The sequence below is a fragment of the Paraburkholderia lebeckiae genome (assembly GCF_014201005.1).
Classification (GTDB): Bacteria; Pseudomonadota; Gammaproteobacteria; order Burkholderiales; family Burkholderiaceae; genus Paraburkholderia; species Paraburkholderia tuberum.
The window spans coordinates 115344-173014 of sequence record NZ_JACHDK010000011.1 but is presented as its reverse complement, the minus strand read 5'-3'; the positions used below and the strand labels follow the sequence as shown (position 1 = coordinate 173014).

50 protein-coding genes (1 of these 50 only partly in view) are annotated in these 57671 nt (G+C 64.4%); 22 read left to right on the top strand and 28 right to left on the bottom strand.

Features of this window, described 5'->3' with window-relative positions:
* Positions 1-73: 73 nt before the first annotated feature.
* The 3 genes from HDG39_RS21970 to ribA all read right to left on the bottom strand — a co-directional run bounded on the left by HDG39_RS21970 (position 74) and on the right by ribA (position 4131).
* Positions 74-2335, bottom strand: a complete 2262-nt coding sequence (locus HDG39_RS21970; protein ID WP_311667000.1) for a TOTE conflict system archaeo-eukaryotic primase domain-containing protein — start codon at positions 2333-2335, stop codon at positions 74-76.
* 93 nt (positions 2336-2428) lie between these two features.
* A complete protein-coding gene (locus HDG39_RS21965) occupies positions 2429-2977 on the bottom strand; it encodes a hypothetical protein (RefSeq protein ID WP_184008543.1) in 549 nt (182 codons plus the stop codon).
* A gap of 503 nt (positions 2978-3480) precedes the next feature.
* The gene (gene ribA / locus HDG39_RS21960; RefSeq protein WP_018420895.1) at positions 3481-4131 is read right to left on the bottom strand and encodes a GTP cyclohydrolase II; all 651 of its coding nucleotides are present in this window, start codon (positions 4129-4131) and stop codon (positions 3481-3483) included.
* Between the two features lie 338 nt (positions 4132-4469).
* On the opposite strand from ribA, the gene HDG39_RS21955 reads away from it, so the two are divergent.
* Complete coding sequence (locus tag HDG39_RS21955) at positions 4470-4913, top strand: CBS domain-containing protein (protein ID WP_184008541.1); 444 nt, start codon at positions 4470-4472, stop codon at positions 4911-4913.
* 263 nt (positions 4914-5176) lie between these two features.
* Here HDG39_RS21955 and HDG39_RS21950 read toward each other — a convergent pair whose 3' ends face one another.
* On the bottom strand, positions 5177-5518 hold the full coding sequence (locus HDG39_RS21950) for a DUF4148 domain-containing protein (RefSeq protein ID WP_184008612.1): 342 nt from the start codon (positions 5516-5518) through the stop codon (positions 5177-5179).
* 301 nt (positions 5519-5819) lie between these two features.
* On the bottom strand, positions 5820-6449 hold the full coding sequence (locus HDG39_RS21945; RefSeq protein WP_184008539.1) for a DNA-3-methyladenine glycosylase: 630 nt from the start codon (positions 6447-6449) through the stop codon (positions 5820-5822).
* A gap of 369 nt (positions 6450-6818) precedes the next feature.
* Here HDG39_RS21945 and HDG39_RS21940 point away from each other — a divergent pair, with 369 nt between their 5' ends.
* Positions 6819-7178: a BON domain-containing protein gene (locus HDG39_RS21940; RefSeq protein WP_184008537.1), complete on the top strand. Its 360-nt coding sequence runs from the start codon at positions 6819-6821 to the stop codon at positions 7176-7178.
* Positions 7179-7496: 318 nt separating this feature from the next.
* The gene (locus HDG39_RS21935) at positions 7497-8579 is read left to right on the top strand and encodes a calcium:cation antiporter (protein ID WP_018420890.1); all 1083 of its coding nucleotides are present in this window, start codon (positions 7497-7499) and stop codon (positions 8577-8579) included.
* Between the two features lie 35 nt (positions 8580-8614).
* Here the strand turns inward: HDG39_RS21935 and HDG39_RS21930 are convergent, their stop codons facing one another.
* Positions 8615-9508, bottom strand: a complete 894-nt coding sequence (locus HDG39_RS21930) for a LysR substrate-binding domain-containing protein (RefSeq protein ID WP_184008535.1) — start codon at positions 9506-9508, stop codon at positions 8615-8617.
* A 491-nt stretch (positions 9509-9999) separates the two neighbouring features.
* On the opposite strand from HDG39_RS21930, the gene HDG39_RS21925 reads away from it, so the two are divergent.
* From HDG39_RS21925 to HDG39_RS21895, 7 genes are all read left to right on the top strand, one after another.
* A complete protein-coding gene (locus tag HDG39_RS21925; protein WP_018420888.1) occupies positions 10000-11094 on the top strand; it encodes an ABC transporter substrate-binding protein in 1095 nt (364 codons plus the stop codon).
* 5 nt (positions 11095-11099) lie between these two features.
* Entirely contained in the window at positions 11100-12083 is a 984-nt protein-coding gene (locus HDG39_RS21920) for an ABC transporter permease (RefSeq protein ID WP_184008610.1), read from the top strand.
* Positions 12080-12973 (top strand): ABC transporter permease, encoded by an 894-nt coding sequence (locus HDG39_RS21915; RefSeq protein WP_018420886.1) that lies wholly within the window; start codon positions 12080-12082, stop codon positions 12971-12973. The genes HDG39_RS21920 and HDG39_RS21915 overlap by 4 nt, the downstream gene beginning before the upstream one ends.
* Before the next feature lie 25 nt (positions 12974-12998).
* The gene (locus HDG39_RS21910; RefSeq protein WP_184008533.1) at positions 12999-14093 is read left to right on the top strand and encodes an ABC transporter ATP-binding protein; all 1095 of its coding nucleotides are present in this window, start codon (positions 12999-13001) and stop codon (positions 14091-14093) included.
* Between the two features lie 62 nt (positions 14094-14155).
* Positions 14156-14977: a transporter substrate-binding domain-containing protein gene (locus HDG39_RS21905; protein ID WP_018420884.1), complete on the top strand. Its 822-nt coding sequence runs from the start codon at positions 14156-14158 to the stop codon at positions 14975-14977.
* A 62-nt stretch (positions 14978-15039) separates the two neighbouring features.
* Positions 15040-15804, top strand: a complete 765-nt coding sequence (locus HDG39_RS21900; RefSeq protein ID WP_184008531.1) for an amino acid ABC transporter permease — start codon at positions 15040-15042, stop codon at positions 15802-15804.
* A gap of 2 nt (positions 15805-15806) precedes the next feature.
* A complete protein-coding gene (locus HDG39_RS21895) occupies positions 15807-16463 on the top strand; it encodes an amino acid ABC transporter permease (protein ID WP_026225876.1) in 657 nt (218 codons plus the stop codon).
* Between the two features lie 20 nt (positions 16464-16483).
* On the opposite strand, the gene HDG39_RS21890 is transcribed toward HDG39_RS21895, so the two are convergent.
* The 4 genes from HDG39_RS21890 to HDG39_RS21875 form a co-directional block, all read right to left on the bottom strand.
* Positions 16484-17806, bottom strand: a complete 1323-nt coding sequence (locus tag HDG39_RS21890) for an MFS transporter (RefSeq protein WP_184008529.1) — start codon at positions 17804-17806, stop codon at positions 16484-16486.
* Between the two features lie 272 nt (positions 17807-18078).
* Positions 18079-19383, bottom strand: a complete 1305-nt coding sequence (locus HDG39_RS21885) for a c-type cytochrome (RefSeq protein ID WP_184008527.1) — start codon at positions 19381-19383, stop codon at positions 18079-18081.
* Positions 19384-19400: 17 nt separating this feature from the next.
* Positions 19401-21653 carry a xanthine dehydrogenase family protein molybdopterin-binding subunit gene (locus HDG39_RS21880; RefSeq protein WP_184008525.1) on the bottom strand — a complete coding sequence of 751 codons (2253 nt, stop codon included), beginning with the start codon at positions 21651-21653 and terminating at the stop codon, positions 19401-19403.
* A gap of 1 nt (position 21654) precedes the next feature.
* The gene (locus HDG39_RS21875; protein ID WP_018420878.1) at positions 21655-22110 is read right to left on the bottom strand and encodes a (2Fe-2S)-binding protein; all 456 of its coding nucleotides are present in this window, start codon (positions 22108-22110) and stop codon (positions 21655-21657) included.
* Positions 22111-22471: 361 nt separating this feature from the next.
* Here HDG39_RS21875 and HDG39_RS21870 point away from each other — a divergent pair, with 361 nt between their 5' ends.
* Positions 22472-22870, top strand: coding sequence for a hypothetical protein (locus HDG39_RS21870; protein WP_018420877.1), 399 nt, complete (start codon positions 22472-22474; stop codon positions 22868-22870).
* 250 nt (positions 22871-23120) lie between these two features.
* Here the strand turns inward: HDG39_RS21870 and HDG39_RS21865 are convergent, their stop codons facing one another.
* From HDG39_RS21865 to HDG39_RS21855, 3 genes are all read right to left on the bottom strand, one after another.
* Entirely contained in the window at positions 23121-24068 is a 948-nt protein-coding gene (locus HDG39_RS21865; protein ID WP_184008523.1) for a peptidoglycan DD-metalloendopeptidase family protein, read from the bottom strand.
* Positions 24069-24496: 428 nt separating this feature from the next.
* Positions 24497-25675: a porin gene (locus tag HDG39_RS21860; protein ID WP_184008521.1), complete on the bottom strand. Its 1179-nt coding sequence runs from the start codon at positions 25673-25675 to the stop codon at positions 24497-24499.
* Between the two features lie 73 nt (positions 25676-25748).
* Positions 25749-25994 carry a hypothetical protein gene (locus HDG39_RS21855; protein WP_184008519.1) on the bottom strand — a complete coding sequence of 82 codons (246 nt, stop codon included), beginning with the start codon at positions 25992-25994 and terminating at the stop codon, positions 25749-25751.
* A gap of 212 nt (positions 25995-26206) precedes the next feature.
* On the opposite strand from HDG39_RS21855, the gene HDG39_RS21850 reads away from it, so the two are divergent.
* Both HDG39_RS21850 and HDG39_RS21845 read left to right on the top strand, forming a co-directional pair.
* Positions 26207-27316, top strand: a complete 1110-nt coding sequence (locus HDG39_RS21850; RefSeq protein WP_184008517.1) for an OpgC domain-containing protein — start codon at positions 26207-26209, stop codon at positions 27314-27316.
* Positions 27317-27528: 212 nt separating this feature from the next.
* Positions 27529-28401 (top strand): alpha/beta hydrolase, encoded by an 873-nt coding sequence (locus HDG39_RS21845; protein WP_184008515.1) that lies wholly within the window; start codon positions 27529-27531, stop codon positions 28399-28401.
* Positions 28402-28458: 57 nt separating this feature from the next.
* Here HDG39_RS21845 and HDG39_RS21840 read toward each other — a convergent pair whose 3' ends face one another.
* On the bottom strand, positions 28459-29553 hold the full coding sequence (locus tag HDG39_RS21840) for an AI-2E family transporter (RefSeq protein WP_184008513.1): 1095 nt from the start codon (positions 29551-29553) through the stop codon (positions 28459-28461).
* A gap of 341 nt (positions 29554-29894) precedes the next feature.
* Here HDG39_RS21840 and HDG39_RS21835 point away from each other — a divergent pair, with 341 nt between their 5' ends.
* Complete coding sequence (locus HDG39_RS21835; RefSeq protein ID WP_013091570.1) at positions 29895-30182, top strand: DUF3331 domain-containing protein; 288 nt, start codon at positions 29895-29897, stop codon at positions 30180-30182.
* A gap of 242 nt (positions 30183-30424) precedes the next feature.
* On the top strand, positions 30425-33010 hold the full coding sequence (locus HDG39_RS21830) for an adenosylcobalamin-dependent ribonucleoside-diphosphate reductase (RefSeq protein ID WP_184008511.1): 2586 nt from the start codon (positions 30425-30427) through the stop codon (positions 33008-33010).
* Between the two features lie 57 nt (positions 33011-33067).
* On the opposite strand, the gene HDG39_RS21825 is transcribed toward HDG39_RS21830, so the two are convergent.
* From HDG39_RS21825 to HDG39_RS21795, 7 genes are all read right to left on the bottom strand, one after another.
* Positions 33068-34024 carry a dimethyl sulfoxide reductase anchor subunit family protein gene (locus HDG39_RS21825; protein WP_184008509.1) on the bottom strand — a complete coding sequence of 319 codons (957 nt, stop codon included), beginning with the start codon at positions 34022-34024 and terminating at the stop codon, positions 33068-33070.
* Positions 34025-34043: 19 nt separating this feature from the next.
* Positions 34044-34814 carry a 4Fe-4S dicluster domain-containing protein gene (locus tag HDG39_RS21820; protein ID WP_184008507.1) on the bottom strand — a complete coding sequence of 257 codons (771 nt, stop codon included), beginning with the start codon at positions 34812-34814 and terminating at the stop codon, positions 34044-34046.
* Positions 34815-34835: 21 nt separating this feature from the next.
* Positions 34836-37787 (bottom strand): molybdopterin-dependent oxidoreductase, encoded by a 2952-nt coding sequence (locus HDG39_RS21815; protein WP_184008505.1) that lies wholly within the window; start codon positions 37785-37787, stop codon positions 34836-34838.
* 224 nt (positions 37788-38011) lie between these two features.
* Positions 38012-39010, bottom strand: coding sequence for an Ldh family oxidoreductase (locus HDG39_RS21810; RefSeq protein ID WP_184008503.1), 999 nt, complete (start codon positions 39008-39010; stop codon positions 38012-38014).
* Positions 39011-39112: 102 nt separating this feature from the next.
* On the bottom strand, positions 39113-40501 hold the full coding sequence (dctA, locus tag HDG39_RS21805) for a C4-dicarboxylate transporter DctA (RefSeq protein ID WP_221305816.1): 1389 nt from the start codon (positions 40499-40501) through the stop codon (positions 39113-39115).
* 173 nt (positions 40502-40674) lie between these two features.
* Positions 40675-41850 carry a UxaA family hydrolase gene (locus HDG39_RS21800; RefSeq protein ID WP_184008501.1) on the bottom strand — a complete coding sequence of 392 codons (1176 nt, stop codon included), beginning with the start codon at positions 41848-41850 and terminating at the stop codon, positions 40675-40677.
* Positions 41851-41946: 96 nt separating this feature from the next.
* Entirely contained in the window at positions 41947-42288 is a 342-nt protein-coding gene (locus HDG39_RS21795; RefSeq protein ID WP_018420865.1) for a UxaA family hydrolase, read from the bottom strand.
* A gap of 269 nt (positions 42289-42557) precedes the next feature.
* Here HDG39_RS21795 and HDG39_RS21790 point away from each other — a divergent pair, with 269 nt between their 5' ends.
* Entirely contained in the window at positions 42558-43316 is a 759-nt protein-coding gene (locus HDG39_RS21790) for a GntR family transcriptional regulator (RefSeq protein WP_184008499.1), read from the top strand.
* A 123-nt stretch (positions 43317-43439) separates the two neighbouring features.
* Positions 43440-44918: a sensor domain-containing diguanylate cyclase gene (locus HDG39_RS21785; RefSeq protein ID WP_184008497.1), complete on the top strand. Its 1479-nt coding sequence runs from the start codon at positions 43440-43442 to the stop codon at positions 44916-44918.
* Between the two features lie 46 nt (positions 44919-44964).
* Here the strand turns inward: HDG39_RS21785 and HDG39_RS21780 are convergent, their stop codons facing one another.
* From HDG39_RS21780 to HDG39_RS21770, 3 genes are all read right to left on the bottom strand, one after another.
* Positions 44965-45267 carry a putative quinol monooxygenase gene (locus tag HDG39_RS21780; RefSeq protein WP_184008496.1) on the bottom strand — a complete coding sequence of 101 codons (303 nt, stop codon included), beginning with the start codon at positions 45265-45267 and terminating at the stop codon, positions 44965-44967.
* 104 nt (positions 45268-45371) lie between these two features.
* Positions 45372-46772 (bottom strand): heavy metal sensor histidine kinase, encoded by a 1401-nt coding sequence (locus HDG39_RS21775; RefSeq protein WP_184008494.1) that lies wholly within the window; start codon positions 46770-46772, stop codon positions 45372-45374.
* A complete protein-coding gene (locus HDG39_RS21770; RefSeq protein WP_184008492.1) occupies positions 46769-47440 on the bottom strand; it encodes a heavy metal response regulator transcription factor in 672 nt (223 codons plus the stop codon). Before HDG39_RS21770 ends, HDG39_RS21775 begins: the two co-directional genes overlap by 4 nt.
* 232 nt (positions 47441-47672) lie before the next feature.
* Here HDG39_RS21770 and HDG39_RS21765 point away from each other — a divergent pair, with 232 nt between their 5' ends.
* Genes HDG39_RS21765 through HDG39_RS21755 form a run of 3 tightly spaced genes read left to right on the top strand, consistent with a single transcriptional unit; the run spans position 47673 to position 49811 of the window.
* A complete protein-coding gene (locus HDG39_RS21765) occupies positions 47673-48314 on the top strand; it encodes a DUF5666 domain-containing protein (protein ID WP_260328153.1) in 642 nt (213 codons plus the stop codon).
* A 43-nt stretch (positions 48315-48357) separates the two neighbouring features.
* Entirely contained in the window at positions 48358-49008 is a 651-nt protein-coding gene (locus HDG39_RS21760) for a cytochrome b/b6 domain-containing protein (protein ID WP_184008490.1), read from the top strand.
* Entirely contained in the window at positions 49005-49811 is an 807-nt protein-coding gene (locus tag HDG39_RS21755; RefSeq protein WP_184008487.1) for a molybdopterin-dependent oxidoreductase, read from the top strand. Before HDG39_RS21760 ends, HDG39_RS21755 begins: the two co-directional genes overlap by 4 nt.
* Here the strand turns inward: HDG39_RS21755 and HDG39_RS21750 are convergent.
* Positions 49808-50776, bottom strand: a complete 969-nt coding sequence (locus HDG39_RS21750; protein WP_026225869.1) for an AraC family transcriptional regulator — start codon at positions 50774-50776, stop codon at positions 49808-49810. The genes HDG39_RS21755 and HDG39_RS21750 overlap by 4 nt on opposite strands.
* Before the next feature lie 337 nt (positions 50777-51113).
* Here HDG39_RS21750 and HDG39_RS21745 point away from each other — a divergent pair, with 337 nt between their 5' ends.
* The gene (locus HDG39_RS21745; RefSeq protein ID WP_184008486.1) at positions 51114-52166 is read left to right on the top strand and encodes an NAD(P)-dependent alcohol dehydrogenase; all 1053 of its coding nucleotides are present in this window, start codon (positions 51114-51116) and stop codon (positions 52164-52166) included.
* Positions 52167-52909: 743 nt separating this feature from the next.
* Complete coding sequence (locus HDG39_RS21740; RefSeq protein WP_184008484.1) at positions 52910-53866, top strand: LysR family transcriptional regulator; 957 nt, start codon at positions 52910-52912, stop codon at positions 53864-53866.
* 33 nt (positions 53867-53899) lie between these two features.
* Here the strand turns inward: HDG39_RS21740 and HDG39_RS21735 are convergent, their stop codons facing one another.
* From HDG39_RS21735 to lhpI, 3 genes are all read right to left on the bottom strand, one after another.
* Positions 53900-55045, bottom strand: coding sequence for a nucleoside hydrolase (locus HDG39_RS21735; RefSeq protein WP_184008482.1), 1146 nt, complete (start codon positions 55043-55045; stop codon positions 53900-53902).
* 170 nt (positions 55046-55215) lie between these two features.
* Positions 55216-56697 carry a glucose-6-phosphate dehydrogenase gene (zwf, locus tag HDG39_RS21730; RefSeq protein ID WP_184008480.1) on the bottom strand — a complete coding sequence of 494 codons (1482 nt, stop codon included), beginning with the start codon at positions 56695-56697 and terminating at the stop codon, positions 55216-55218.
* Positions 56698-56933: 236 nt separating this feature from the next.
* Positions 56934-57671, bottom strand: partial view of a bifunctional Delta(1)-pyrroline-2-carboxylate/Delta(1)-piperideine-2-carboxylate reductase gene (gene lhpI / locus HDG39_RS21725; protein ID WP_184008478.1) — the 3' portion only. The gene runs 195 nt beyond the window's last position; 738 of the gene's 933 nt are visible here — the last part of the coding sequence; its start codon lies beyond the right edge, outside the window; it ends in the stop codon at positions 56934-56936.

The following is a 57671-nucleotide window of genomic DNA, read 5'->3' as shown; positions in this document are numbered from 1 at the left end:
CCGGAATAGAATAGTCCACGCCTCCGGCCAGCACATCGAATCCAGTCGGCAAACCGTCCCTCCATATCGACGATCATTCTCCATTGATCGAGGCGGTGGTTATGCGATAGCCCATCGCCCTATAACCTCGTTGCCGCCTATCCCACATCTTCCGCAGAGCTGGGTGGCCCGCGTCGACGAAATCGATAATGCGCACGTCCGTCTTATTGGCATGCTCGCGATGCAAGCGTCCGGCGTATTGCTGCAGCGTACCTTTCCAGGAAACTGGCATCGCAAGCACCAAGGTGTCGAGCGGCGGATGGTCGAAACCTTCGCCGACCAGTTTGCCGGTGGCCAGCAGAATGCGAGAGGCGTCGGAAGGCAAGGCGTCCAAGTCGGTTATCAGCGCCGCTCGTTGCTTCTTGGACAGCCGACCATGCAACACAAACGGTGCTGGCACCACGCCTTCGAGCGCGCGAAGGATTGCGTCGATATGGTCGGTACGCTCGGTCAGCACAAGAACCTTGCGACCGCGTTCGACGGCGGCGCTGATCTCGGCGGCAATGGCCTCGGTTCGCGTCTGGTCGTTGGCGAGGTGCCGAAACACATCTTGAATGCCTGCATCAGCCGGCAAATCGATGGGAGCAGGCATCGAGCGAGGCACCACCTCCAAGTCGTCAGGCGCACCGGCCGGCTTGGCTGCCGTGTATCGGATCGGCCCGCATTGCATGAAGATGATCGGCTGCTGCCCATCGCGGCGAATGGGCGTCGCGGTGAGGCCCAGCACTAACTTCGCCTTTGTTCGCTTCAGGATGGCATCGAACGACACGGCACCGACATGGTGGCACTCGTCTACGATCACGTGCCCGTAGTTCTCCACCAGTGGATTCACCTCGCCCTGCCGCGAGACCGACTGCATTACAGCGATATCGATCACCCCCGTCGGTCTAGTCTTGCCGCCACCAATAGTACCAACCAGGCCCTTGCCGACACCCAGGAATGCCTGCAAACGCTCCTGCCATTGCTTGAGCAATTCGGCGCGATGCACAAGAACCAACGTATTCACGCCCCGACGTGCGATCATCGCAGCGGCCGTGACGGTCTTGCCGAACGCAGTCGGTGCGCAAAGCACACCAGTATCGTGGTGTAGCATCGCCGAAACCGCTGCCTCCTGATCGAGACGCAGCGTGCCGGTGAAACTGACATCAATCGGCGTGCCAGCGAACCGCTCGTCGTTCAAATCGCAGCGGATGCCGTTACCTGCCAGCAATTCGGCGACAGCTTCGAAGCAGCCACGCGGCAACGCGATGTGCTGCGGATAATTCTCGGCGCACCCAATGACGCGTGGCTTATCCCACACCGACATCCGCATTGCTTGCGCCCGATTGAACTCGGGGTTCTGAAAAGCCGCAAGCCGGATCAAACGATTGACCAGAGACTGCGGCAGTTGCGCCTTCTCGAAATAGACTTGGTTGGCGAGTGTCACCGTCGACGAACCCGGCATCTTCCCAGCCAGTTTCTTCGTGGGCGTGCTGCTCCGATTCCACGGCGTGGACAAGTCCTCATCGTCAATGAACGTCACATCCAGCGGATGAGTGCTTCCGGTAGCTCGCAGGATTGTCGGCTCTATGTCTTGAGGTGCCATCGGCTCGATCGAGGCGAGGAACGCCCATTGATCAGCATAGGGATGCAGATCGGTATCGACGAAAACGCAGCATCCGCTCTCACGCGACCGTTTCTGCAACGGCAACGCGATCAGATTGCCAAAGCCGCCCTTTGGCATCGTGTCCTGATTCGGGAACAAGCGGTCGTAGGACGAAAGCTGAAGCTGCCGGGTGCGGGAACAGGTGTGACTAATGATGGCCGTCCCCAGGCGGCGGGCATCGCGGGCAGACACCTTGGCCGAAAAGAAGATCCACGCGTGTGCCCCTTGCCCTGAACGCGAAATCTCCAGTGCCACGGGAACGCCCAATTCATGGCAGGACAGCACGAACGCTCGAGCATCGTCCCGCCACTCGGCCTCGTCGAGGTCGACTGCCAGGAAGTGGCAGATGTCATCCTCGAGCAAGGGATAAACGCCGACGGTGTGCCCGCCAGCAAGGTGATCGTAGATAACCGCGTCGGAAAGCGGTAGCAGGAGGCGGTTGCCGCAATCGCCGCATTTGATGCGCGGCTTCTCGCACACTCCGGCGCGCCATTCATTCGCACAAGCCGGCGTGTAGCCGGACTTGCCAGTGGTCTTGCTCTCCCATCGCACCGGATAGACGTCGGTACGGCCGCGAAACAGCTTGCGGAAGAGCGTAACTTTTTCATCGGTGGACATGCGCGAGAACCCCACCGTCTCGGGAATGTTCACGGTTTGAGGTGCAGGCGCCATTCGATGCCGTGGGCATCCAGTAGCGCGATCAGACGAGCGTTCTCCGCTTGCAATGCCGCCATGAGATCGCGGTCAGTCATCGACCTCATACTCGGCAAGCAACTCGTCCATGGCGTCGCCGACGCCATACCCGAAGTTATGGCTCATGCGACGGACTGCGTCCAACCGAGCAAGAAGTGCTGGTCGGCAGCCGTCAGGTAGCGCGCTGACGGTCTTCAGCGCCTGATCGAACATGCGCACCAACGCGTCAAAGTAGCCCTCATCCTGCAAGCCCACGTCATCGCTGAAACCAGCAGCGCACTCACAGTAGAAAATCATCAGCTCCGCCAGCCCCTCAGGCTGGCCGATAGCCTTCTTGTAGTCAGAGATCGCCTTCTTGGCCTTGGCGACCGAGGTGCCCTGATTCTTGAACACATCCGGCCACAGCCAGCGGTCGACCGCAGCCTTGTACGGCTTCAGCACATCGCCGCCCAGCGCGAAACGTGCATGGAGAAACGCCTGGTTGTCCTTGCTGGCGCCGTACAAGTCCTGAATCAGTCCAAGCAGGCCGGAGCGATCGAAGTCAGTGAGTTTGGATTTGACGTCAGTCCACGTCGGATTTGGCTTCTTCGATGAGTTCAATACGCAAACTCTCTTGTGTACGTTGAGTGTTGGCTCCCGACGGATTCTACTCGCAACGAATCGGGCGTGAGCCCGTACAGCATCGGTTGATCTCCAGTCCGCGAACGCAATGATCCCTTTGTCAAAGAGCAGCGTCTTGGCGATGCACGGAAGATTGCCGATCCGATTCCCGGCGTCGGTTTTTTGGGAAAAAGGACACATGGCGTAGGTTTTCGCACAACGAGGAAAAAACCTACGCCGGCGTCGTCCGTAAAACATAGGACAGTGAGCGGAAACCCATCGCCCGAGTGTTTAGATCTGAGCAACCAATCTCTTTTAAATCAATCGACTACGAACAACGACCGTACCGCTTTTCACGAAGCGGGCATTACTCTCGGTCATTATTGTAGTAATGGGAAACGCCCGCGCCGCCAGATCGCCATGCGCCGAAGAAAATCTTTATATATCAAACGACTACGGCGCACCACCCAAGCCCAGATGGACTGTCTCCGTCCAAGCCGAAGCTACTCATTCTCGTCGAAGTAATGCCCGAACTTCAGCTGCTTCGTGCGGATATACCGCTCGTTTTCCTCGCGCATCGGAATCGCGAGCGCAACACGCTCGCACACCGGAATGCCGTGCTTCGACAGCGTGTCGAACTTTTCGGGATTGTTACTCATCAGCCGCACCGACGTTACCTTCAGCGTGCGCAGGATGCCCGCGGCCGAATCGTATTCGCGTGAATCGTCGGGCAGGCCGAGATCGAGGTTGGCTTCGACGGTATCGCGCCCCTGCTCCTGCAACGCATACGCGCGGATCTTGTTCGACAGACCGATGCCGCGTCCTTCGTGGCCGCGCAGATACAGCAGTACGCCGCAACCCTCCGCCGCGATATAGCGCAGCGCGAGATCGAGCTGCTCGCCGCAGTCGCAGCGATAGGAGCCGAGCACGTCGCCCGTCAGACATTCCGAATGCAGGCGCGTCAGCACCGACGACTGGTTGGCGACATCGCCCATCACGAGCGCGAGATGTTCGGCGCCGCTGTCGACCACGCGAAACACATAGGAAGTGAACGTGCCGTAGCGCGTGGGCAGCGTGGCGGTGGCGTCTAGCACGACGCATTCGCCGGTGACGGCGCCGTCCGCTGCGGGCAATGGATCCTGAGACGTGAGCATGGCGTTGAACAATGGTGCTGGCATGAACCCGGTCGAGCCGGGGATAAGGTGTGGACTGCGAGTTTACCGCTAATCCGCTTGCAGCACGTGGATGCCCCTTTGCGGGCACGGGACGCTGACCCGCGACAAGCCACGCCAGGCACACGCGGATCACGCGAAACACGAGCCCGAGACCCGAAACAAGCCCGCGCGGACCGCGCCAATCCAGCGCGCGTCGTCCGGCACGCCCGAGGTATTCCCGGTGTACCGCGGGCGCACGTCGCGCCTATACTGGTATCGCCTGTCCCTCACGACCGTGCGCCACTTCGGCGTGCTGCATTGCGAAACGGAGCCGCTCCATGACAAGCGTTGCACAGCTTCTTAAAACGAAACCGAACCCCTCCGACGTCTACACGATCGGCGCCGACGATTCTGTCTACGAGGCGATCCGGTTGATGGCCGAGAAAAGCATCGGCGCGCTGGTGGTGACGGACGGCGACAGCATCGCCGGCATCGTCACGGAGCGCGACTACGCGCGCAAGATCGTGCTGATGGACCGGTCGTCGAAGGCGACGCCGGTGCGCGACATCATGAGCAAGGCGGTGCGCTTCGTTCGTCCGGACCAGACGACCGAAGACTGCATGGCGCTAATGACCGAGCGGCGCATGCGTCACCTGCCTGTCATCGACAACGAGCGGCTGGTCGGCATGGTGTCGATTGGCGACCTCGTGAAGGACATCATCGCGGAACAGCAGTTCACGATTCAGCAACTCGAGTTCTATATTCACGGCGAACGGCTCTAACAGGCAGCACGGCTTTCGCTGAGCGACACCGCATCGATCATCCGCGCGGGACCAGACGCAAAAAAAGCCCAAACCTCGAAGAGCTTGGGCCAAGCTACCTTGCGGCAGCGGAGGTTCCTTCGGAAAGAGGAACGCAACGCGCGCGGATGACACGCTCGCGCGCGCATGAGTGCGACGCACTCGGTTGAAACGGTTGAAACAGTACCGGGTATGAAACGCTGTGTGCGCCGTCAAGCGACGCGCACACAGCTTCTGCTGCCTGCTTAGTTACCGAAATAGACGCTCTTCGGGCCGCTCATCGGCTGCTTCATGCCGCCCGCTTGGGTCGATCCGCTCATTGGCGCGCCGTAACCGCTGGTATCAGCGCTCGGCTGGGTTTGCGCGACGGCCGGATTTTGCGCTTGCACGCGCTGCTCGGCGGCCTGGACGTCGGCCGGATAATTCGGGTCGCTCGAGGTTGATGGGTTATAGCCTGCGTGTTCCAACTGGATCAGTTCGCTACGGACTTCCGCGCGGGTGACCGGCTGCTGGCTCGACTGCGCGAACGATACGACCGGCGCGGCGACAACGGCTGCAATGGCAACTGCCTTGATCAGCGATTTCATGATGACTTCCCTCCAATGTGGTTTTAACTGCATCGCCGACACCTTGCTGTCCAGCGAATGAATTCAGTCTAGCCACCGCACGGCCAAGGGAAAACCCTTAATTACGAGATAGAAAATTGCTCAGTTCGCAACAAACTTCGGAAATATCATGGAACCGCCTTCGTTAGCATGATCTTCCGGGTAACAATTGCCCGGATCATCACCTTTGCGTCTGATATTTCCCAAGTACGTCTGATCGAAGAAAGAATTCGCCTGCCCGCACGCCGAAACGTCTGAATCGATCTACGCGCGTAGCTGCGACTCATGCGCCCGAATGCGGAATCGTCAGTAGCTTGCGCGGGCCGCTGACGAACGCGCTGCCCGGCTCGAAAAATCGCAACGGCCGGTGCATCTCGCGCGACAAGCCGATGCGCGTCGTCACGCCGATCGGCGCGTCGCCAGTCTCGATCACGCCGATCCATAGCCCCCGCCCCGTACACAAATCGCGCCCGTCGAACGCCTGGCCGATGCCGAACGCCACCGTCAGCCGGCCGGGTCCGCGCGCGAGATCGCGCAGCGGCACGCCGGGACGGCGCGCTTCCATCACAGCAAGTCCTTCGAGCGGTTCGATCGCGCGCAGCAGGATGCCGGCGCCGACCTCTTCCGCTTCGGACGACATGTTGAGCATGTAAGACACGCCGTAGGTCAGCCGCACATAAGCATGACCGCGCGCGAGGAACATCGACCCGTTGTACAGACGACGTCCGATGAACGCATGGCTCGTCGAGTCGCCGAGCGGATACGCCTCGGTCTCGACGATGCGTCCGCTCAGGCGTCCTTCGGGCAGATCGTGCACGAGATATTTGCCGACCATGAAGCGCGCGAGTTCCACGGTATCGATCGGCAGATCCCCGCGGCGCAACGGTCGGATCGGAAGAGCTTCGTTTCGCATGCGCAGGGGGTCCTTGAGTCGGTGCTGAAATCGGTGCTGAAACCTATGGCCTCGCGACAAGCGCGCAGTCGCCCCACTCCCACGTCATCGACCGGCTGCGATCGACAAATTCGTTGTACCGAAGCCTCATTTTCTGCGCCATGGAAGTCAACATGGCACCAATTGTTGTATTGTGAGCATCCGGCCGGTCACACGGCCGTTTGCATGTTTCGGCGCGCGCTTCGCGGCTCGCTGAAACCGCGTGTCGGCTGAAAGCGTTCGCAGACTGCTGTACCTGTTCCATTGGCATTGAATCCCGCTGTACCCGCTGGTGTAAAAAAATCGACCCCATCCGGGGATCGACGTTCTACGACAACAGGAGATGGTTGAATGAAAGCATTCTCGGCAATCAAGATGATCGGCGGCGCGCTGGTCGTTCTCGCTTCCCTCAACGCGTACGCGCAAAGCAGCGATGCGGCCGCGACCGCAGCGCCGGCGGCAACGGCACCGACCGCCAAGCAGACTCGCGCGGCTAATCGCGCGCTGCAGAAGAAGGTCCGCGCGGCGCTCGCGCGTACGAAGGGCGTGACCGTCGGCAACATCACCGTGCGCGCACGCGACGGCGCCGTCACGCTGGAAGGCTCGGTGCCGGAACAGGCTCAGATCGAACTCGCGACGAACGCCGCTCAAGGCGTGGCAGGCGTGACGTCGGTGAAGAGCGCACTGTCGATCCGCGCGATGGGCCAGTAATCCGGTCGAACGGCCGAAGAAGTTGCGGTAATAGCAGCAAGCTGGCGTCGACGGCGGAAAGCTCCGCCGCGACGCCAATTCCCCTCCGATCCAGCGCTCGACACCATTGCCTCACGGTGCGGCCATCGCACCATCCGACGCGGCGATTCCCCGCACCCCCGAAACCGCGATATTTTTAATGCGCGACGCGCGTCGCGATGACGACCCGACCGCGTGGCGACGGCTTCTCGTGACGAGTTATCCCCAATAATTTAATAGCTTAACGTCACTTGTTAAGATATTACTTCAGGTTCACACACGCACCGAAAGGAAGGCCGCATGACTTCGTCCGCGACCGTCTTGCCTCGTTGGACTCTCGTCGCGCCGATCGTTAGCTGGATCGTGCTCGGCGCCGCCTACGCGATGCCGGGCAATACGCTGCTGCTCGCACTGGCCGGCGTGTCGCTATGCGCGGCCGTGTTTGCCGCCGTGCATCATGCCGAAGTGGTCGCCCATCGCGTCGGCGAGCCGTTTGGCACGCTGGTGCTCGCGGTCGCCGTCACGGTGATCGAGGTGGCGCTGATCGTCTCGGTGATGCTGACGTCCGGTCCCGAGAAGGCCGGCCTCGCGCGCGATACGGTATTCGCGGCCGTGATGATCGTCTGCAACGGGCTCGTCGGGCTGTGTCTGCTGGTGGGCGGCATCCGCCATCTGGAACAGGACTTCCAGAGCCGCGGCGCGGCGGCCGCGCTGGCGGTGCTCGCGTCGCTGTCGGTCCTGACGCTCGTGATGCCGAATTTCACGACCACCAGCCCCGGGCCTGTGCTGTCGCCGTCGCAGCTCGCGTTTGCCGGTGTGTCGTCGCTGGTGCTGTACTGCGTGTTCGTGTTCGTGCAGACGGTGCGCCATCGCGACTACTTCCTCGCCGGCGTGCCCGACGAAGACGTCCATGCCGAGCCACCCGGCGCGCGCCTCGCAGCCATCAGCGGCGCGCTGCTGCTCGTGAGCCTCGTCGCGGTCGTGCTGCTCGCGAAAGTGCTGTCGCCGGTGGTCGAGTCAGCGGTGCTGAGCGCGGGCGCGCCGCCGGCGGTGGTCGGTATCGTGATTGCGTCGCTGGTGCTGTTGCCGGAAGGACTCGCGGCGCTGCGCGCAGCGCGCGCCGACCGTCTGCAGACCAGCCTGAACCTCGCGCTCGGCTCGTCACTGGCGAGTATCGGCCTGACCATTCCCACCGTCGCCGGCGTGTTCCTGTACATCGGTCAGCCCATCGTGCTCGGCATCGATGGCAAGGACATGGTGCTGCTCGCGCTCACGCTGGTGGTCGCCACGCTGACGCTCAGCACCGGGCGCACGACGATTCTGCAAGGCGCCGTGCATCTGTCGCTGTTCGCGGCTTATCTGTTTCTGTCGTTCGCGCCTTGACGCGATGCCTTATCCGGCGCGGGCGGACGGCAACCTCACTCTTCCCAATGCTCCGCGATCCAGTCGCGGAACAGATTCAGCTTCTGCTGTTGCGCGACTGAGTCCGGATACACGAAGTAATAGCGCCAGCCGGTCTTCAGCACGGTATCGAACGGCCGCACGAGGCGCCGGGCGGCGACGTCCTCGTCGATAAGCGCGAGGTCGCTGATCGCGACACCGAAGCCCTGCGCGGCGGCGTTGGTCGCCATGTCGAGCGTATCGAAGCTCGGGCCGACCTCCGCGTCGATCGTCGCGGCGCCCGCCGAATCGGCTTCCGCGACTTTCGCGAGCCACATCTTCCAGTCGCGGTGATCGCGCGTCGGATGCAGCAGCGTGTGGCGCCCGAGATCGGCCACCTGCGCGAGCGGCTTGTCCTTCAGCAGCTCGGGCGTGCAGACCGGCGTCAGACGCTCCTCGAACAGCGACACCGCCTGCACGTCCGCACCGGGCGACGAACCGTAGATGATCGCCGCGTCGAACGGCTCGCTCTGGAAATCGACGTCGTGCTGCCAGGTGGTGGTGATCTGCACGTGCAGATCGGGATAGTCGGACTGGAAGCGCATGATCTTCGGCAGCATCCAGCGCATCACGCAGGTTGGCACCTTGAGCGCGAGATCGGTGCGCTGCCTCGTCAAGCGCAGCGACATTTCCTCGATCCGCGCGAAGCTCTCCTTGACCGCCGGCAGCAGCATTTCGCCCTCGGCGGTCAGCGTCAGCCCCTTTGCGTGCCGCTTGAACAGCGGAAACTTGTAGTACTCCTCGAGCGCGATGATCTGCCGGCTGACCGCGCCTTGCGTCAGGCACAGATGATCGGCGGCACGCGTGAAGCTGCGATGGCGCGCGACGGTTTCGAAAATCTGCAGCGCGTTGAGCGGCGGTAGGCGTCGCATCGGATGTCCAGGATCAGAAAAAATCATTGCGTGGCTGCGGCGGCGCCCCTCGCCGCCCTGCCCGTCAAGCCCACAGCATACGCGATCGGCTATGCGCGCACGAGTGGGCGCGCGGGCAAACCCGCATGCGTTCGACTCATGGCATGCGTGAAAAACGCCCGTACCGAGGAATGTCGCACCGGCGCGGTGCAAAAAGCCCTCAGCAACCGCACCAGAACCGAGCTTTCCTCATACCTCGACGAACGCTGGGATTCCTCAGCCAGATATAGACGTTAACCCGCATACGCCATCGCCCGTAGCTTCCCGGCGCGTCGCCAAACCGCTCGCCACCGCGTTCGCCGGCGGCGAGCCATGAGCGTACGTCATGCGATCCATGCGCATATTTCGATTGTTGCGTGATTTTGGCAAACCTACAGTGCATCCACGCACGGTATATCCGGCAGCGGTCACGGCGAATCATGGGCAACGGGCGTTCAACAGAGGAGACCGCCATGCAGCAGATCAAACGGGGTAGAAGGCAGGCCATCAAGACGATCGGTACGGCGCTCGCGGCATCCGCGCTGCCGATGCCGTTCCTCAATCTGCGCGCGCAGGAGCACAACTTCAGCGGCAAGACGCTGCGCATCCTGACCTGGTCGGACGATACCGGCACGGCCGCGCTGCGCAACATCGCCGCGACCTTCACCGCGAAGACCGGCGCGAAGGTCATCGCCGATCGCGCCGACGGCACCTCCGGCATGGTCGCCAAAGTCAAGGCAGCGGGCGAGCGCCCCACCTATGACGTGATCACGCTCGCCGGTGTCGGCGCCTCCGGCCTCGCCGACGCGGGCCTGCTGATGAAGCCCGACCTCGACCGCCTGCCGAACCTGAAAGAAGTCGCGCCGCCATACCGCACCGGCGCGAACGGCTTCGGCGTCGGCTATCTGCTGTGGTCCGACGGCCTCATCTACAACACCGCGACGGTCAAGACGCCGCCTTCGTCGTACGAGGCGCTGTGGGACCCGAAATACGCCGGCCGCGTTTTCCTGCCGCCGCCCGAGTGGGCCGAAGCGGTCGATCTCGCGATCATCGCCGCGAAGATGAACGGCGGCTCGCAGCAGAACATCGAGCCCGGCTTCAAGAAGCTCGCGCAGCTCAAAGACCACGTGATGACGCTCGGCGAGAACCCGAACCAGGTTGCCGATCTGTTCCGCACGGGCTCGCTCGACATCGGCGGCATCTACTCGCCCGCGTTTTTCCCGGATCAGATCCGCAAGCCCGAATACAAGATGGGCGTGACCTACGGCATGAAGGAAGGCTTCGCGACGCAACTGATGTTCACGGTGATTCCGAAAGCGCATCCGGGCGACACCGACCTGATCCACGCGTTCATCAATCACTCGCTCGACGCCGGCGTGCAAGGCCGCATGGCCGCCGACGTGCTGAACGGTCCGGTCAACTCGAAAGCGATGATTCCGGCCGAGAGCCGCGCGTTCGTGCCGAGTCCGCAGCAGATCGCCGAGAAAGCCGTGCTGCATGACGACAAGGCGCTCGCCGCCGTGCAGCCGGCATGGATCAAGCGCTACACCGAAATCTTCTCGGCGTAACCACGATGCTCGCGCGCTTCCCGCGGCGTGCCGCGATGATGCCGGACGAAGCCGCGCCGGGCCCGACGCCCGGCGGCGCTGCTTCCGCTTCCGCCGTCGTCGAGACGGCTGTGACCGACCCCGCTGCCGGCGCAACGACGCTCGCGAAAGCCCGGCCGTGGCTGCTACTTGCGCCGATCCTGCTGTTTCTGGCGATACTCGGCGCGGCCGCGCTGGTCGTGCTGCGCATGAGCTTCGGCACGTCCGGCAACGAATGGCGCAGCTTCACGCTGCAGAACTACGCGGACCTGCTCGATGGCTACTTCCTGAAGTCGTTGTGGCTGACGCTGCGGCTCGCGTTCCAGAGCATGCTGTGCGCGGTCGTGCTCGCGATTCCGGTCGCGCTCGCGATGGCGCGCACGACATCGCGGCTCGCGCGCCGGCTGCTGCTCGCGGGTGTGCTGCTGCCGCTGCTCGTCAATCTGCTGCTGCAAGGCTATGGCTGGCTCGTGATCCTCGGCCCGGCGGGTCTGCTCAATCACGCGCTGCTCGCGAGCGGACTCGTCGAGCGTCCGGTGATGTGGCTGTATCGCGAGCATGGTGTGCTGCTCGGGCTGATCCAGACCGCGTTTCCGCTCGCCGTGCTGCCGCTGTCCAGCGCGATGCGCGCGGTGTCGATCTCGTACGAGGAAGCCGCCGCGACGCTCGGCGCGACGCGCTGGCAAACGCTGCGTCACGTACTGCTGCCGCTCGCGATGCCGGGCCTCGTATCGGGCGCGCTGCTGGTGTTCGCGTACAACGCGAGCGCCTTCGCGGTGCCGCTGCTGCTCGGCGGCCGGCGTGTGCCGATGCTCGCGGTGCTGGTGCACGATCAGGTCGCGCCGCTCCTGAACTGGCCGGCCGCCTCCGCTTCCGGCGTGGTGCTGATGATCGCGACGCTCGCCGTGATGGCGCTGTCGCAACGGCTCGTGCGCCGCACCCAACGTCTGACCGGGGAGCCTCACGCATGAGCACGCCGCTGCCGACCTCGCGCCTGCCGCGCACCGAACCTCGTTTGCCGCGCTTCCCGCGCCTGCCTCAGACGATGCCCGGCCAGCTCGGCCGCGCGACCGCGCTCGTCGCGGGCATCGTGCTGTTTCTCGCCGCGCTGCCGATCCTCACGATGATCGCGATGTCGTTCAGCGCGGCCGACACGCTCGAATTCCCTCCGCACGCGTACAGCCTGCACTGGTACCGCGCGGCGTGGCACAGCTTCGTGTCACCGGACGCGACCGATACACTGTCGATGGGCGCCGCGCTGACCACGAGCCTCGTCGTCGCGCTAGCGACGATGCTGATCGCGACGCTGGTCTCCGTGCCCGCTGCGTACGCGCTGTCGCGCTACCGTTTTCGCGGCAAGCCGATGGTCGAGCAACTGGTCGCGCTGCCGCTCGTCTATCCGCTCGTAATGCTCGGCCTGTCGCTGCTGCTGGTGTTCAACGTGCTGCCGGTCGAGCTGGGCGTCGGCCGGCTGATCATCGCGCATGTGATCCTGGCGCTGCCGTTCACGGTGAAGAACTGCGCGGCGTCGGTCGCGTCGATCGGCCCCGAGTTCGAGGAAGCCGCGCTCGTGATGGGCGCGAGCCCCGGCCGCGCGCTCATCGACGTGGTGCTGCCGCTGATGCGCCCCGGCATTCTCGCCGGTATGCTGTTCGCCTTCATCGTGTCGTTCAACGAGTTCACGGTGACGTTCTTCCTGTACAGCATCGATACGATGACGCTGCCGGTATGGCTCTATAGCCGCACGGTGTCGTCGCTCGATCCGACCGTGTTCTGTTTCGCGGTGGTCATCGTCGCGATCGACTTCGCGCTGATCTGGCTGCTCGAAAAGCTGATCGGCGACGAAGGCGTCGCGCTGTGAACCCGTCACCTTGCTGGAGCTTCCGATGACCCATCTGACCTTGCAGGCCGTCACGCGGCGCTTCGGCGCCGTGCATGCCGTCGACGACGTCGACCTGAGCGTGCCCGACGGCAAGCTGGTGTGCTTTCTCGGCCCGTCCGGCTGCGGCAAGACCACGCTGCTGCGGATGATCGCAGGCCTCGAAACGCCGACCGAGGGCAGCATCCATTTTGCCGGCCGCGACATCACGCGGCTACCGGCCAACCGGCGCGACTTCGGCATGGTGTTCCAGTCGCTCGCGCTGTTTCCGCATATGACGGTCGCGCAGAACGTCGCGTATCCGCTGAAGCTGCGCAAGGTCGCGAAGGACAGGCAAACGCGCCGCGTCGCCGAGCTTCTCGAACTGATCCAGCTGCCGCACATGGCGAACCGGCCGGTCACGCAGCTGTCGGGCGGCCAGCGTCAGCGTGTCGCGATCGCGCGCGCAATTGCCTCCGAGCCCCAACTGCTGCTGCTCGACGAACCGCTGTCCGCGCTCGACGCGAAGCTGCGCGAGGCGATGCAGGTCGAAATCCGCCTGCTGCAGCAACGCCTCGGCATCACGACGATCATGGTCACGCACGATCAGCGCGAAGCGATGACGATGGCCGACGAGATCGTCGTGATGGAGAAAGGCCGCATCGCGCAGGTCGGCAAGCCGCTCGACATCTACCGCGATCCGGTCAGCGAGTTCGTCGCCGACTTCATCGGGCTCGGCAACATTCTGCCGGTGCGGTACGACGGCGCGGGCGTCGTGAGCCTGCCGGGCGGACGGCGCATCGCGGTGACGCCGCACCCGAGCGCGCCGCTCGCCGATGCGCGGCAGCCGGGTGCGGCCGGCGACGCGATCCGCCTGCTGATTCGCCCCGAGGACATCTGCGTGAAGGCGGCCACGGAAGCACCGAACCCGAACCGGCTGCCCGGTACCGTCACGTTCATTCGCGACGTCGGCGCCTCGCTCGAAGCGACGATCGATTGCGCGGGCTTCACGCTGACCGCCGCGACCACGCCGCGCGAAACGCCCGGGCTCGCGCTCGGCATGCCGGTGCTCGCCGAGCTGCCGCCGCACGCGTGCAAGCTGATCGCCGCGCGCGCCGCCTGATACCCGAACCCATCACACACGCTTCGCTTCCATAAAACTGCATGACGATAGAGGAACAGATGATGAATCAGCGCCCCGCTCTCCAATCGACCCGCCGCGTGTTCGCGACGCTCGCCGCGACGCTCGCAATGACCGCGCTCGGCGCGCTGTGCGCGCTGCCGTCGGCCGCGCATGCCGACGCGCTCGACGACATCGCGAAGTCGGGCACCGTGCGCATCGGCGTATTCGAGGACTATCCGCCGTTCGGCTCGATCGGTCCGGACATGAAGCCGGTCGGCTACGACATCGACGTCGCCAATCTGATCGGCAAGGCGCTCAACGCGAAGGTCGAACTGGTGCCGGTCACCGGCGACAACCGCATGGCCTTCCTCGCCGACCACAAGGCCGATATGTTGCTGTCGGTCGGCCAGACGCCCGAGCGCGAAAAAGTGATCGACTTCTCGCAACCCTACGCGCCGTACTACCTCGCGGTGTTCGGCCCGAAGTCGCTGCCGGTGAAAAACGCCGCCGACCTCGGCGGCAAGTCGATTTCGGTCGCGCGCGGCACGCTCGAAGACCTGAGCGTGACAAAGATCGCGCCGCCGTCGGCGAACATCAAACGTTTCGACGATCCGAACGGCGCTATTTCGGCGTTTCTTTCTGGTCAGGTACAGTTGATGGTGGTCGGCAACGACGTCGGCGCGACGATTCTCGCGCGGCATCCGGCGAACGATCCGGAGCAGAAGTTCGCGCTGTTCAGCTCGCCCGATCACGTCGGTCTGAACAAGAACGAGCCGCGCCTGAAGGCAAAGGTCGACGAAACGATTGCCAAGGCCCGCAAGGACGGTACGATGAACGCGATTTCGCAGAAGTGGCTGCGCGCGCCGCTGCCGGCCGATCTTTGAACCCTGTGGCGCAGCGCCGTGAAGGCCGCGCCGCGATCTGATCCTACGATGGGCACGAGGCCATGACTTACGCGTTCGATTTCAGCGGCTTCGGCCTGTATGCGGGGATGCTCGCGCGCGGCGCCGCCGTGACCCTCGGCCTCACGGCCGTGTCGACCCTGGCGGGTGGGCTGGTGGGGATCGCCGGCGCGAGCGTCGCGGCGGCCGGGCCGAAGTGGGCGCGCTGGCTGGTCGCGAGCTACGTCGAGCTGATCCGCAACACGCCGTTTCTGGTGCAGTTGTTCTTCGTGTTTTTCGGCCTGCCGAGCCTCGGCATTCATATCGACGAGATCCAGGCCGCGATTCTCGCGATGACCGTCAATCTCGGCGCGTACGCGATCGAGATCGTGCGCGCCGGCATCGATTCGATTTCGCGCGGTCAGGTGCAGGCCGCCCAGGCCCTCGGCCTGCACGGACGCCAGGTGTTCCGCTACGTCGTGCTGCCGCAGGCGCTCGCCAACGTGTTTCCCGCGCTGCTCGGCCAGGTGCTGATCGTGATGCTTGGCTCGGCCGTCGTGTCGCAGATCTCGGTGCCCGACCTGACCTATGCGGCGAACTTCATCCAGTCGCGCAACTTCCGCTCGTTCGAGAGCTACGTGATCATCACGGCGACCTATCTGCTGATGTCGATCGCATTGCGGCAGCTGTTGAACCGCTTCGGCCGCGGGCTGTTCGCGGGCCGCGCGGCACGTGGTGACAACAGCCGTAGCGGCAACGACGGCTTGCCGCGCAACTGGCGCAGCCGCCTGATGTGGCGCGGCGCGCGCACTCTGCCCACGGAGCGCTGATCATGGTCGAATTCACCCTGTGGGACATCGCCCGCAACCTGCTGCTCGCCGCGCGCTGGACCGTGCTGCTGTCGCTGATCGCGTTCGTCGGTGGCGGGATAGTCGGGCTAGTGCTGCTCGCGATGCGCGTGTCGCCGATCGCGTGGCTGCGCCGCCTCGTCGTGCTGTACGTCGAGGTGTTTCAGGGCACGCCGCTCTTGATGCAGCTTTTTCTCGCGTTCTTCGGCTTGCCGCTCGTCGGCATCGACGTGTCGCCGTGGGCCGCCGCGACCGTCACGCTGACGCTCTATACGAGCGCGTATCTGGTCGACATCTGGCGCGGCTGCGTCGAAGCGGTGCCGCGCGGTCAGTGGGCCGCGGGTGCGAGCCTCGGCATGACGTTCGGCCAGCAGTTGCGCTATATCGTGTGGCCGCAGGCGCTGAAGATCGCGGTCGCGCCGAGCGTCGGTTTTCTCGTGCAGGTGGTCAAGAGCACCGCGCTCGCGTCGATCATCGGCTTCGCCGAACTGACGAAGACCGGCACGATGATCACAAATGCCGCGTTCCGGCCGTTTCCGATCTACGGCATGGTCGCGATGATCTACTTCGCGATGTGTTTTCCGCTGACCTGGTATGCTCGCGTGCTCGAAAAGCGGCAGAAGGTGGGACAGCATCGGTGAGGTGATTCGCAGTCTGTAGTTCAAGTCACGGATACGTGCTGCCGGGAAGCAATCTTGATGCGCGAGACGAACCACGCCGCCAGCACGAACCACCCCGCTGCGACGACAAACGCGACGACATAGGCGGGTCCGGCACCGGCAAACGCCTTGACCCATGACAGCATCCACCCGGTCGCGGCAGGGCCGAGGATCTGCGGTAGCACCATCGACACTTGCCAGATGCCCATGTCCTTGCCGCTGGACGCATTGTCTGGCAACACTTGCAGCGCGAGTGCCCAGTCGACGGCTTGATAGGTTCCGTAAGCGGCGCAGAAAACCAGCCCGACTGCGATCACCAGCAACAGGTTTGGATGCAACGCCAAGAGGACAAAGCCAATCGCAGCTCCGGCCATGATCCAGCTGGTCAGGCGGACGACGGGAACCACGCCGTGCCGGTCGGCGAGCCGTGCGCCCAGCAAGCTGGCCGGGATCGCTAGCACCACGCCGACGCCAAGCAGCCCATTCATAAGACTGGTCGGATGACGAATGCCGATCACGTCCTGCAGGTAGTACAACATGAAGGTGAAGATCGACCAGATTCCCATGTTGCCGAACAGACGGGTTACCAGCACCCAGTAAAAGTTTCGGTGCAGGCGTGGATCGAGATAGAACGAGCGCATGAAGGTGACGAGCTCGAACCGTTGTCGGGATCTGACAGGTGTCGGCTCGCGGGAGCCGCGAATCGTCAGCCAAAGGCAGAGCAACATAATCGCAATGAACGCGGCAACCGGAGGATACAGGTGGCCCGGCGAATAGAGGACAACGAGCACCACGTTGCCAGTGATCGTGCCGAGCACGGTCATCACGTTGAGCCATGCGCTCGCGCGGTTGGTATCCTGTTTTGGCACGACATCGGGCACCAGCCCGGCGTACGGCCCCGCCGCCCAGTTCCACCAGAACTGGAGATGCAGGAATGCGAGCGTATACATCACTACGCTCCCCCCGCCGTTGAATGAACCAAGCCATACCAGTGCAACCGCAGTGCCGAACACGCCGGTGACGAGAAACGGTCGCCGACGTCCATGTTTTGCAGAGCAGCGATCTGAAAGCGCGCCGGCCAGCGGCGCCACGATCATCGCAATGAATGCGCCGGACGCAATGACGGAGCCGGCCACGCCTTCCTTCAACGCGGCATCGCGTCCGAGCATATCGGCGACCTGTGCCGGCACGAGCACCGGAACGACCGTCATCCATTGGGTAAAGAGCGCAAACCACAGCGACGCGATCTGTATGTGACTGAGCGTCGGCAGGCGAGAAGCCGACGGAGTGACCGACACGTTTCGGGCTTGACTGGGCAGGGTCATGTCGGAAGTCCATGAGCTTCGCGCAGAGACTTCGGCGCCGCGGCGGACGAAGGTCGTGGCCAATTCTGAGAGCCGTTCGAACGCGACGGGGGCTCCCATAGGAGCAATGCGCCTGTATCGGTCGTGGTGCTAATGTCGGCATTGGCCGACGGCGAGTCCATCGACGAAGGCACGGTGTGGCCGTCCCACTATGATAGCTGCCGTCGGTTGGCCCACAGCCTGAAACGGCGCGAGGTCGGCAAGCGCGCCTCTGCGCCGCACTTAGCGACCGATCAACGCCCCGCCTGCGTCGACTGCCGCAACTTCGCCACCTCCGCCGCACCGACCGCCGGCGCGCCGTTGTTCCAGCCAGCCCGCACGAAGCTCAGCACGTCGGCGATCTGCTGATCGTCGAGCACCGCGGCGAAGCCGGGCATCGGAAACGGCGACGGCACGCCGTCGATCACGAGATCGCCGGTGCCGTTCAACGTGACGTTGATCAGCGACGACGCATCCTTCGCGAGCACGTTCGGATTGCCGGCGAGCGGCGCGAGCATCGGCGCGAAGCCGTGCCCGTCGACGCCATGGCAATGCATGCAATACGCCGTATAGACGCGCGCGCCGGCATCGTTCGCGGGGCGATCGAGCGACACCTTCGTCGCCTGCGGATCGTACGTATAGGCCGCCGCGCCGGTGCCGCCGGCCGGCGGCAGCGACTTCAGATACGTCGAGACTGCCGCGACGTCCTGATCGCTCATCGCTTGCGTGCTGTTGTTGATCACGCTCGTCATCGCGCCGAACGCCGATGCATGGCGATTCGCGCCGGTCTTCAGGAACGTGCGCAGATCAGCGTCGCTCCAGCGGCCGAGCCCGGTGTTGTGCTCGCCCGTGAGGTTCGACGCGAACCAGCCGTCGAGCAGCGCGCCGCTCAGGAATGCGCTGCCGCTTTCGTCGAGCGCACTTTCCTGGAACGCAACACCGCGCGGCGTGTGACACGACCCGCAATGTCCGAGCCCTTGCACCAGATAGGCGCCGCGATTCCACGCGACGTCCTTGCCCGGCTTGTCGCGATACGCACCCTTCTCGAGAAACGCCATGTTCCAGAACATCAGCGGCCAGCGCATGTTCAACGGCCACTTGATGTCGGACTCGCGATTCGCCTGCTGCACCGGCGCGACGCCGTGCATGAAGAACGCGTACAGCGCCTTCACGTCGTCGTCGTTGACCTTCGCGTAGGACGGATACGGCATCGCCGGATACAGGTTGTGGCCGTCTTTCGCGACGCCCTCACGCAGCGCCCGCGCGAAGTCGGCTTCCGTGTAACCGCCGATGCCGGTCCGTGCGTCGGGCGTGATATTGGTCACGTAGATGCGGCCCATCGGCGTGTTCATCGGCAGGCCGCCGGCGAACGGCTTGCCTTTCGGCGCGGTGTGGCAAGCGGCGCAATCGCCGAGTTGAGCGAGGTAAGCGCCGCGTTGCACGAGCGTTTGATCGGCTGCGCCGGTGGCTGCCGGAGTTGCGGCATCAGCAGGTGCCTGGGCGATAAACGGCAATGCGACGCATAGCGCCGCGCCAAGACGCTTCAGCATGTTTTTCATGTCGGGCTCCTTGCGCGTCAGGCGTTGTGCAGTTGGCGGCCAACCGGCAATTGCCGCAGCCGCGTGCCGGTGGCCGCATAGATCGCGTTGGTCAGCGCGGGCGCGAGCGCGGCGGTGCCGGGTTCGCCGATGCCGCCGGGCGCCTCGCCGCTCTTCACGATATGCACGTCGATCGGCGGCGTCTGGTTGATGCGCAGCATCCGGTAGTCGGTGAAGTTGTTCTGCTCGACGCGACCGTCCTTGATCGTGATCTCGCTATAAAGCGCCGCCGTGATGCCGAAGATGATGCCGCCCTGCACCTGCGCTTCGATCGTGTTCGGGTTGACGAACATCCCGCAATCGACCGCGCAGTTGACGCGCTTGACCGTCACTTCGCCCTGCTCGACCGCGACCTCGACGACGATCGCGAAGAAGCTGCCGAACGCGTGCATCACCGAGATGCCGCGCCCTTGCCCCTTGGGCAGCGCGCTGCCCCAATTGCCCGCTTGCGCGGCCAGGTTGAGCACGTTCAACGCGCGCGGCGATTTGCCGAGCAGATCGCGCCGGTACTGCACCGGATCGATCTTCGCGTGCGCGGCGAGTTCGTCGATGAAACTCTCGACGACGAACGTGCCGCGCGTCGGCCCGACGCCGCGCCAGAACGCGGTGGGCACCGCGTGCGGTTCCACGCGCACGTAGTCGACCAGCTGGTTCGGCAGGTCGTACGGCAGATCGGCGGCGACCTCCACCGCGTCGGGGTCGAGCCCGTTCTTGAACGCGGGCGGCGCGAAGCGCGCCATGATCGACGACCCGGCAATGCGATGCTGCCACGCGATCGGCTTGCCGTTCGCGTCGAGCCCGGCCGAGATCGTGTCGTAGTAGTACGGTCGGTACATGTCGTGCTGGATGTCCTCCTCGCGCGTCCACAGCACCTTGACCGGCGTCGACACCTGTTTGCCGACCTTCACGGCCTGCGTGACCATGTCGGTTTCGAGCCGCCGTCCGAAGCCGCCGCCGATCAGATGGTTGTGCACGATGATCTTGTCGGCGGGCAAGCCCGTGACCGCGACCGCCGCATCGACGACCCGCGTCGGCACCTGCGAGCCGAGCCAGATTTCGCAGGCGTCGCCGCGCACGTGGACCGTGGCGTTGACCGGCTCCATCGTCGCGTGCGCGAGGAACGGCTGCTGGTAGACCGCGTCGAGGCGCGACTTCGCATCGCCGAACGCGCGGCCGACGTCGCCGTCCTTGCGCGCCACCGCGCCGCCATGTTGCGAGGCCGCCGCGAGATCGTCGACGATGCGCTTCATCGATACCTGCGCGCCCGCGCCTTCGTTCCACTTGATGTCGAGCGCCTGCAGGCCGCGCTTCGCGGCCCACGTGTGAGCGCCGATCACCGCGACCGCGTTGTCGAGCTTGATGACCTCGCGCACGCCGGGGATCGTCTTCGCATGCGTATCGTCGACGCTCGCGAGCGTGCCGCCGAACACCGGACAGTTCGCGATCGCCGCGTAAACCATGTCGGGCAAGCGCACGTCGAGGCCAAACTGCGCAGTACCGTCGACTTTCTCCGGCGAATCGAGACGCTTCGCCGGCGTGCCGATCAGCTTGAAGTCCTTCGGGTCTTTCAACGGCACGTTCTGCGGCGCGGGCAGCGCGGAGGCGGCCTGCGCGAGCTGACCATAGCTCGCGCTGCGATTACTGGCCGCGTGGATCACCTGACCGGCCTGCGCATGGCAACTCGCCGGATCGACCTGCCACTGCTGCGCGGCCGCGTTGATCAGCATCACGCGCGCAGTCGCGCCCGCGCGGCGCATCGGCTCCCACGCGAAGCGGATCGACGTCGAGCCGCCGGTCAACTGCCCGCCGAGCAGCGGGTCCATGAAGAGCTTTTCGTTGGGCGGCGCGTGATCGAGCGTGACCGTGCCGAGCGGCACTTCGAGTTCCTCAGCGATCAGCATTGGAATCGACGTATAGACGCCCTGACCCATCTCGACCTTCGGTATCACGAGCGTGACCTTGCCGGCGTTGTCGATCTGGATGAACGCGTTCGGCGCGAACACGCCGCTTTGCGGCGCCTCGTTCGCATCGCCGCCGATCACGCTCTTGCCCGCCTTCTGATCCTGGCTCACGGCCGGCATGCTGAAGCCGAGCAGCAGACCGCCGCCGGCCGCGGCGCCGACCGTCACGCCGAATTTGAGGAAGCCGCGCCGCGAGATGCCGCGCGCATGCCGCGTGTCGGTGTCAGCCAGCTGCGCGCCGTTCTGTGCATCGAGCAATCCCTGGGACATGTCAGGCCCCCTTCGCGGCGTGCTTGATCGCCGCGCGCACGCGGTGATAGGTTCCGCAGCGGCAGATGTTGCCCGCCATCGCGGCGTCGATGTCGGCGTCGCTCGGATTGGGATTGCGCGCGAGCAGCGACGCCGCCGACATCACCTGCCCCGACTGACAGTAGCCGCATTGCACGACGTCGAGCTCACGCCAGGCCTGCTGCACTTTCTGGCCCGTGGGCGTGGCGCCGAGCGCTTCGATCGTGACGATCTTGCGGTCGCCGACCGCCGCCGCCGGGAACACGCACGAACGCACCGCGACGCCATCGAGATGCACGGTGCATGCGCCGCATTGCGCGATGCCGCAGCCGAACTTGGTGCCGGTCAGCCCGACGAGATCACGCAGCACCCACAGCAGGGGCATGTCTGGCGGGGCATCGACGGTATGGGTTTCGCCGTTGATATTGAGCGTTGTCATGAGCGGCTCCGGGTGGGGATGTTGTTGTGGTCACGCGGTTTAGATCGCGACACCGCACCAGACCGCGGACATGCACCGGTTTTGTTCGGCGTGTCGCGCTAATAAGCCATGAAATGCGGCCCGTGAGCGAGCGGGTGTCGCAAGAAAACCGGCCGATTGTAGCCGTGTCGAAAGAAGTTCGCATTGGCGGTGCCAGGCGGCACATCGCATGCTGTGCGCGGTGGATCGCATGTGTCGGCTGGAGCGATGCGTTACCATCGACGGATCGATCCGTTAGCGTGATCGCGCGACCCGCTGCATCGCACTTTGTGGTGTTGCGACGCACGATTCCGTCGAATCACCTCAGCCGCTGGAGCCGCCGATGAACGACCCGCAATGCACTCAATTCCTCACGGACATTCGCCGACCATTGCTTGCGCTGCACAAGGCGATTCTCGATCACGAACGCGCCGCGTACGAAAAGGAGTTCGGCCCGGTAACGCCGGCGGCATTCCTGCAGGTGCTGATCAACGGCTCGGGGTTTCGTTGGCTGACGCCGCTGTCGACGGTGATCGCGAGCGTCGACGAAGTTCTCGACGACGCGGAAGCCGAGGCCGGCGACCGTCTCGCGACCGCCGAGGCCGTGGTCGGCCTGTTCGCGCCCGATCAACCGCACAATCACTTCCTGCCGCGTTATCTGCCGCTCTTGCAGGCCGATCCCGCGATCCTGCATTACCACGGCGAGGTATCGCGGCTGCTGCGCGGAGTGCAAACGACGTAACGGCGATTCGCGCCAGGCACGGCGGCGGCGCGTGCGCTGCCTGCCGGCTCCTGCATCGCCTCACCGTTCATAAACGGCTGCGGGTCGTGGCCGCATGGTTGATTGTCGATACTATTGCGCAGATCGAGAGGAATGCTCTTACGTGAAGGTACTTTTGCAACGATTCGTCGACCGCCGGAATGCGCGGTCGATCAAATTACCTGGTTTAGCTGAATAAATTCAAGGTGAGCTTTTCCGGGAACGTCGAAGCTCAGCCGCGCCCCTGCGACAGATAAGGCAGCGGATCGACCGGCTTGCCGTCGCGCCGCACTTCGAACCCCACCGACACACGCGAGTTGTTCTCGTCACCCATCTCCGCGATCTGCTGTCCCTTGCGGACGATGTCGCCCATCTTGACCATCAGCTTGCGGTTGTGCGAATACGCGGTCAGAAAATCCTTGTTGTGCTGGACGATGATCAGACTGCCGTAGCTGTTCAGTCCGGTGCCCGCGTACATCACCTTGCCGTCGGCGGCGGCTCGCACCGGATCGCCCGCTTTGCCACCGATTTCGATGCCGCGTGTTTCGCCGGGCTGGAACGCTTCGACGACGCTGCCCGCGGCAGGCCACGCGAGCGCCACGTTGCTCGCGTGCCGGCGGGTTTCCTGCGTGACTTCGCGGACTTCGGTGGCATCCGGAGCCGGCGCGGCGGACTGTGTCGAAGCTTGCGCCGACGTTTGCGCTGTCGCTTGTGACGCACGCTGCGCCGCGGATTGCGCCGCCGCCTTCGCGGCGGCCGCCGCATTGGCCGCCTTCACCGCGCGCACCGTTTCCGGCGACGCAACGTGCAGCACCCGCCCCGGCTTCAGCCGCGCCGACGCCTTCAATCCGTTCCATGCCTGCAACTGCTTGACGCTGATGTGATGATGCTGCGCAACCCGCGCGAGCGTGTCGCCTCGCCTGACCCGATACACGAGCGGCGGCGACTTTTTCAGCGGCGTGTCATCGCTGGCGCCGATCGACAGCGGCGCGGCTGCCGCCGGGTCGCCAGACGCCGCTCCCGCCGCATTCGCCGCGGGCACGCCGGACGCCGCGTTGGCGCTGGTTGCCGCACCGTTCTGCACATTCGGCTGCCCGACGTTCGCACAACCGCTGACGGCCAGCGCGACCCACGCGCCGGCGAGACTGGCCAATAACGTTCTGTCGAAACGTTTTCTCATCCTGTTCGACTCCTGCTGTATGGATGCGCAAGCCGGATAGCCCGATGCCGCGGACGGGGTGCGCGATCTTCGGCCGCGCGGCCTTCCCGACGGCACGGCGAAGCCGCCTCGTATGGCGCTCACTTCCTGCCTGCTTGCCGATCAAATTTCTCGCGGAATTCTAAAGTGTCGTCTAATAAAAACGCCCTGCCCCACACACTCTGATACAGACGTTACGAGCCGTATTTCCCCGTTACGACCGCACGTCTATTGGGACGCCAACGACGCACACATCACCGCTTCGCCGCGGCGCGTTCAGACTTGTTGGCATTCGACTTATCGGCAGGCAGGAGGAGAACTTGAATAGCCATGCGTCGCGTCGGAGGGCGCAAAAAAGGCCAGCCTTCGGAATCCGAAGGCTGGCCGATCTGCTTTTGACGGGCAGCGAACTAGAACTTATGCCGGATCGCCGCGCGTACGACGACCTGCTTCGACGTCGACGACGGCGACTGCGTGCCGGGGATGAATGCGTAATCGAGGATCGACAGCGTGGAATCGCCGGTGACCTGTTGATAGGCGCCCTGCAGATAGAGGTCGGTGCGCTTGGACAGGTTGTAGTCGGCCATCAGGCCGAATGTATGGATGCGCGGCTTCACGCCGCCGTTCGATGCGTCGTAGGTTTCCATCGTGTACACGTACTGCGCGCCGACGAACAGCACCGGCGAAATCTGATATTTGCCGTTGATCTCGAAGTTCTGATACTTGAGCGAATTCAGCAGCACGCCCGGCGGTGTGACAGGCACGAGCGGCACCAGCGGCTCGATGCCGAGATAGCCGTTTGCGGTCGGCTCCAGGTAGTTCGAGTTGCTATAGACGAAGCCCGCCGTCGCCGGTCCGAACGTATAGGTGATGCCGCCGCCGAACACGCGCAGGCGCGTCGCGACGAAGCCGGTGTCGTTCGCGGTGATCGCCCCGTTCGAGCCGTTGCCCGGATTGTCGGCCTGCAGATAGGCCGCCGCGACCAGCAGCCCGCCGTACGTGTACTGGCCGCCGAAGCTGTAGGCGCGATTGTTGGCGAAGTTCGTGTCGTTGCTGAAGCTGTAGGTGCCGCCGAACTGGAAGCCCGAGATCGACGCGCTCGTGTACTTGACGGTGTTGTCGAGGCGGAACGTATTGTCGGTGTTGTCGTTGTCGTACGGATGCGAGAACAGCTCGCCGCCCCAATTGCCGTTGGCCGTGGTCTGCGCGAGATAATCGACGACCGAGTCATATTGCCGGCCGAACGTCAGCGTGCCGTACGCCTGTGAACTGAGTCCGACGAAAGCCTGCCGGCCGAACAGGCGGCCGCCCTGCCCGAGCCGCCCGGAATTCAGATCGAAACCATTCTCGAGCTGGAAGATCGCCTTCAGGCCGCCGCCGAGATCTTCGGAACCCTTCAGGCCCCAGCGGCTTCCCTGCGCAAGGCCGCTGGCGAGTTCATAAACATGGCCGTGGCCGACATTGTTCGTGTAGTTGATGCCTTCGTCGATCACGCCGTACAGCGTGACGCTAGTCTGCGCGGCGGCAGGCGCGGCAAGAACGGCGGACGCAGCAATGGAGACAGCCAGCGCGAACACTTGCTTGTTCATGATGATCTCCCTGCACCTCGAGTGATAGGACAACTCGATCCGGCCGCTTTGTTCTCTTTGCTCTTTATTCTCGTCACTTTTCCAGCAGTTCTGAAGACTGCTCCAATGGCTGCGCTTTTCCGGAAATCCTCACACGACATCGTCCGGCCGTCCATGAGTGGATGCGCCAAGCATCGAGAATGTTGCTAATTCTCCACTGCGCGTTGCTGCCTCTTTTTTCGTAACGTCGCTTCAGGTAAACAGCAGCGGCAGCCGCTGCCGGTCTCGGTGCGTCATTGTCATGAAAAGAAATATAATCCTGCGCTTTGCTGCGATGCAACGGAACTCGGCGTCACAGCGAAGGTCATCTTCACAGCCCGCTGACACGGCCGCCTTGCGATACCGGTCGAGCGTGGCGAGATGGGCCACAGGCGACGCCAGCACGGATCACCTCACCGCCGCAGCACCCAATCCCATATTAAAAAGCCTTGTGAGACGCCCGCCGCGCTGGATCAGCGCGCCGTCGCACGGGGCTGCTTTTGACGCAAAACAATGGCCAAGTCATCTTCTCGCCTGATCGAGCTCGACTTCTTCCGCGGACTGGTTCTGCTGATCATCGTCGTCGATCACATCGGCGGCAGCATCCTGTCGCGCGTGACGCTGCATGCGTACGCGCTGTGCGATGCCGCCGAAGTATTCGTGTTCCTCGGCGGCTTCGCGACCGCCACCGCCTATGCGACGCTCGCCGAGCGGCGCAATGAGACGATCGCGCGCGGCCGCTTCCTGCGTCGCTCGTTCGAGATCTATCGCGCGTTTCTCGTCACCGCCGGGCTGATGCTGCTGGTCAGCGCGGTGCTAACCGCATTCAGCATCGAGGGGCCGAATCTCGCCACGACCGATCTCGACGACCTGATCGACACGCCGCTTGCCGCGCTGCGCGACATCGTGCTGCTACGCCGCCAGCCGTACCTCGCGTCCGTGCTGCCGATGTACGCGTTCTTCGCGCTGCTGGTGCCCGCGATCCTGCCGCTCGCGCGCAGCAAGCCTTGGCTGCTGGTCGCCGGCAGCGTCGCCCTGTGGGCCGGCGCACCGGCGGTCAGCAAGTACCTTCCCGCCGCGCCCGACATGCACTGGGACTTCAACCCGTTCGCGTGGCAACTGATGTTCGTGCTCGGCGTGCTCGCGCGCTGCCAGCCGGTGTATCAGCGCACCAGCGCGCATCGATCCGGGTGGCTCGTCAGCGTGCTGGCGCTCGCGGTGGTCGTGGGCGCCGCGTACTACAAGCTCGTTCTGCTGCATGCGCCACTTGCCGCGAGCCTCAAGCAGAACCTGTCCTACCTGCGCGCTGGGAACTTCCTCGCGATCGCGTGGCTCGTCGCCAATCTGGTCGAGCTCGGCTGGGCGAAGAAGGTCGCGCGGCGGCTGCCGTGGGTCGGCGCGATCGGGCGTCAGGGCTTGCTGTGCTTCATTGCCGGCGCGGTGATTTCGCTGGTGATCGACTCGGTGCTCTACGCGGCGACCGATGGTTACCTGAACTATCCGCTCGGACTGCTAGCCGATGCCGCCGCGGTCGGCGCGCTGTTTGCCGTCGCCTTGGGCGTGGAGCCGCTGAAGCGGTTCGTCGGGCGGCTCGTGGACGGGCGGCTGCGGACGTCGGGCTGAAGAACTTTTCGGCAACGTTTCGAGCGCCCTTCGAGCGTGTCCCTGACGTGTCGCGATTCTCGGGGCACTTGACGTACCCTTGGCGCCCGAAGAACTTTGCGCGCATAAAGCGCCGTCCTTCTCTGCGCCACTTTCCATCTCAAATCTGGCGCCAATGCTGATAGCATGACGGCCGCGCGCGAGTCCTGCGCCCGCCGGCCTTCCCTACTGACATGCGTCGATTCCTCAGTTTCGCCCTCGCACTGCTTGCTTTCGCCGTCGGCGCGCCCGCGTTCGCGAGCACGGTCGCGAGCCGCAGCTTCCATTCCGATGCGCTCGGCCGCGACTGGAACTACACGATCTACCTGCCGGCCGGCTATCGCGCGGACGGTCCGCGCCTGCCGGTGCTCTACCTGCTGCACGGCAATAACGGCGACGCCAACGACTGGCTCACGCAAGGTCATTTGCAGAACGCCGCGGACGCGCTGATCGAGCGCAAGGAGATTGCCCCGGTCGTCATCGTGATGCCGCAAGGCGGCACGGACTGGTACGTCGACCGCAAGGAAAAGATGGAGAGCGCGTTCTTCGACGATCTGCTGCCGGAGATCGAAACGCACTACGCGGTCGCGACGCAGCGCGCAGGCCGGATGATCGGCGGCGTATCGATGGGCGGCTTCGGCGCGCTGCGCTACGCGCTGACGCGGCCCGAGATGTTTTGCGGCGCGCTGCTGCTCAGTCCGGCGATCTACACGAACGAGCCGCCGCGCGCGTCGGCGGCGCGGCGGGTCGGCGTGTTCGGCGAGCGCCAGTTCGATCCGCGCGTGTGGCACGAGCTCAACTATCCGGCGCAGTGGGACCGCTACATGAGCCAGGCGTATCGCCTGCCGATGTTCATCGCATCAGGCGACGACGACCTCGACATCCAGGCCGACGCGTCGCTGCTGTACACGCATCTGCGGCTCGCGGGCAATCCGGCGGCGTTGCGCATCATCGACGGCGGCCACTCGTGGGACGTGTGGAGCGCGCTGTTGCCCGCCGCGCTCAAATACACGCTCGGCTGCGCGAAGCCGCCGGCGCAGGAGCATCCGTCGAATCAGCGCCCTTGAGCCGGCGCGGCACGCGAGGCGCACGGCCGCCCAGCCCCGCGTCCCTCGACACCCGCGCTACTCCACGAGATCGGTCCACAGCACCAGCAGCACCGTCATCAACGCGGGGCCGATGAAAATCCCCAGCAGCCCGAACGTCTCCGCGCCGCCGAGAATGCCGAACAGCACGAGCAGAAACGGCAGGCGCGTCGAGCTGCCAATCAGCACAGGCCGCACGAAGTGCTCGGCGACGAACACGACGACCGCGCCGAATACCAGCAGCCCGGCCGCCGCGACCATCGAGCCCTGCACGAGCAGCCACAGTGCCGCAAGACCGAACACGATCGGCGCGCAGAACGGCAGCATCGCGGCGATCGCCGTGACGAAGCCGAGCAGCGCCGCATGCGGCATCCCGGTCACGAAGTAGGCGACGCCAAGCAACAGGCCTTCGCCGACGCCGACCACGATCAACCCCGACACGGTGCCGCGCACCGCGGTACCCATATGCGCGACGAGGTCCGCGCCGCTATCGCCGAAACCGCGTCGCGCGGCCTTCAGCAGCGAGCCCGACAACCGCGGCCCCGCCTGAAAAATCACGAACAGCGTGACCAGCATGAACGCGAACACCATCGCCGCATGCGCGGCGCGCGCGCCGAAATGCCGGCCGAGCGTCATCACCGTATTGCTGTGCAAGCCTTTCATCGCGGCCGAGTCGCGCAGCGGCTGAGCAAGATTGGCCTGCCACCACGAAGTGATCTGCTGCACGCCGAACGGCAGACGGTTGATGAAGTCCGGCAGCGCGATGCCGTTCTCCTGCACGCTGCGGAACCAGTCGTTCAGTTCGTGCGCCTCGTGCAGCGCCTGGGCGATGCCGAGTGCGACCGGCAGCAGCACGAGCACGGCGATCACCAGCGTGAAGACCGTCGCGAGCAAGGTCGCGCGCCCCTTGAACCAGTGGCTGCCCGCCACCTTGTGCAGCAGCGGCCACAGCGCAATCGCGACGACCCCGGCCCACGCCACCACCACGATGAAATCGCGCACCACCCACAATGCGAGCAGCGCGAGCCCGATATAGAGCACGACCGATGCCGCCTTCTGCTTTTTCAGGCGCTCGGCGGCGACTGACGACGCTTCGGGAGAGTTGGGAGGGACAGCGGGAGGGCGTGGAATCATGTGAACTCTTTGTTTTTGAACGGTGTGCGCGCGAGCCGACCTGAAAAATTCAAACCCGCTACACTGACGGCTCAGTTCGCCGCCCGACATTCGACATCTTAAAGGAAGCATTGCCGCCTCTTTCCCGGCCCCCTCCTCGTCGCGCCACAGGCAACACAGCGTTGCAAAAATAGGCATTATTAAAAAATCACATAAAAACCGCTTGCAACGCCTGTCATTTCGACGAATCGCAAATGTCAAGTCTGATTATTGCTAATTCCGGAACGGTGTTTCAACGGTGACACAATGGCTATCCGGCGCGCACGGGACTAAATTCGGCACTCCACAATACGGAGCCGATGATGACCCTGGAGTCCATCCCCCTCGACGGTAGCAATGGCGTACGCATCGAAATTCTCGAGAGCTCCGACACGACGCTGGTGATCCGCTGGGTCGAGCCGGGCCGCTGCCACTACGGTGAGCAGCGCTGGCGCCGTCGCTCGGCGCATTCTTCCGGCACCTGCGCGGTGTCGCGCCGCAAGATCCGTCGCGGTGACCCCGTGTTCAAGCCGGCCGAGCGCCCGGCGCCGTCGAATGCGTCCGCGATGATCTGCGCGGAAATCCTCGAACCGCTGCTTGAAGCGGCCTGACGCACGGAACGTTCCCGAGTCCCGCACACGAAGCGCGCGTGCCCTTAGCGACCGCGCGCCGAGCGGCCGCGACATCGCAAAATGCGGCGCCGCGCCGGCCCCGCTGCCGGTTGCCGCCCCGCGCCTCGTGCGTTAAGGTGGACTCGTTGCGCCCGCCCGACCGCCGGCCTCTCTATCCGGCGCCGGCGGCGCGCCTTCCACCACCGCGCCGCGCCCGCCGCGACGCCGTTTGAGGGCCGATCATGGCAGAAGACACGCCGCAAACCCGCGCGGCCAACGCCGCTTCCACGCCTCCCGCCTCCTCCGCTCCTCCCGCTTTGCTGATCCCGCCGCAGCAGTTCTCTCTCGACGTGCTGCTCGAAAAGTATGCGAAAGGCGACGAGCAATCGGCCGACGATGTATATCGCCGCGTCGCGCGCGGCGTCGTCGAGGCCGAGCCGCCCGAGTTGCGCGCGTCGGTCGAGGAACAGTTCGTCGACAACATGCGCCACGGCGCGCTCGGCGCGGGCCGCATCATGAGCGCGGCGGGCAGCGGCATCGCCGCGACGCTGATCAACTGCTTCGTGCAGCCGGTTGGCGATTCGATCCAGGGCGTCGATGAACAGGGCTTGCCCGGCATCTACGTGGCCCTGCTGCAGGCGGCCGAAACGATGCGGCGCGGCGGCGGCGTCGGCTACAACTTCTCCGCGATCAGGCCGAAGGGCGCGCGCGTTCACACCACGAGTTCGGCCGCCTCGGGTCCGTGCAGCTACATGGACGTGTTCGACGCGTCGTGCCGTACCGTCGAAAGCGCGGGCTCGCGGCGCGGCGCGCAGATGGCGGTGCTCGACTGCGACCACCCCGACCTGCTCGAATTCATCGAGGCCAAGCATTCGAAGGGACGCTGGAACAACTTCAACGTGTCGGTCGGCGTCACCGACGAGTTCATGCGCGCGGTCGAAAACGACGAGCCGTGGCAACTGGTCCATCGCGCCGAGCCGTCGCCGGCGCTGCGCGCGGCCGGCGACGTGCGGCAGCGCGAAGACGGCCGGTGGGTCTACAGCGAACAACCGGCGCGCGCGATCTGGGACCGCATCATGCGCTCGACGTACGACGTCGCCGAGCCCGGCATCGTGTTCATCTCGCGGATGAACGAGGACAACAATCTGCGCGCCGTCGAAACGATCCGCGCGACCAATCCGTGCGGCGAGCAGCCGCTGCCCGCGTACGGCTGCTGCAACCTGGGGCCGCTCAATCTGACTCGCTTCGTCGTCGATCCGTTCGCGCAGTTGCAGGGCCGCCAGCCCTCGTTCGACTGGGACGGCCTCGCGCGGCGCACCCGCACGCAGGTGCGTTTTCTCGACGACGTGCTCGACGTCACGCTGTGGCCGCTGCGGCAGCAATACGACGAGTCGCGCGCGAAGCGGCGCATCGGCGTCGGCTTCACCGGCCTCGGCGATACGCTCGTGATGATGGGCCTGCGCTACGACTCGCAGGAAGGCCGCGATTTCGCGGTGCGCATCGCGCGGCTGATGCGTGACGAGGCGTATCGCGCGTCGGTCGAGCTCGCGAAGGAGCGCGGCGCGTTCGAGCTGTTCGACGCCGCGCGCTATCTGGAAGCCGGCACGTTCGCGTCGCGCCTGCCCGATGACATTCAGCAGGCGATCCGCCGCGACGGCATTCGCAACAGCCACCTGCTGTCGATCGCGCCGACCGGCACCGTGAGCCTCGCGTTCGCCGACAACGCGTCGAACGGCATCGAGCCGGCGTTCTCGTGGACTTATACGCGCGTGAAAGTGATGGCCGACGGCGGCCGCGAATCGTTCGACGTCGAGGACTACGCGTACCGGCTCTATCGCGAGCTCGGCGGCGACGTGAGCCGGCTACCCGACTATTTCGTCAGCGCGCTGCAGATGTCGGCGCGCGACCATCTCGACATGATGGCGGCCGTCCAGCCGTACGTCGACACGTCGATCTCGAAGACCGTCAACGTGCCAGCCGACTATCCGTTCGACGCGTTCGAAAGCCTCTACTTCGATGCATGGAAAAGCGGGCTGAAGGGCCTTGCCACCTATCGCCCGAACGACACGCTCGGCGCAGTGCTGAGCGTGACGCCCGCGCAGGCCGACGACACGCTCGCCGAGATGGACCAGGACCCGCTGCGTATCGCGATCGATCATCGGCCCAGAGGCGAGTTGCCGGCGATCATCGAGAAGGTCGAGTATCTGACCCAGGCGGGCAAGAAGTCGCTGTATGTCGCGGCGTCCTTCATCGAGGTGACGGGGCGGCTCGGCGGCGAGGACGTGACGATCGAGCGGCCGATCGAGTTCTTCATTCCGACCGGTCAGCGCGACGAGTCGCAGCAGTGGATCACCGCGACGATGCGTTCGCTGTCGCTGGCCGCGCGCGGCGGCTTCGTCGCGCGCAATCTGCAGGATATGCGCAAGGTGTCATGGGATCGCGGACAGGTGCGGCTTGGCGACGTGCAGCGCCTCGACGGTCATCGCGCGCCGCGCTGGCACGATTCCGAAGTGGCGGCGCTCGCGTTCGCGATCCAGCAAATCCTGTATCGACGCGGCTTTCTCGACGCCGAGGGCAATCAGGTCGCGTCGCGGATGCTCGCGCGTTTGCCGCGCGGGCACATGAAAACAGACATGGCGCTGTCCGCCGATTTCGGCATCCGTCCGAATCCAGCGGATAGCGCCGACACCTTGCTGCAGCCGAACGGCACGCAAGGTCTGCACACGATGCTCGGACGCAAATGCGGTTCGTGCGGCGCGAATGCGGTGATTCGCAAGGACGGCTGCGATTTTTGCACCGCGTGTGGGGAGGTGGGGGCGTGCGGGTAGTATGAGGCGACGAGCGCGCTGGCACCCAGGCCGAACGCGCTCATTGAAGGCGATGCCTCACCCCACCCTCTCGTAGTAAAGATTCTGCGGATGCTTCGCCTCCGCGAAGAAAAACCAGCGCTCCGCCACGAGCCCCGCATACTGCACGAGACAAGCCGCGGCCAGCAAGCCGAACGACCCGCCGGGCGAACGCAGCCCCGCGCCCAGCACGATCAACACGACCGGCACGACGAACGCACCCGCGAGAAAGCCCCATTTGACGCCACGCAACGTCCGCGCCGATTTGCCGTGAAAGAACTCGCGCAAATTGAACGCACCGGCGGTGAAGCCTCGTGACACCTGCACGAGCTTCGGATTGCGAATGCCCGTCGCGCTCTGCACCGTCGATTTCGGCCGCAAGCGCGCATTGCGCATGAGCGACGCGTAGCGGCTCGCGCATCCGGCGAGCGTCAGCAGGCACGCGCAGATCGCCAGTCCCGCCGTCAGCGCGGGCGCGAACCATGCGCTCAGTGCGGTCGCGAGAGTCAAGCCCGATGCGCAGCCGAGCAGCACGAAGTTCACCAGCGTCAGCGGCGTCGCCCATTCCTGCAGAAAGCGCAGGCACGCATAGATCATCGCGGTGCAGACGAACAGCGCGGCGCTCGCGAGCACGCCGAGCCAGCCGAGCGCGAGCGACCACGGCGAGCCGAGCCAGTGCGCGACGCCATACAGGCACGCGCACGCCAGAAACGCCGGCAGGCACAGACATTCGCGCGACAGCCACGAGGTGCGCCACATCGCGATCGCGCGCCACGCACGTTCCGGATGGCCCAGATGGAAGAACGACGCGATCAGACCAAGACCGCCCAGCAGCACCGCGAGCGCCGCGCCGCTCACGTAGAACGCGATGGTGGCGGCGGGTTGCGCAACGAAGCCCAGGCACGCGGCACTCTCGACGCCGACGAGCGCGATCAACAGCCCCTGCGCCGCGCCGCTCAGCGTGGTCAGGAAGACTACGGAAAAAGCCGGATTCATCGTGTGGCCTCGATGTCGTTCAAATGCGCGTCGCGATCGACGCGAGATGCACTTCGCCATGCGCGAGCTGCCCCTCGATCTGTGAGTCGGGCGAGCCCGACGTGTGCATGGCATCGCCGGCGGTCGTTCCTGACGATTTGCACGAGCACCCGTCGCCGTCGCAACTCGCGGACGCGATCGGCACGCGCGGCAAATAGTGATTCGCTGGACGCGTGCCCCACTCCGGCATCAACTGATAGCCGCCGCGCTCGCGGATCGCTTGCGACACTACCGACTCCGGATCGTGGATATCGCCGAACAGCCGCGCGGATGTCGGACATGCGAGCACGCAGGCCGGCTTGCGATCGCGCTCGGACAGATGCTCGTCATGAATGCGATCGACGCACAGCGTGCACTTGGTCATCTCCTTGCGCGCTTCGTCGAGTTCGCGCGCGCCGTACGGGCACGCCCACGCGCAATACTTGCAGCCGATGCAGCGATCGAAATCGACCAGCACGAGACCGTCTTCCTTGCGCTTGTAGCTCGCGCCCGTGGGACACACCGGCACGCACGGCGGGTCCTCGCAATGCAGGCACGACTTCGGGAAATGGATCATCTCCGTGTCCGGGAAGCTGCCCGCTTCGAAACTCTGCACGCGGTTGAAGAACGTGCCGGACGGGTCCGCGTCGTACGGATTGAAATCGGCGAGGCTGCCCGATTCGCCTGACGTGTTCCACTCCTTGCAGCTCGTCACGCACGCCTGGCATCCCACGCATACGTTCAGATCGATTACCAGCGCCATCTGGGTCATTGCAAGCTCCTTGCCGTGGCTTCAACGATCGTCGCCGTTATGTTCGGCGCGGCGCAACGTCCCGCGCAGGCGAGCCGCGAATTCTCCGCGTCCCGCGAAATAGGTCTGGACGATGCGCGACACCACACTCTTCTGTGCAACCGCGCCGGGCAATTCGGGCATCGCCTCGAACTGCGGCAGCGTGTGCCGCGCGTCGGCTTCGGCCGGATAGATGCGCACGCGCACGTCGTACCAGGCTGCCTGGCCCGTCACCGGGTCGGAGTTCGACATGCGCGCGGGTGCCTCGTCGCGGCCCGGCAGCTCGTCGGTGATCAGGTGATTGAGCAGGAAGCCGCGCTGCGACTCGTTCGCGTCGGGACCGAGATTCCATGCGCCCGCCGCTTTGCCGATCGCGTTCCACGTCCATACGGTGCCCGGTTCGACGGTCTCGCTGTAGCGCGCCATACAGCGCACCCGGCCCCATTGCGATTCGACGTAGATCCAGCTGCCGTCGGCGATGCCGTTCGCGCTCGCCGTTTTCGGATTCACATAAAGGTAGTTCTCCCCATGAATCTGCCGCAGCCACGCGTTCTGCGAATCCCACGAGTGATACATCGCCATTGGCCGCTGGGTGACCGCGGCGAGCGGGAATCGCGCGAGATCCGTCGCCGCGCTTTCGAGCGGTGCGTACCAGAACGGCAGCGGATCGAAGTACCTGTCGACGCGCGCACGCAGATGATCGGGCGGCTGCCGGCCGCTCGTGCGCCCTTGCGCGGCGAGCCTGAACTTCTGCATCACGTCCGAGTAAAGCTGGATCAGAATCGGTTCGCTGAATTTGCGGAAACCGTTTTTGACCGCCCAGTCGAGATACGGTCCGTTGCAGTTGCGCATGTACTGCAAGGTCTCGGGCAAGCGGTAATGGAATACGCAGTTGTTCTTCGCGTACTGCTCCCATTGATTCGGATTCGGCTCGCCGACGAGCGCCTTGTCGCCATCCTTGCCGCGCCAGCCGATCAGAAAGCCGACGCCGGAACCGGGTGACGTCGTGTGATTGACGATGAAGTCCGGATAGTCGCGAAAGCGCCGGCCGCCATCCGCATTGGTGAACGCCGGAAACCTCAGGCGCGACGCCAGTTCGATCAGCACTTCCTGGAACGGCTTGCATTCGCCGGTCGGCGGCACGACCGGTACACGCACCGAATCGACGGGACCGTCGAACTCGGAGATCGGCCGGTCGAGCATCGACATCGCGTCGTAACGTTCGAGGTAAGTCGTGTCCGGCAGGATCAGATCGGCGAACGCGGTCATCTCGGACTGGAACGCGTCGCACACGACGAGAAACGGAATCTTGTAGTCGCCGTTCGCGTGTTTGTCGGCGAGCATCTCGCGCACCTTCATCGTGTTCATCGACGAGTTCCACGCCATGTTGGCCATGAAAATCATCAGCGTGTCGATGGGATACGGATCGCCGCGCCACGCGTTGGTGATCACGCTGTGCATGACGCCGTGCACCGCGAGCGGATATTCCCACGAGAACGCCCGGTCGATGCGCACCGGGCCGCCGCGCTCGTCGATGAACAGGTCCTCGGGTGCGGCGGGCCAGCCTAGCGGGCCCGTCGCAAGCGGTGTATTGGGCTTCACCGCTGCGGGGCTGTTCGGTGGTTTCGCCGATGGCGGCACCGCGCGCGGAAACGGCGACTTGTGACGAAAGCCGCCGGGCCGGTCGATCGTGCCCAGGAGCGACATCAGCACGGCGAGCGCGCGGATCGACTGAAAGCCGTTCGAATGCGCGGCGAGCCCGCGCATCGCATGAAAAGCGACCGGGTTGCCCGTGACCGTCTCGTGCGTTTCGCCCCACGCGTCGGTCCAGCGGATCGGCAGCGTGATGCGGTGGCGGCGGCCCGTCTCGATCATCTCGCCGGCGAGCCGCCGGATCGTCTCGGCCGCGATGCCGGTGATCGCCGCCGCCCATTCGGGCGTGCAGTCGGCGACGCGCTCGCGCAGCAATGCAAACGACGGCGTTACCGGCTTGCCGTTGTCGAGCGTGTAACGGCCATCGAGGGCCGGCGTCACGCCGCTCGCATGATGCGGCACCGCGCGCCGGGTGGCCGGGTCCCACCACAAATGATTCTGCGGAAACAGCGGATTGCCTTCGGCCCGTTCTGGATCGCGCACGAACAAACCGAAGTTTTCGCTCGCTTCGTCGAGATCGATCAGCTCTGCCGCGTTCGTGTAGCGCTGCACGAACTCGTGATCCCACGCGTCGGCGGCGATCAGTTCGTGCAGGAACGCCATGAACAGCGCGCCGTCGGTGCCCGGCTTGATCGGCACCCATTCGTCGGCGATTGCTGCATAACCGGTGCGAATCGGATTGATCGCGATGAAGCGGCCGCCCGCGCGCTTGAACTTCGAGATCGCGATCTTCAGCGGATTCGAATGATGATCTTCCGCGGTGCCGATCATGAAGAACAGCTTCGCGCTGTCGAGATCCGGTCCGCCGAATTCCCAGAACGAACCGCCGATCGTATAGATCATGCCGGCCGCCATGTTCGACGAGCAAAAGCCGCCGTGCGCCGCATAGTTAGGCGTACCGAACTGCCTGGCGAACAGGCCGGTCAGTGCCTGCATCTGGTCGCGGCCCGTGAACAGCGCGAACTTCTTCGGATCGGTCGAGCGAATCGCGGCGAGACGCTTTTCGAGCACGTCGAACGCGGTGTCCCACGAGACCGCCTCGAACTGCGCGCTGCCGCGCTGCGCGCCGGCCTTGCGCATCAAAGGCTGCGTAAGGCGCGCGGGTGAGTACTGCTTCATGATGCCGGAGGCACCCTTCGCGCAGATGACGCCCTGATTGAGCGGATGCTCCGGATTGCCGTCGATATAGCGCACCTCGCCGTCGCGCAGATGCACGCGGATGCCGCAGCGGCACGCGCACATGTAGCAGGTGGTGGTCTTGACATCGAGCCGTTCGTTCTGCGTGCGGGCGTGGTGTTCCATGGCCATCTCCGTCGCTGCTTCTGGTGGGCCGAAGCGCGCGTCATACGCGCTGCTCATACGATATCGACCATCGTATTCGCGCCTGCCTCACAAGGGAAATCGCGATTTGCGAGCAAAACTATCTGGCGCACCGATAGTTTCGGTTTCGCTTTCAGCTATGCGCTTTTTTCGACGGCGTGTCCAGTCGGGTGAGATCAGTTGGGTGCGTGCGCTGGGACGCTCGTTTAAGCGCGGCACTCCAGTTGCGCGATCAGCGCATCCGGAATGTCGACGCCCTCCGCGTATGCCGCCTGGGCAAGCTGCTCCCTGCGATAACCGGGCAGGCGCACGTCGTCATCCATCAGCATCATCTCGATCAGCGCCTCGACTCGCGACAGATACGCGTCGTCGCCAGCCAGCGCGCCCGGGTCGATCGCCCAGAACAGATGGCCGATACGCGAGCGCTCGCCCTCCTCGGTCAGGAACGAGCCCGCTTCGTAGCCGAAGTTCGCGCCGCTCAGCGCGGCGGCCAGCAGCTCGACCACCAGCGCCAGCATCGCGCCTTTCGCACCGCCGAACGGCAGCATCATGCCGTCGAGCGCGGCGCGCGCGTCGGTGGTCGGCAGGCCGTCGCGCGTGGTCGCCCAGCCTTCGGGGATCGGCTTGCCGTCGCGCGCGGCCAGCGCGATCTTGCCGCGCGCGATCTGCGAGAGCGCGAGGTCGATGACGAGCGGCGCGCCGTTGCGGCGCGGAAACACGGCGGCGATCGGATTGGTGCCGAACAGCGCGCGGCGGCCGCCCCAGGCGGGCATCGCGGCCGGCGAATTGCTGAACGCGAGCGCGACCATGCCGGCTTCGCCGAGCGCGGCCAGATGTGCCGCGCCAACGCCGAAATGATGGCTGCGGCGGATGCCCGCGACCGCGCTGCCGTACTGCCGCGCGCGTTCGGCGAGCGTCGCGACCGCGAGATCGCAGGCTGGATACGCGAGGCCGTCCGCGCCGTCGATCAACACGGCCGCGCCGCGATCCGCGACGATGACGGCTTGCGCTGCCGGATCGACGCGACCGTTGCGCAACTGTGCGCAGTACATCGGCAGACGCGATACGCCGTGCGAAGAAAGGCCGCGCACGTCGGCATAGACGAGGGCGCACGCCGTCGATCCGGCCGTCGCCGGCGACGCGTCCGCGCGGCGCAACGCACCAATCGCAAGCGCGGTGAGCGCGTCGGGAAACAGTCGGGCCATCGGGTCTTCCTTGGTTCGGTTGTCATCAGCGCAACACTTTGTCGTTGCGGCGGTGAAGCATCAAGTCCGGCACTACCGTTCGATGCCGGCGCGCCGCGATCCTCACTTCGCCGCCTTCTCGAACAGCGCCGTTGCGCGCGGCAGGTCGGGTTCTTCCTCGCGCGCCTGACCCGCCTGCCCGGCAGGGCCCGCTTGCGTCGCCTGCGGTTTGCGCGCCGGCTGCGTCGATGCCTGCGCTTGCACCTCGCGCGGCGCGGCAAGGAATTCGCGCGCGGCGCGTGCATCGAATGCGCGTTCCCAGCGCGCGACCACCAGCGTCGCGACGACGTTGCCGATCATATTGGTCAGCGCGCGGATCTCGTTGAGCACGCGGTCGACGCCGAGAATCAGCGTGATGCCCGCGACCGGAATGATGTTGTGCGTCGACAGCGTCGCGGTCAACGCGACGAGCGCCGCGCCCGCCACACCCGCTCCGCCTTTCGAGGTCAGCATCAGGATCGCCAGCAATCCGAGCTGCTGCGTCAGCGTCAGATGCGTGTTGGTGGCCTGCGCGATGAATAGCGACGTCATCGTCAGATAGATCGCGGCGCCGTCGAGATTGAACGAGTAGCCGGTCGGCAGCACGAGCCCGACGACAGCGCGCGGACACCCCATGCGTTCGAGCTTTTCCATCAAGCGAGGCAGCACCGACTCCGTGGTCGACGTGCCGAGCACGATCAACAGCTCCTCGCGGAAGTATTTCAGCAGCGGCCACAAGCCCACGCCGGCCCAACGCGCGGCCGCGCCGAGCACGATCACGATGAACAGAATGCTAGTGATGTAGAAGCACAGAATCAGCAGCCCGAGTTGCTGCAACGTCGCGATGCCGTATTTGCCGACCGTGAACGCAATCGCGCCGAACGCGCCGAGCGGCGCTAACCGCATGATCATTTCGACGATGCGCATCAGCGTGTCGCCGAACTGCTCGATACCGCGCATCAGCAGCCGGCTGCGCTGCGACATGATCGACAGCGCAATGCCGAACAGCACCGAGAACAGCAGCACCTGCAGCAGATCGCCGCGCGCGAACGCGCCGACCACCGAGTTCGGCACGATCATGTCGATGAAGCTCGACGATGCCGCGTGCGCATCGGCGACGTAATGCGTGAGCGCATGAGGATCGAGCGAAATGGGATCGATATTGAGCCCCGCGCCCGGACGCAGCACGTTCGCGACGACGAGGCCGAGCACGAGCGCGATGCTGGTGACGACCTCGAAGTACAGCAGCGTCTTGAAGCCGACGCGGCCCACCTGCTTCAGGCTTTCCATGCGCGCGATGCCCACGGAAACCGTGCAGAAGATCACCAGCGTGATCAGCATCTTGATGAGGCGAATGAAGGTGTCGCCGAACGGTTTCATCTGCACGCCGAACGCGGGCGCGAAATGACCGACGAGAATACCAGCCGCAAGTCCGATCAGGACCTGCACGTAGAGATGTTTGAGCACGCGCAAGATGGTGTCTCCTCCACTCGCTGCTGCCAGATGTCGAGCCGGCGCCACTGCCGCATGAGCTGCCGGTCACGGGGGGCGTCGTCGGCCACTTCTGCGTGCCGGCATGCGCCGGGAAGATGAGGACCGCGGCGCGCGAGCCGTGCGGCTCGCCGCGGCGGTCGGGGCCGCCCGCGTCAGGCGCTTTCGAACAGACGCGTCAGGACGAACTCGCGGTGACCGAGCGCTTCGGCCGCGGTGAAACGGCCGTTGATCGTCGCCATCATGGATTGGAGCAGCTGGTCGCCGCTCTGGTCGAGATTCTGCTCACGCTGCAGAATGCCGGTCACGTCCACGTCGATATGCTCGCCCATCGTGCGGACCGTGCGCGGATTCGCGCAGATCTTGATGACCGGCACGATCGGATTGCCGATCACGTTGCCCTGCCCGGTCGGGAAGAAATGCACGACGAAGCCCGATGCCGCGCACAAGGTCACCATCTCGGCCGCGGCCGACGACGAATCCATGAACCACAGCCCGGCATGCGTCGGCTGCTCGGCTTTGTCGAGCACGCCGTCGACCATGCACTTCTTGCCGATCTTCTGGATGTTGCCGAGTGCCTTTTCCTCGATCGTCGTCAGGCCGCCCGCGATATTGCCCTTGGTCGGCTGCGACTCGGACAGGTCGTCGGTTTTCCAGCGGTTGATCATGTCCTGATAGCGGTCGAACATGAACTGGAAGCGCTCGCGCACGCCGTCGTTCGCGCAGCGCGCGGCCACGATCTGCTCGCCGCCGGTCAGCTCCGAGGTTTCGCCGAACACGAGCGTGGTGCCGAGGCCGTAGAGTTTATCGAACGCATTGCCGACGGTCGGATTCGCGCCGCAACCTGAGGTGGTGTCCGACTCGCCGCATTTGGTCGACACCCATAGCTCCGAGATCGGGCACGCTTCGCGATCGAGCGACGTCGCGTACTGCACCATTTCCTTCGCGGCTTTCGACGCGCGCATGACCGTGTCGTGATCGCCATGCAGTTCGATGCCGAAGCCCATCACCGGCTTGCCGGTTTTCGCAATGCCGTCGACGACACGCTTGGTCCAGCCCTCCTCGATACCGATCACGACCACCGCCGCGACGTTCGGATTGCTGCCAGCGCCGATCAGCGTGCGGAAATGCAGTTCGAGGTCGGCGCCGAATTGCAGCCGCCCATACGGATGCGGCAGCGCCATGGTCCCCTTGATGTTGTGTTCGACCGCCTGCGCCGCGGCATTGGACAGATCGTCGACCGGCAGGATGATCACGTGGTTGCGTACGCCCACGCGGCCGTTGTCGCGACGATAGCCGCGGAAAGTCGTATCCAGGTCAATCACGCTCATGGTGTCTCTCTCGTTCGGGTTGATGCCAGTGAGGGGCGGCTCGATGCCGCGAAGCGGGAATCCAGCAAAACAGGCAGGAACGGCGCGCGGCCCTGCTTACCAGCGCTTCGTCTTGATGTTGTGCACGTGGGCATGCTCGCCGGCCTTGATCGGCGCGACCACCTTGCCGATGTCGACGCCGTACTTGAACACCGTGTCGCCAACGGCCATGTCCTTCAGCGCGACCTTGTGACCGATCGGAATGTCCTGCTTCGCCGGCACGGTGACGATTTCGTCGTCGTCCATGATCCATGCGTTGAGCAGCGTGCCCGCCTTGATGCCCTCGACCACCGCCACGCCGACCGTGTCTTTCGCCTCGTGCAGCACGATGTGGATCGTTCTGCGCGGCGCCGACGCGCCCGCTGCGGTGTCGTTGATGTCTGCCGTGGGATTGCTCATGAGCGTCTCCATTCGTAGTTTGAATGCGGTGAGGGTGCCGCCGGGGCGGCGCAGCCAGGTGCGCCGCGGTGAATCGATATTAGGCGGCGACTTACCCAATGTCAACTAGGTCATATATATGTGCTAGACGACTGGGCGAGAACCGGGCGGTTGTCGCGATTCACCGACAACATACGATTCATCCAGATGTATTAGATGACCTGGTCGTTTAGAATCAGGGCAGGTTCAACCCCGGCGAGCGGCCCGACTCGCGTATCCCAGAGGTTTTCATGAGCACGCTCGCGATCAATGCGCCCGCAGTAGGAGGCACACGGTACAAGGAGGTCAAAAGCGCGATTCTCGCGGCGCTCGCGGCCGGCGAATGGAAAGGCGGCGAATGCATTCCTTCGGAAAAGCGCCTTGCCGAACGCTTCGGCGTGTCGATCGGCACGCTGCGCAAAGCCATCGACGAACTGTGCGCCGAGAACATTCTGATCCGTCATCAGGGACTCGGCACGTTCGTGGCGATGCATCAGCGCGACCGGCACTTCTTCCGCTTCTTTCGCATCGTGCGGCGCGACGGCGACAAGGCCTACCCGGTCGTCACGCTGATCGGGTTCAGGAAGGCGCGTGCCTCGCGCGAGGCGGCCGCCGCGCTCGGCATCGACACCGGCGCGCGCGTTCTGCAGTTCGTCAACGGGCTCGCGCTGCACGGCAAGACCGTGTTGATCGAACATATCACCGTGCCCGAAGCGCTGTTTCCCGGCCTGACGGAAAGCAAGCTGCGCAACCGGCCGAACACGCTGTACAACTTCTATCAGGACGGTTTCGGCATCAACGTGGTCGAGACCGATGAGCATGTGAGCGTTGCGCTCGCCAATGAGCTCGAAAGCACACAACTGGGCGTCGAAGTCGGCGCGCCGCTGCTCGAGATCCGGCGCATCGCGTACTCGTATCACCGCAGCGCGGTCGAACTGCGCATTTCGCGGCTCAATACCGAGGAGTACGAGTACATCGGCACGCGCGCGGCGCGCGACGATCAGAAATAGCGGACCTCGGTCGCTGCCCGCGCTTCATATCACATCTGCGCAAAAACGACAGGCCAATCGTCTTTCATTTTGGGCCGGCGCCAACCTGTCTAAAATAGCCGCACTTCCGCCTCCGAGAAACTCATGCTGGATACCCTCACGAGCGGCTCCGCGCCCATCAACGACGACTCCGGGATGTTCGACCTCGCGCCCGTGTCGCTGTGGCTCGAAGATTTCAGCGGCGTGCGCGCATTGTTCGACGCGTGGCGAGCCGCCGGCGTGACCGATCTGCGCGCCCATTTCGCCGAAGACCCGCGCCGCGTCACCGAATGCGCTCATCGCATCCGCGTGATCAAGGTCAATCGCCAGACGCTCACGCAATTCGAGGCCGCCGATTTCGACACGCTGACGAGCAATCTCGCCTCGGTGTTCCGCGACGACATGCTGAAAACGCACCTCGAAGAGCTGTGCCAGCTATGGGCCGGACAGTCGAACTTCACGAGCCACACGGTCAACTACACGCTCGGTGGACGGCGCCTCGACGTCCTGCTGAAAGGCGCGGTGCTGCCCGGTCACGAGGAACGCTGGGACCGCGTGCTGGTGTCGACCGAAGACATCACCGAGCTCGAAGGCGCGCGGCGCCGCGTCGCGCAAGCGGAAGAATACGCGCGCGGGCTCTTCGAGCATTCGCCGGTATCGCTGTGGGTCGAGGATTTCAGCGCCGTCAAACGCCTGCTCGACGGCGCGCGCGCGGCCGGCATCAACGATTTCCGCGTGTTTACCGACGTCCACCCCGAGTTCGTCGAACGCTGCATGGCTGAAATCCATGTGCTCGACGTCAACCATCACACGCTCGGGATGTTCGGCGCGAAGGACAAGAAAACGCTGCTCGCGCGCCTCGCCGACGTGTTCCGCGACGACATGCGTCCGCATTTCCGCGAGCAATTGATCGAACTGTGGGACAACAAGCTGTTCCAGCAGCGCGAGGTGCTCAACTATTCACTCGACGGCAACGAGGTGCACGTACACCTGCAATTCTCTGTGCTGCCAGGCCACGAACAGGACTGGGACCTCGTACTCGTCGCGCTGACCGACATCACCGCGCGCAAGAAGGCCGAGGCCTACCTCGAATTCCTCGGCAAGCACGACGTCTTGACCAAGCTGCGCAACCGCTCGTTCTACGTCGACGAGCTGAACCGGCTCGAACGCAAGGGACCGTGGCCCGTGACGATCATCATGGCCGACCTGAACGGCCTGAAGCGCGTGAACGATCAGCTCGGTCACGCGGCCGGCGACGCGCTGCTGCGGCGTGCCGGCGAAGTGCTCGCGAAGGCGATGGAATCGCCGTTCCACGCGGCGCGCATCGGCGGCGACGAGTTCGCGATCCTGATGCCCGATACCGACGAGCGCGGCGGCGCGGCGATGATCGACGCGATCCGCCAGCTCGTCGAGATGAACAACCAGTTCTATCCGGGCTCGCCGCTGAGCTTCTCGATGGGCGCGGCAACCTGCCAGCGCGGCGATCGGCTGGAAGCGGGCGTGCAGCACGCCGACCTGCTCATGTACGAGGAAAAGCGCGCGCACTACGGGGCGCAGCCGGGGGCGGACGCGGCGGCGAAGTAACGCTCGCCGGCGTCAGGCGTTCACCACGCCAACGCAACGCTCAACCTCAGCCCGGCAGCCTGGCCGCGAGCACATCCACCTTGACGATGCTCGGTGGCGACGCGAACAGCTCGCCCGCCTTCTCCATCAACGCGGCCGCGACCTTGCCGTTCAGATGCGCGTCGCGGCCGGCTTCGTCTTCGAACGCGTCGAAAATGGCGTATGTCGACGGACCGAGCTTCAGACCGAACCACGCGGCGGTGGCCGGCTCCTGCTCGACGAGCGGCAGGGCGCCGAGCAGAAACGCCTCGACTTCCTTTTCCTTACCGGGCTTGGCTTCCAGACGGACATACAAAGCGAGCTTGACCATGATGCGACTCCTGGTGGGTTCGGCAGCGAACGGTTCTTTCAAAGCGCTTTGAAGAGTATAGGCGGCGTCGGCTGAGGCGGCGCCGGACCTACCCCGATAGCAAGTCACGCACCCGGAAAGCGCAGCTCGAAGCGCACGACGCCTGGCAGCGGACACACCACGCGCGCACTGCCGCCATGCAGATGCATGATCGCCTTCACGATCGCGAGCCCGAGTCCGTTCGATTCGGTGAACGCGCTGCGCGCCGCGTCGCCGCGATAGAAGCGGTCGAACAGCCGGTCGAGTTGCACGGCGGGAATCGGCTCGCCCTCGTTTTCGACCGTCACCAGCGCGCCTGCTTCGTCCTGCGCGCCGCGCAGGCGCACGATCGTGTCGCCCGCGCCGTAACGCACGGCGTTGACGACCAGATTGTTGATGGCGCGGCGGCACAGCATCGGATTGGCAGACGCGACACCCGCCGCGTCGACTTCGAAACGCATCCCACGTTCGTCGGCCAGGCCTTCGAAATAGTCGGCGATCCTGATGAGCTCGCCATGCAGATCGACCGGCTGCCGCTCGATCGACAACGCCGCATGATCCGCATGCGCGAGAAACAGGATGTTCTCCGCGATATGGCTCAGGCGATTCAACTCCTCGAGATTCGATTCGAGCAGTTGCTGATATTCGTCGGCTTCGCGCGGCTGGGCGAGCGCCACCTGGGTTTGACCGACCAGCGCGCCGACCGGCGTGCGAATCTCGTGCGCGAGATCGGCGGAAAACTGCTGCAGGCGTTGATAGCCGTCGGCGAGACGATCGAGCATCGCGTTGAACGCGTGTGTGAGTTGACGCAGTTCCACCGGCGCCGCTTCGTCGTCGAGCCGCACCGCCAGGTTCGTCGGACTGATTTGCGCGGCCCGCCTGGCGATCTCGCGAACCGGTCGCAACGCGCGGCGCAGCACGCCGTAAGCGAGCAGCGTCGCGGCCAGCATGCCGCTCAGCGTCGCCAGCACGATGCGGTTGCGGTATTCGGCCAGCATGCGCATTTCGTGCGTCATCGGATGGCCTGCGATCACCTCGACATCGGCGCCATCCTCGCGTGCTGTCGCGGTCGAAATCGCCCAATGCACCGGCACGCCGTCGGGCAGGCGCGTCTGACGCACGTCGGCGGCACGCGGGGGATTGCCCGCCGGGCCGGCCGGTAGCTCAGGCACAGCGAGCCTGCCCGGATTCACGTCGACGAACGGCGCTTCGCCCGGCCGCCGGAAGATCAGCACGTCCTCTTCCGCGCCGAGCATCGTCTCGAACAGCAGCGGGCGCTTTTTTAATTCGCTAACCGAATAAAGGTCGTGCACGATGCGGCTGAAATGCTCGACACGGCCGCTCAGCACGACGTCGGCGCGGCGTTGCAGCGAGACTTCGGCGGAATGATAGAAATACGCGCCGAGCGAGCCGATCACCGCGCAGGCGATCAGCGCGAACAGCAACGTGGTGCGCACGATCAGCGAGCGTTCGGTCCAGAGTTTCATGCGCCGTCGCCGAACGTGTAGCCGATGCTGCGCACCGTGTGAATCAGCTTCTTCCCGAACGGGTGATCGACCTTTGCGCGCAAGCGCTTGATCGCCACGTCGACCACGTTGGTGTCGCTATCGAAGTTCATGTCCCACACCTCCGATGCGATCTGCGAGCGTGACAGCGCTTCGCCCTCTCGGCGCACCAGCAGATGCAGCAGCATGAACTCCTTGTTGGTCAGCGCAATGTCGACGCCCTCGCGCGTGACCCGGCGGCGCAACACATCGAGCTTGAGGTCGGCGACTTCGAACACGTCGCTCTCGCGGATTACGCCACGACGCAACAGCGTGCGAACGCGCAGCACCAGCTCGGTAAACGAAAACGGTTTGATCAGGTAGTCGTCGGCGCCGAGTTCGAGACCGCGAATGCGGTCGCTGACCTGATCGCGCGCGGTCAGGAAAATCACCCGCAGATCGCGCCGCGCACGCAACGCCCGCATGATTTCCCAACCGTCGATGCCGGGCAGCATCACGTCGAGCACGATCAGTTCGTATTCATGCTCGAGCGCCAGATGCAGGCCGTCCGTGCCGGTGCGCGCGAGGTCGACCGCGTAGCCATTCTCGCGCAGGCCCTTCTTCAGATAGTCGCCGGTTTTCGGATCGTCTTCGATGACCAGAATGCTCATGATGCTCGCTGCTCCTCTCGCGCGATGCGACCGTACAGGCCGCGCTCGCACGCGCAAAAAAGCCTGATGACAGCGCTCGAGAACAACCGCAGCGCTCCCGGCGGCCATTCTACGTGGCCGCCCTCGACCCTTGATGACGTTTTTGTCATCCTCCCGTCACTCTGACGAGCCGATGCGACGGCTAGTCTGAACCCACCGTCCACCACGCTGCATCCCTTCCTGGAGTTGCCTCATGAAGACCCGCATGAAGATCGCCCGCGCACGAACGCTACGCGCCCTCGCCGTCCCCGCGCTCGCCGCCGCGCTGTTCGCGACGACGTTCGCGGCTTCGGCCCAGACCGCCGCGCCGACCGGCGTGCGCGGCACGGTGACGTCGCTGTCGGGCGATCTGCTCAAAGTCCACACGCGCGACGGTCAGGACGTCGACGTGAAGCTCGCCGCCGACACGCCGATTCGCGGCGTCACGCTCGCCAACGTCACCGACATCAAGCCGGACAGCTACGTCGGCACCGCCGCGATTCCGCAGCCCGACGGCACGTTGAAGGCGCTCGAAGTGCATGTGTTCCCGCCGAGCATGCGCGGTTCGGGCGAAGGTCATCGGCCGTGGGATCTCGGCGCGAACAGCACGATGACGAACGGCACGGTCGGCTCGCTCGTGGTCAGCAACGGCCGCACGATCACCGTCAAGTACAAGGATGGCGAGAAGAAGATCGTGATTCCGCAGGACGTGCCCATCGTCAGTCTGGAGCCGGGCAGCCGCGCGTTGCTCACGCCGGGCACGAAGGTCGTGCTGTTCGCGCACAAGGACGCGGACGGCGCGATGGCGGCGAATTTCATTTCGGCCGGCGAGCATGGCGTGACGCCGCCGATGTAAAGCAGCCCGTCGTTCGTCTTTATCCCCCTCGTCTTTGAAGCCAATGCCCGACTCGCAAGCATTTCTGGTCGTTCATCCCCTCGTCGTTCGCGTCACGCACTGGATCAATGCGTTCGCGATGGTCTGCATGGTGATGAGCGGCTGGGCGATTTATAACGCGTCGCCGATCTTTGCGTTCCGGTTCCCCGTGTGGGCGACGGTCGGCGGATGGCTCGGCGGCTCGATCGCATGGCACTTCGCGGCGATGTGGCTGCTGTGCGCGAACGGCCTGCTGTATCTCGCGCATGGCGTCGCGAGCGGCCATTTGCGTCGCAAGCTGCTGCCGCTGCGTGCCCGCGAGGTGGCGCGCGATGCGGCGCTGGCGTTGCGCCTCAGACTGCCGCACGAAACCGGCAAGTACAACGCCGTGCAGCGCGCGTTGTATCTACTGGTACTGTTGCTCGGCTTGCTGCTGGTCGCATCGGGACTATCGATCTGGAAGCCGGTGCAATTGTCGTGGCTAACCGCGCTGTTCGGCGGCTTCGATTTTGCGCGCCGCGTGCATTTCGTCGCGATGGCCGGCGTGGTCGGCTTTGTCGTCGTGCATCTGCTGCTGGTGCTGCTGGTGCCGCGCACGTTGCCGCCGATGTTCACCGGACGCGCCCGGCGCGGCGCGCAGCGCATCGATCAAGCCCCCCAGAGGACTCGCGCATGAGCGCCCCGCAACGAACCGACATGGCGAACGATACGCGCGCCAATACAGAAGACGCGCGCCGCTCACGCATCGTGCTTGCCGAGCACCGGCCGCAAATCGAGCAGTTGCAACGCCGCTTGTTTCTGCGCTCGTCGCTATCGATCGGCGCGCTCGCGATGCTGTCCGGCTGCAACCTGCAGGACAACGATTCCGTCGACAAGGTGCTATGGGCGATGTCGCGCTGGAACGACCGCGTGCAGGCGTGGCTGTTCAATCGCAACAAACTCGCGCCGACCTGGTCGGCGCGCGATATCACCGATCCGTTTCCGTTCAACGCGTTCTATCCCGAGTTCGACGCGCCCGATATCGACGGCTCGACCTATCGGCTCGAAGTATCGGGGCTCGTCGCGGATAAACGCGGCTGGAGTCTCGAGCAACTGCGCAGGTTGCCGCAGGTCTCGCAGATCACGCGTCACGTGTGCATCGAAGGATGGAGCGCGATCGGACAATGGAGCGGCGTGCCGTTTCGCACGTTTCTCGAACTGATCGGTGCCGATCTGAGCGCGCGCTACGTCGGTTTCAAATGCGCGGACCGCTATTACTCCAGCCTCGACATGGCGACCGCGCTGCATCCGCAAACGCAATTGACGCTCGATTTCCGCAACTCGCCGCTGCCGGCCAGATACGGCTATCCGCTGAAGCTGCGCGTGCCGACCAAGCTCGGCTTCAAGAACCCGAAGCACATCGCCGCGATCTTCGTGACCAACACGAATCCGGGCGGGTACTGGGAAGATCAGGGCTACAACTGGTTCAGCGGGCTTTAGACCGCGGTCACATAACGCGGCACCGGCTTGTGCGCGCGCGGCGGCGGCGCATCGTGAGCGACGCGCATGCGCTTGACCTCGTCGACGGGACTCAGGCCGAACAGCCGCTTGAACTCGCGGCTGAACTGCGACGCGCTTTCGTAACCGACCCGCACGGCGGCCGCGCCCGCATTCAAGCCATCCTGCACCATCAACAGACGCGCGTGATGCAGACGCGTGGTCTTCACGTACTGCATCGGCGAGGTCGCGGTGACCGCCTTGAATTGCGCATGAAACACCGCGAGGCTCATGCCGGCCTCGGCCGCGAGCGTATCGACATCGAGCGACGCGTGGTAATCCGCATGAATGCGCCGCAGCGCTTTCGCGATGCGGCCAAAGTGATTCTGATGCGTGAGCGCCGCGCGAATCGCGCCACCCTGCTCGCCGGTCAACACGCGATAACAGATTTCCCGGACGATGCCAGGCGCCAGGATTTGCGCGTCGAGCGGCGACGCGAGCGCCTCCAGCAGACGCTGCACCGCGCTGCTCAGTGCGGCATCGAGCGGCGTCGAATACATGCCGGCCGGTTCGTATTGCGCGAGGCCCTGGGTTTCGTTGAGCGCCATCAGCAGTTCGGCGACCATCGTCAGATCGACACGCACCGACATGCCGAGAAACGGCTCCTGTTCGCTTGCCTCGGTCTCGCATTCGAACGGCAACGGCACCGACAGCACGAGGTACTGCTGCGCGTCGTACTGGAACACCTGATCGCCGAGGTAGCCGCGCTTGCGCCCCTGACAGACGATCACGATGCTCGGCTCGTACATGACCGGCATGCGCGGCATCGGACGATTTGCGCGCAGCAGGCTGACGCCTTCGAGGCTCGAACGCGTCATGCCGGCATTCGGCGCGAGCAGGTTGAACAGTTCGAGCAAGCGGCGTTGCGCGGGGTCTTCCGGAATGGAACCGACAGCTTGAGTGGACATGACGATATGGCGACGGCCAAGAGAATAATGCTTGAAATTTAGCATCAAACAACCTGTCGCGCTGCCCCTCCAGAGTTTTAGGCAAATCTTCAAGACGATCAGGTATTCCCCGGGCGGCGCCGGGCTCCTAACATGGGAACCCTGCCGGATCGCCTTTTTCGACGCGCGCAGCGTGCGCGGTCATCGACCGCCATGCGCCGACAACTTGCCAACGGCGGCCCCCAACGCTCGCGCCCCGATCCCGGTTCATGCTGCGGCCCGCCGCATCCGCAACCCAGTGTTGCGCATCGTCGGCGCGTCGCATGTTGCGCCATCACCCTCTTTGCTGGAGCCATCCATGAGCACGACGTATGCCTATGCAGCGACCGACGCCACCGCGCCGCTCGCCCCATTTGAAATCCAGCGCCGCGCACCCCGCGCCCATGACGTGCAGATGGAAGTGCTGTACTGCGGCGTGTGCCATTCCGATCTGCATCAGGCGCGCAACGAATGGAAGAACACGATCTACCCGGTCGTGCCGGGCCACGAGATCGTAGGCCGTGTGACCGCAGTTGGTCCGAACGCGACGAAGTACAAGGTCGGTGAACTGGTCGCGGTCGGCTGTCTGGTCGATTCGTGCCGCACCTGTTCAAGCTGCGCGGAAGGTCTCGAGCAGTATTGCGAGAACGGTTGGGTGGGCACGTATAACGGTGTCGATCGCGTCGACGGACAGGTCACTTACGGTGGCTATTCGACGCAACTGGTCGTCGATGAGGCTTTCACGCTGCGCGTGCCGCAGAATCTCGACCCCGCGGGTGTCGCGCCGCTGCTGTGCGCGGGCATCACCACGTATTCGCCGCTACGCACGTGGGGCGTGGGCCCGGGCAAGAAGGTCGGGATTGTCGGCCTCGGTGGACTCGGCCATATGGGTGTGAAGCTGGCTCGGGCGATGGGCGCGCATGTCGTGCTGTTTACGACCTCGCCGTCGAAGATCGAGGACGCGAAGCGGCTTGGCGCGCATGAAGTCGTGGTTTCGAAGAATCCGCAGGAGATGGAAGCGCATGTGAATAGCTTCGATTTCATTCTCAATACGGTGGCTGCGCAGCATGATCTGAATCCGTTTTTGAATCTGCTCAAGCGTGACGCGACGATGACGTTGGTGGGTGCGCCGGAGCACGATCATCCGGCGCCGCAGGTGTTCAATCTGATCTTCAAGCGGCGGCGCCTTGCTGGTTCGCTGATTGGCGGTATTGCCGAGACCCAGGAGATGCTCGATTTCTGTGGCGAGCATGGCATTACTTCTGATATCGAAATGATTCCGATGCAGAAGATCAATGAAGCTTATGAGCGCATGCTCAAGAGCGATGTGAAGTATCGGTTTGTGGTTGATATGGATTCATTGCGGAAGTAATGGCAGCTTTTTTGGCCGCGCAGCGGGCGGGGTTTTTTTGCGCCTGCGGCGCGGGGTCCTGTTTTGTTGTTGTGTTTTTTTGCCTTCGCCCTTTTTTCTGTGTTCTTAGGGCGTTGGCCTTTCCTTGCTGACTTATCGGTCTATTGGCGTTGCCCCTGTGCGGGGCGGCACCTACTTTCTTTGCTGCTGCAAAGAAAGTAGGCAAAGAAGACAGCTTTAAACCGCTAACTCTTAAGCGGGTCCCTTTGTCCACCGCGGGTAGTGGTGCATCTGGAATCTGTGTTCCCGCACACTCCGCGTTAGTGACAAGGCCGTCATTCTTCCGGCGGCGCTGCGCGCGCCGAAGCGCCGGTCTCAAACCATTGGTCGTTTCGGCGTATTGCCGAGGCGCGGCCAATGGTCCCACTAACATAAAAAAACAGTCTGGTTTTCCTTGCATACCCGTCCGCGACGCACGTAGTGCGGAGTGGGATGGATGACGGCTTTGTCACTGCCGTGGAATGTGCGGGGGCACGGATTCCAGATGCACCACTGCCATTTGTGCAGCACGGTGCCCGCTTAAGAATTAGCGGTTTGAGCTGTCTTCTTTGCCTACTTTCTTTGCAGCAGCAAAGAAAGTAGGTGCCGCCCCGCACAGGGGCAACGCTAATAGACCGACAAGTCAGCAAGGAAAGGCCAACACCACAAGAACAAAGACAAATCCGCCGCAGGCAAAAAAAGAGAAAACCATTTGGAGCATCCCAGTGATCGACAGAATAACTGCAATGCGCACATTCATCCGAATTGTGGACACCAACAGCTTCACCCGCGCAGCGGAATCATTAAACATTCCGCGCGCAACGGCGACGACGATCGTCCAAAACCTGGAAGCCCTGCTGGGCACAGCGCTGTTAGTCCGCACGACGCGCCGCCTGAGCATCACACCAGAAGGCGCAGCCTATTACGAACGCTGCGCGCAAATCCTGGCCGACATCGACGAAATGGAAGCCAGCCTCCGTAATTCGACCGACAACCTCACCGGCCGCCTCCGCATCGAAATGCCCAGCGCGGTAGCGAGTGCAATCGTGCTGCCGTCGCTAGACGACTTCCACACCCGTTACCCGAACCTCGACCTCGCGATCGGCGTCAGCAACCGCACCGTCGATCTGGTCTCCGAAGCAATCGACTGCAGCATCCAGCTCGGTGAATTGCCCGATTCCAATCTCGTCGCGCGGCAACTCGGCACGCTCGATCACGTCACCTGCGCGAGTCCGGCCTACCTGGCCCGCCACGGCACGCCCGCCGATCTCGACGATCTGCGCGCGCACGTCGCGGTCAACTGCGTGTCGCCGCATAGCGGCCGCGAATGCGACTTCGATTTCGAAGTGGGCGGCGAAGCGCGCAAGGTCAAGCTCAACGGCTTCGTACAGGTCAGCGACGAACAGGCGTACCTGACCTGCGGACTGCAAGGCCTCGGCATGATCCAGCCCGCGCGCATCGCCGCGCAGCCTTACCTCGATTCGGGCTTGCTGCATGAAGTGCTGCCGCAATGGAAACCCGTGCCGATGCCGGTCTCGGTCGCGTATGTGAAGAACCGCCGCGTGTCGCCGCGCGTGCGCGCGTTCGTCGATTGGCTCGCGGAGCTGTTCGAGAAAGCCGGGCACGTCGAGCAGGATCTGTCGCGCGTGCGTCAGTTGCTGCGCGGCCTGCATCCCGCGTGAAGCGGGTGCGGGCGCGCGGCGCTCGCGCGTTGACTAGTCCAACGGCCGCACCGGCACCGGCCGCGTCAACAGATCGACATAGAAATTAAAAAACGCCGGATTATCAAATCGTTTGACGACCGTCATCTTCTGCAAACCCGGCGGCGGCGAACTCGTATAGCCCCTTGCCTTACCATCGTTGGCGCCGAAGCCCGTATCCACATCCACCCACTCCTCGACGGTCTGCGTCGCGAACGACGGATGCATCAGATAGGCGAGCGTCAGCGTGTCCCAGATGTTCGTCGTGTAGTTCGGATCGGTCTCGAAGCCGTCCTTGCCGTCGTATCCGTAGCCGTTCAGCGTCCTGAACAGTTGCGTGATGATGGTCTGCTTCGCCGGATCGTGCGCGACGCGATCGTACAGTGCCTTGTCCATTTTCACGGTATCCGTCACGTCGAGCGGAATCACCGTCTGTTTGATCGGCAGACGCAGCACCGCTTTCGCCGCTGCGGGATCGAACCACCAGTTGAATTCGGCGGCGGGCGTGGTATTGCCCCGCACGTCGATCGCGCCGCCCATGTAAATGATCTGCTTGATCTGCGGCACGATCTCGAGATGCTCGCGCGTGGCCAACGCGATGTTGGTCAGCGGGCCGATCGCGAGGATCGTCACCTCGCCCGGGTACCGCTTGACCGATTCGGCGAGGAAGTCGATCGCGCTCTGGCTCTGCACCTTCGTGTGCCTAGCGAAGCCGTCCGGCGGCGCGACGAGGTCGCTAGCCGATTTCGGCTCGGGCTTGCTCCATGCGCCAACATAGCCATCGCCGCCGGGGAATTCCATCAGTTCCCGCTGGATCGTTTTGAAGTTGTGCGTCAGTGCGTAGTTGGCGCCCGCATAGACGCCGATCTGTTGTTCGACGCCGAGTCGTTCGACCGATTTCAGCGCATCGGCAACACCTTGCTTCAGCCACTGATTGCCCGACACCACGGTAATGCCGAGCACTTTCAGGGAGCCCTGCGCCTGCAATTGCGCAGCCATCACCCCGAGCTGGCCGTCGTCGCCGAGCGTGTTGTAGTCGCTGTCGATGATCACCTTCGGCGGATCGCTCCGGGCATCGAGACTGCTGCTGGCGCAAGCCGTGAGATCGAGTGTGGTTGCCACGCTTGCCGCCCAGATCAATGCCACGAGAATTCGCCTCATCGATGCCCCGTTTGGAATGCCGCTGAGCGACGCGGACAAGGAAACCATCATAGGCGCAAGCCGTATCAATGACGAATAATCCACGCGGCAACGACAGCACACGCAAAAGCGGCTCGCGACGCCACTGCAACGTCGCGAGCCGCTTCGAATAGCGCGCTGTCAAAAGCCCGTTACTGCGATTCCTCCGCCCACACGGCGTTCTCCCGCGTCATCAACGCGGTCGATGCCGCCGGTCCGAACGTGCCCGCCGAATATGAGCGCGGCCGCTCGCCCGACTTCGCCCAGCCTTCGAGAATCGGCTCGGCCCACGCCCATGCCGCTTCGAGTTCGTCGCGGCGCATGAAGTGCGTCAAACGTCCGCGGATCACGTCGATCAGAAGCCGCTCATAGGCTTCCGCGCGACGCTCGGTGAACGCCTGCTGCAGGTCGAGGTTCAGGCTCACCGGCAGCATGTGCATGCCGCTGCCCGGCTCTTTCGCGAGCACCTGCAACTGGATCGACTCTTCGGGTTGCAACTGGATCACCAGACGATTGCCGTAGGTTCGTCCACCACTCGGGATGATCGAGAACGGCAGATCGGAGAATTCGATGACGATCTCCGACAGCTTCTTCTGCATCCGCTTGCCGGTGCGCAGGAAGAACGGCACGTTGGCCCAGCGCCAGTTGTTGATCCGCGCGCGCAACGCGACGAAGGTTTCGGCGCGGCTGCCCGCCGGCACGTTGTCTTCCTCTAGGTAGCCCTTGACCGCCTCGCCATCCACCGCGCCCGCCGTGTACTGGCCGCGCACCGTATCGCGCGCGATGTCCTCGGGCGTCATCGGCCGCAGCGAGCGCAGCACCTTCAGCTTTTCGTCGCGCACCGCGTCGGGATCGAGCGACACCGGCGGCTCCATCGCGACGATGCACAGCAGTTGCAGCAGGTGGTTCTGCACCATGTCGCGCAGCGCGCCGGTCTTGTCGTAGAACCCCGCGCGGCTGCCCACGCCGACCGTTTCGGCCACCGTGATCTGCACGCTCTTGATGTACGGCGCCTGCCACAGCGGCCCGAAAATCGGATTGCCGAAGCGCAGGACCATCAGGTTCTGCACGGTTTCCTTGCCGAGGTAGTGGTCGATCCGGTAGATCTGCGCTTCTTCGAAATGCTTGCCGACCGCGTTGTTGATCTCCTGCGCGGACGCGAGATCGTGGCCGAGCGGCTTTTCGAGCACCACCCGCGAATTGCCGTCGACGAGTCCGGCCGACGACAGGTTGTCGCAGATATGGGTGAACAGATCCGGCGACGTCGCCAGATAGAACACGCGGTTCACGCCGTCGCGCGACGCTTCCTTCAGGCGCAGGTAGTCCTCGGCCGCATCGACGTCCATCCGCACGTATTCGAAAATCGCGAGAAATTTGTCCCACGCCGACGCGTCGAACGCTTTATTGTCGATGAAGGGCTTCGCCTTCTGCTCCATGAATTCGCTGATGTATTCATCGCGCGACCAGGGTTTGCGGCCGATCGTCAGAATGCGGGTGTCGGGCGGGAGGTTGCAGTGCAGATGCGCCATGTACAGCGCGGGCAGCAGCTTGCGGAACGACAGGTCGCCGGTGCCGCCGAAGATGATCATGTCGAGCGGCAGGTCGGGTGTGGCAGGAGCTTGTTGGGTCGTCATGGCACGGTCGCAGCGTCTAGGGGGAAGGCGTCGATCAGGAATCGGCGGCGGGCGGACGGGCTACGGCTCACGTCCGCTATGGCGCTTTTTCCGGCAAACATCTATGGTGCAACGTTTTGAGATAGTTTGCACGGCAACATCTGCCGCAGGTTAGCGCAAGTTGCCAATCTTGCGCGCCAGACAGTTGTTTTTTCGGGATATTTTGCGCGATTCTTTGCCGGTTGGGCCGCTGACGGTCAGCCGCGCGCCAGCGCGTCACGTGCGACCCGGCACGCGGCCAGATCCCACGCCGCGCAGCCGACGCTCTTGAACATCACCGGCCCCGCCGGCAAGGGCGGCGTCTGCTCGAGCACCGCGGCGATCCCGCCCACCCGCGCCCAATCGACACCGGCCTGAATGAAATCGCCGGCCTCGTGCATTGCGCCAGCCTGATCGTCGACGAACAGCGCGCTGCCCGCGATCGTAGTCGCGCCGATCTCGACCATCTGCGGCGTGAAAGCGCCGACGCCGATCACGAGCCGCTCGGCGCGCGCCGTCTCGTCGTAGACCGGCTGTTTGCTCGTGGTCAACGCGATCACGACGTCGACCGAGGTGGGAATCGACGCGCCCGCATCCGCGAGCGGCCGCAGCTCACGCACCTTGCCGCGCTGCGCCGCGCAGAACGCTTCGGCGCGCGCGGGCGCGCTGCCCTTGACCCACACGCGCGCGTCGGGAAACAGTTCGCCGATCGCCTCCAGATGATTGAGCGCCTGCGTGCCGGTGCCGATCAGCAGGAATTCACGTGGCGTGCGCGCGGCGAACGTCGCGATGCCGAGCATCGACATCGCCGCGGTCCGGCGCCCCGTCACTGTCGGACCATCGAGGATGAACAGCGTCTCGCCGGTATCGGCATCGAAGGCCATGACCTGACCGTGGATCGTCGGCAGATGGCGCGCGCCGTTGCTCGCGCACACATTGACGAGCTTGTGGATCGC

Excerpts from the sequence above, each read along its gene's own strand:
- HDG39_RS21735 (WP_184008482.1), bottom strand. The coding sequence starts at position 55,045 with ATGAGGCGAATTCTCGTGGCATTGATCTGGGCGGCAAGCGTGGCAACC.
- HDG39_RS21755 (WP_184008487.1), top strand. The coding sequence starts at position 49,005 with ATGAGCGCCCCGCAACGAACCGACATGGCGAACGATACGCGCGCCAAT.
- HDG39_RS21795 (WP_018420865.1), bottom strand. The coding sequence starts at position 42,288 with ATGAGCAATCCCACGGCAGACATCAACGACACCGCAGCGGGCGCGTCG.
- HDG39_RS21850 (WP_184008517.1), top strand. The coding sequence starts at position 26,207 with ATGGCCAAGTCATCTTCTCGCCTGATCGAGCTCGACTTCTTCCGCGGA.
- HDG39_RS21870 (WP_018420877.1), top strand. The coding sequence starts at position 22,472 with ATGAACGACCCGCAATGCACTCAATTCCTCACGGACATTCGCCGACCA.
- HDG39_RS21935 (WP_018420890.1), top strand. The coding sequence starts at position 7,497 with ATGACTTCGTCCGCGACCGTCTTGCCTCGTTGGACTCTCGTCGCGCCG.
- HDG39_RS21845 (WP_184008515.1), top strand. The coding sequence starts at position 27,529 with ATGCGTCGATTCCTCAGTTTCGCCCTCGCACTGCTTGCTTTCGCCGTC.
- HDG39_RS21955 (WP_184008541.1), top strand. The coding sequence starts at position 4,470 with ATGACAAGCGTTGCACAGCTTCTTAAAACGAAACCGAACCCCTCCGAC.
- HDG39_RS21895 (WP_026225876.1), top strand. The coding sequence starts at position 15,807 with ATGGTCGAATTCACCCTGTGGGACATCGCCCGCAACCTGCTGCTCGCC.
- HDG39_RS21815 (WP_184008505.1), bottom strand. The coding sequence starts at position 37,787 with ATGGAACACCACGCCCGCACGCAGAACGAACGGCTCGATGTCAAGACC.
- HDG39_RS21770 (WP_184008492.1), bottom strand. The coding sequence starts at position 47,440 with ATGAGCATTCTGGTCATCGAAGACGATCCGAAAACCGGCGACTATCTG.
- HDG39_RS21800 (WP_184008501.1), bottom strand. The coding sequence starts at position 41,850 with ATGAGCGTGATTGACCTGGATACGACTTTCCGCGGCTATCGTCGCGAC.
- HDG39_RS21865 (WP_184008523.1), bottom strand. The coding sequence starts at position 24,068 with ATGAGAAAACGTTTCGACAGAACGTTATTGGCCAGTCTCGCCGGCGCG.
- HDG39_RS21880 (WP_184008525.1), bottom strand. The coding sequence starts at position 21,653 with ATGTCCCAGGGATTGCTCGATGCACAGAACGGCGCGCAGCTGGCTGAC.
- HDG39_RS21835 (WP_013091570.1), top strand. The coding sequence starts at position 29,895 with ATGACCCTGGAGTCCATCCCCCTCGACGGTAGCAATGGCGTACGCATC.
- HDG39_RS21910 (WP_184008533.1), top strand. The coding sequence starts at position 12,999 with ATGACCCATCTGACCTTGCAGGCCGTCACGCGGCGCTTCGGCGCCGTG.
- HDG39_RS21825 (WP_184008509.1), bottom strand. The coding sequence starts at position 34,024 with ATGAATCCGGCTTTTTCCGTAGTCTTCCTGACCACGCTGAGCGGCGCG.
- HDG39_RS21820 (WP_184008507.1), bottom strand. The coding sequence starts at position 34,814 with ATGACCCAGATGGCGCTGGTAATCGATCTGAACGTATGCGTGGGATGC.
- HDG39_RS21785 (WP_184008497.1), top strand. The coding sequence starts at position 43,440 with ATGCTGGATACCCTCACGAGCGGCTCCGCGCCCATCAACGACGACTCC.
- HDG39_RS21765 (WP_260328153.1), top strand. The coding sequence starts at position 47,673 with ATGAAGACCCGCATGAAGATCGCCCGCGCACGAACGCTACGCGCCCTC.
- HDG39_RS21890 (WP_184008529.1), bottom strand. The coding sequence starts at position 17,806 with ATGACCCTGCCCAGTCAAGCCCGAAACGTGTCGGTCACTCCGTCGGCT.
- HDG39_RS21930 (WP_184008535.1), bottom strand. The coding sequence starts at position 9,508 with ATGCGACGCCTACCGCCGCTCAACGCGCTGCAGATTTTCGAAACCGTC.
- HDG39_RS21860 (WP_184008521.1), bottom strand. The coding sequence starts at position 25,675 with ATGAACAAGCAAGTGTTCGCGCTGGCTGTCTCCATTGCTGCGTCCGCC.
- HDG39_RS21810 (WP_184008503.1), bottom strand. The coding sequence starts at position 39,010 with ATGGCCCGACTGTTTCCCGACGCGCTCACCGCGCTTGCGATTGGTGCG.
- HDG39_RS21875 (WP_018420878.1), bottom strand. The coding sequence starts at position 22,110 with ATGACAACGCTCAATATCAACGGCGAAACCCATACCGTCGATGCCCCG.
- HDG39_RS21750 (WP_026225869.1), bottom strand. The coding sequence starts at position 50,776 with ATGTCCACTCAAGCTGTCGGTTCCATTCCGGAAGACCCCGCGCAACGC.
- HDG39_RS21945 (WP_184008539.1), bottom strand. The coding sequence starts at position 6,449 with ATGCGAAACGAAGCTCTTCCGATCCGACCGTTGCGCCGCGGGGATCTG.
- HDG39_RS21885 (WP_184008527.1), bottom strand. The coding sequence starts at position 19,383 with ATGAAAAACATGCTGAAGCGTCTTGGCGCGGCGCTATGCGTCGCATTG.
- ribA (WP_018420895.1), bottom strand. The coding sequence starts at position 4,131 with ATGCTCACGTCTCAGGATCCATTGCCCGCAGCGGACGGCGCCGTCACC.
- HDG39_RS21780 (WP_184008496.1), bottom strand. The coding sequence starts at position 45,267 with ATGGTCAAGCTCGCTTTGTATGTCCGTCTGGAAGCCAAGCCCGGTAAG.
- HDG39_RS21915 (WP_018420886.1), top strand. The coding sequence starts at position 12,080 with ATGAGCACGCCGCTGCCGACCTCGCGCCTGCCGCGCACCGAACCTCGT.
- HDG39_RS21790 (WP_184008499.1), top strand. The coding sequence starts at position 42,558 with ATGAGCACGCTCGCGATCAATGCGCCCGCAGTAGGAGGCACACGGTAC.
- HDG39_RS21940 (WP_184008537.1), top strand. The coding sequence starts at position 6,819 with ATGAAAGCATTCTCGGCAATCAAGATGATCGGCGGCGCGCTGGTCGTT.
- HDG39_RS21905 (WP_018420884.1), top strand. The coding sequence starts at position 14,156 with ATGAATCAGCGCCCCGCTCTCCAATCGACCCGCCGCGTGTTCGCGACG.
- HDG39_RS21840 (WP_184008513.1), bottom strand. The coding sequence starts at position 29,553 with ATGATTCCACGCCCTCCCGCTGTCCCTCCCAACTCTCCCGAAGCGTCG.
- HDG39_RS21925 (WP_018420888.1), top strand. The coding sequence starts at position 10,000 with ATGCAGCAGATCAAACGGGGTAGAAGGCAGGCCATCAAGACGATCGGT.
- HDG39_RS21830 (WP_184008511.1), top strand. The coding sequence starts at position 30,425 with ATGGCAGAAGACACGCCGCAAACCCGCGCGGCCAACGCCGCTTCCACG.
- HDG39_RS21775 (WP_184008494.1), bottom strand. The coding sequence starts at position 46,772 with ATGAAACTCTGGACCGAACGCTCGCTGATCGTGCGCACCACGTTGCTG.
- HDG39_RS21760 (WP_184008490.1), top strand. The coding sequence starts at position 48,358 with ATGCCCGACTCGCAAGCATTTCTGGTCGTTCATCCCCTCGTCGTTCGC.
- zwf (WP_184008480.1), bottom strand. The coding sequence starts at position 56,697 with ATGACGACCCAACAAGCTCCTGCCACACCCGACCTGCCGCTCGACATG.
- HDG39_RS21745 (WP_184008486.1), top strand. The coding sequence starts at position 51,114 with ATGAGCACGACGTATGCCTATGCAGCGACCGACGCCACCGCGCCGCTC.
- HDG39_RS21900 (WP_184008531.1), top strand. The coding sequence starts at position 15,040 with ATGACTTACGCGTTCGATTTCAGCGGCTTCGGCCTGTATGCGGGGATG.
- HDG39_RS21950 (WP_184008612.1), bottom strand. The coding sequence starts at position 5,518 with ATGAAATCGCTGATCAAGGCAGTTGCCATTGCAGCCGTTGTCGCCGCG.
- HDG39_RS21920 (WP_184008610.1), top strand. The coding sequence starts at position 11,100 with ATGCTCGCGCGCTTCCCGCGGCGTGCCGCGATGATGCCGGACGAAGCC.